General features: G+C 68.7%; 38 protein-coding genes (1 of these 38 running past the window's edge). 17 read left to right on the top strand and 21 right to left on the bottom strand.

What is annotated here, in order from left to right; translation table 11 throughout:
- Positions 1 to 258: 258 nt before the first annotated feature.
- Together LFM09_RS35180 and LFM09_RS35185 are read left to right on the top strand one after the other, a co-directional pair.
- The gene (locus tag LFM09_RS35180; protein WP_414101036.1) at positions 259 to 1,137 is read left to right on the top strand and encodes a helix-turn-helix domain-containing protein; all 879 of its coding nucleotides are present in this window, start codon (positions 259 to 261) and stop codon (positions 1,135 to 1,137) included.
- A gap of 10 nt (positions 1,138 to 1,147) precedes the next feature.
- Entirely contained in the window at positions 1,148 to 1,255 is a 108-nt protein-coding gene (locus LFM09_RS35185; RefSeq protein ID WP_414100910.1) for a DUF397 domain-containing protein, read from the top strand.
- Here LFM09_RS35185 and LFM09_RS35190 read toward each other — a convergent pair.
- Positions 1,249 to 2,181 carry a glycoside hydrolase family 6 protein gene (locus LFM09_RS35190; protein ID WP_414100911.1) on the bottom strand — a complete coding sequence of 311 codons (933 nt, stop codon included), beginning with the start codon at positions 2,179 to 2,181 and terminating at the stop codon, positions 1,249 to 1,251. The genes LFM09_RS35185 and LFM09_RS35190 overlap by 7 nt on opposite strands.
- Positions 2,182 to 2,635: 454 nt before the next feature.
- Between LFM09_RS35190 and LFM09_RS35195 the strand changes: the two genes are divergently transcribed.
- Positions 2,636 to 3,214: a hypothetical protein gene (locus LFM09_RS35195; RefSeq protein ID WP_414100912.1), complete on the top strand. Its 579-nt coding sequence runs from the start codon at positions 2,636 to 2,638 to the stop codon at positions 3,212 to 3,214.
- Positions 3,215 to 3,223: 9 nt separating this feature from the next.
- On the opposite strand, the gene LFM09_RS35200 is transcribed toward LFM09_RS35195, so the two are convergent.
- The 4 genes from LFM09_RS35200 to LFM09_RS35215 are packed head-to-tail and all read right to left on the bottom strand — an operon-like array spanning position 3,224 to position 7,442.
- The gene (locus tag LFM09_RS35200) at positions 3,224 to 3,517 is read right to left on the bottom strand and encodes a hypothetical protein (RefSeq protein ID WP_414100913.1); all 294 of its coding nucleotides are present in this window, start codon (positions 3,515 to 3,517) and stop codon (positions 3,224 to 3,226) included.
- Position 3,518: 1 nt separating this feature from the next.
- Positions 3,519 to 5,123 (bottom strand): glycerol-3-phosphate dehydrogenase, encoded by a 1,605-nt coding sequence (gene glpD / locus LFM09_RS35205; RefSeq protein WP_414100914.1) that lies wholly within the window; start codon positions 5,121 to 5,123, stop codon positions 3,519 to 3,521.
- 22 nt (positions 5,124 to 5,145) lie between these two features.
- Positions 5,146 to 6,663: a glycerol kinase GlpK gene (glpK, locus tag LFM09_RS35210; RefSeq protein WP_414100915.1), complete on the bottom strand. Its 1,518-nt coding sequence runs from the start codon at positions 6,661 to 6,663 to the stop codon at positions 5,146 to 5,148.
- A gap of 23 nt (positions 6,664 to 6,686) precedes the next feature.
- Positions 6,687 to 7,442 carry an MIP/aquaporin family protein gene (locus LFM09_RS35215; protein WP_414100916.1) on the bottom strand — a complete coding sequence of 252 codons (756 nt, stop codon included), beginning with the start codon at positions 7,440 to 7,442 and terminating at the stop codon, positions 6,687 to 6,689.
- 255 nt (positions 7,443 to 7,697) lie between these two features.
- On the opposite strand from LFM09_RS35215, the gene LFM09_RS35220 reads away from it, so the two are divergent.
- Both LFM09_RS35220 and glpK (LFM09_RS35225) read left to right on the top strand, forming a co-directional pair.
- Positions 7,698 to 8,462 (top strand): IclR family transcriptional regulator, encoded by a 765-nt coding sequence (locus tag LFM09_RS35220; RefSeq protein WP_414100917.1) that lies wholly within the window; start codon positions 7,698 to 7,700, stop codon positions 8,460 to 8,462.
- A 25-nt stretch (positions 8,463 to 8,487) separates the two neighbouring features.
- Positions 8,488 to 9,978 (top strand): glycerol kinase GlpK, encoded by a 1,491-nt coding sequence (glpK, locus tag LFM09_RS35225; protein ID WP_414100918.1) that lies wholly within the window; start codon positions 8,488 to 8,490, stop codon positions 9,976 to 9,978.
- A 54-nt stretch (positions 9,979 to 10,032) separates the two neighbouring features.
- On the opposite strand, the gene LFM09_RS35230 is transcribed toward glpK (LFM09_RS35225), so the two are convergent.
- A complete protein-coding gene (locus tag LFM09_RS35230) occupies positions 10,033 to 11,412 on the bottom strand; it encodes an aminopeptidase P family protein (protein WP_414100919.1) in 1,380 nt (459 codons plus the stop codon).
- 170 nt (positions 11,413 to 11,582) lie between these two features.
- Between LFM09_RS35230 and LFM09_RS35235 the strand changes: the two genes are divergently transcribed.
- From LFM09_RS35235 to LFM09_RS35245, 3 genes are read left to right on the top strand one after another with little or no spacing between them, the layout of a single operon-like run.
- On the top strand, positions 11,583 to 12,122 hold the full coding sequence (locus tag LFM09_RS35235; protein ID WP_414100920.1) for a hypothetical protein: 540 nt from the start codon (positions 11,583 to 11,585) through the stop codon (positions 12,120 to 12,122).
- 3 nt (positions 12,123 to 12,125) lie between these two features.
- A complete protein-coding gene (locus LFM09_RS35240; RefSeq protein ID WP_414100921.1) occupies positions 12,126 to 13,019 on the top strand; it encodes a hypothetical protein in 894 nt (297 codons plus the stop codon).
- Positions 13,020 to 13,039: 20 nt separating this feature from the next.
- A complete protein-coding gene (locus LFM09_RS35245) occupies positions 13,040 to 13,981 on the top strand; it encodes a LysR family transcriptional regulator (protein ID WP_414100922.1) in 942 nt (313 codons plus the stop codon).
- A gap of 22 nt (positions 13,982 to 14,003) precedes the next feature.
- Here LFM09_RS35245 and LFM09_RS35250 read toward each other — a convergent pair whose 3' ends face one another.
- Entirely contained in the window at positions 14,004 to 15,335 is a 1,332-nt protein-coding gene (locus LFM09_RS35250) for a collagenase (RefSeq protein WP_414100923.1), read from the bottom strand.
- Positions 15,336 to 15,433: 98 nt separating this feature from the next.
- On the opposite strand from LFM09_RS35250, the gene LFM09_RS35255 reads away from it, so the two are divergent.
- A complete protein-coding gene (locus tag LFM09_RS35255; protein WP_414100924.1) occupies positions 15,434 to 17,134 on the top strand; it encodes a discoidin domain-containing protein in 1,701 nt (566 codons plus the stop codon).
- On the opposite strand, the gene LFM09_RS35260 is transcribed toward LFM09_RS35255, so the two are convergent.
- The 3 genes from LFM09_RS35260 to LFM09_RS35270 form a co-directional block, all read right to left on the bottom strand.
- A complete protein-coding gene (locus LFM09_RS35260) occupies positions 17,131 to 18,708 on the bottom strand; it encodes an MFS transporter (protein ID WP_414100925.1) in 1,578 nt (525 codons plus the stop codon). The genes LFM09_RS35255 and LFM09_RS35260 overlap by 4 nt on opposite strands.
- A gap of 269 nt (positions 18,709 to 18,977) precedes the next feature.
- Positions 18,978 to 20,087 (bottom strand): sulfite oxidase, encoded by a 1,110-nt coding sequence (locus LFM09_RS35265; protein ID WP_414100926.1) that lies wholly within the window; start codon positions 20,085 to 20,087, stop codon positions 18,978 to 18,980.
- 177 nt (positions 20,088 to 20,264) lie between these two features.
- Positions 20,265 to 21,713: an FG-GAP-like repeat-containing protein gene (locus tag LFM09_RS35270; RefSeq protein ID WP_414100927.1), complete on the bottom strand. Its 1,449-nt coding sequence runs from the start codon at positions 21,711 to 21,713 to the stop codon at positions 20,265 to 20,267.
- Positions 21,714 to 21,810: 97 nt separating this feature from the next.
- Here LFM09_RS35270 and LFM09_RS35275 point away from each other — a divergent pair, with 97 nt between their 5' ends.
- The 6 genes from LFM09_RS35275 (at position 21,811) to LFM09_RS35300 (ending at position 28,914) form a co-directional block, all read left to right on the top strand.
- Positions 21,811 to 23,628, top strand: coding sequence for a hypothetical protein (locus LFM09_RS35275; protein WP_414100928.1), 1,818 nt, complete (start codon positions 21,811 to 21,813; stop codon positions 23,626 to 23,628).
- A gap of 398 nt (positions 23,629 to 24,026) precedes the next feature.
- The gene (locus LFM09_RS35280) at positions 24,027 to 24,407 is read left to right on the top strand and encodes a hypothetical protein (protein ID WP_414100929.1); all 381 of its coding nucleotides are present in this window, start codon (positions 24,027 to 24,029) and stop codon (positions 24,405 to 24,407) included.
- A 43-nt stretch (positions 24,408 to 24,450) separates the two neighbouring features.
- Positions 24,451 to 26,016, top strand: coding sequence for a WXG100 family type VII secretion target (locus tag LFM09_RS35285; RefSeq protein WP_414100930.1), 1,566 nt, complete (start codon positions 24,451 to 24,453; stop codon positions 26,014 to 26,016).
- Positions 26,013 to 26,771 carry an ESX secretion-associated protein EspG gene (locus tag LFM09_RS35290; protein ID WP_414100931.1) on the top strand — a complete coding sequence of 253 codons (759 nt, stop codon included), beginning with the start codon at positions 26,013 to 26,015 and terminating at the stop codon, positions 26,769 to 26,771. Before LFM09_RS35285 ends, LFM09_RS35290 begins: the two co-directional genes overlap by 4 nt.
- A 31-nt stretch (positions 26,772 to 26,802) precedes the next feature.
- On the top strand, positions 26,803 to 27,312 hold the full coding sequence (locus LFM09_RS35295) for a YbaB/EbfC family nucleoid-associated protein (RefSeq protein ID WP_414100932.1): 510 nt from the start codon (positions 26,803 to 26,805) through the stop codon (positions 27,310 to 27,312).
- 45 nt (positions 27,313 to 27,357) lie between these two features.
- Entirely contained in the window at positions 27,358 to 28,914 is a 1,557-nt protein-coding gene (locus LFM09_RS35300) for a hypothetical protein (protein ID WP_414100933.1), read from the top strand.
- Positions 28,915 to 28,938: 24 nt separating this feature from the next.
- Here LFM09_RS35300 and LFM09_RS35305 read toward each other — a convergent pair whose 3' ends face one another.
- From LFM09_RS35305 to LFM09_RS35315, 3 genes are all read right to left on the bottom strand, one after another.
- Positions 28,939 to 29,334: a hypothetical protein gene (locus LFM09_RS35305; protein WP_414100934.1), complete on the bottom strand. Its 396-nt coding sequence runs from the start codon at positions 29,332 to 29,334 to the stop codon at positions 28,939 to 28,941.
- An 87-nt stretch (positions 29,335 to 29,421) separates the two neighbouring features.
- A complete protein-coding gene (locus LFM09_RS35310) occupies positions 29,422 to 29,877 on the bottom strand; it encodes a hypothetical protein (protein ID WP_414100935.1) in 456 nt (151 codons plus the stop codon).
- Positions 29,878 to 30,840: 963 nt separating this feature from the next.
- Positions 30,841 to 32,277, bottom strand: a complete 1,437-nt coding sequence (locus tag LFM09_RS35315; RefSeq protein WP_414100936.1) for a hypothetical protein — start codon at positions 32,275 to 32,277, stop codon at positions 30,841 to 30,843.
- On the opposite strand from LFM09_RS35315, the gene LFM09_RS35320 reads away from it, so the two are divergent.
- Complete coding sequence (locus LFM09_RS35320; RefSeq protein WP_414100937.1) at positions 32,252 to 46,921, top strand: hypothetical protein; 14,670 nt, start codon at positions 32,252 to 32,254, stop codon at positions 46,919 to 46,921. The two genes, LFM09_RS35315 and LFM09_RS35320, sit on opposite strands and share 26 nt — an antisense overlap.
- Before the next feature lie 17 nt (positions 46,922 to 46,938).
- Entirely contained in the window at positions 46,939 to 47,784 is an 846-nt protein-coding gene (locus LFM09_RS35325; RefSeq protein WP_414100938.1) for an XRE family transcriptional regulator, read from the top strand.
- A 51-nt stretch (positions 47,785 to 47,835) separates the two neighbouring features.
- On the opposite strand, the gene LFM09_RS35330 is transcribed toward LFM09_RS35325, so the two are convergent.
- From LFM09_RS35330 to LFM09_RS35365, 8 genes are all read right to left on the bottom strand, one after another.
- Positions 47,836 to 48,492: a hypothetical protein gene (locus tag LFM09_RS35330; protein WP_414101037.1), complete on the bottom strand. Its 657-nt coding sequence runs from the start codon at positions 48,490 to 48,492 to the stop codon at positions 47,836 to 47,838.
- 1,011 nt (positions 48,493 to 49,503) lie between these two features.
- A complete protein-coding gene (locus LFM09_RS35335) occupies positions 49,504 to 50,160 on the bottom strand; it encodes a GntR family transcriptional regulator (RefSeq protein WP_414100939.1) in 657 nt (218 codons plus the stop codon).
- A gap of 16 nt (positions 50,161 to 50,176) precedes the next feature.
- Complete coding sequence (locus tag LFM09_RS35340) at positions 50,177 to 51,517, bottom strand: ABC transporter substrate-binding protein (protein WP_414100940.1); 1,341 nt, start codon at positions 51,515 to 51,517, stop codon at positions 50,177 to 50,179.
- Positions 51,514 to 52,419 (bottom strand): acetylxylan esterase, encoded by a 906-nt coding sequence (locus LFM09_RS35345; protein ID WP_414100941.1) that lies wholly within the window; start codon positions 52,417 to 52,419, stop codon positions 51,514 to 51,516. The genes LFM09_RS35340 and LFM09_RS35345 overlap by 4 nt, the downstream gene beginning before the upstream one ends.
- A complete protein-coding gene (locus tag LFM09_RS35350; protein WP_414100942.1) occupies positions 52,413 to 54,596 on the bottom strand; it encodes a glycosyl hydrolase family 95 catalytic domain-containing protein in 2,184 nt (727 codons plus the stop codon). Before LFM09_RS35350 ends, LFM09_RS35345 begins: the two co-directional genes overlap by 7 nt.
- A complete protein-coding gene (locus tag LFM09_RS35355; protein ID WP_414100943.1) occupies positions 54,593 to 55,474 on the bottom strand; it encodes a carbohydrate ABC transporter permease in 882 nt (293 codons plus the stop codon). The genes LFM09_RS35350 and LFM09_RS35355 overlap by 4 nt, the downstream gene beginning before the upstream one ends.
- 13 nt (positions 55,475 to 55,487) lie before the next feature.
- Positions 55,488 to 56,450 carry a carbohydrate ABC transporter permease gene (locus tag LFM09_RS35360; protein ID WP_414100944.1) on the bottom strand — a complete coding sequence of 321 codons (963 nt, stop codon included), beginning with the start codon at positions 56,448 to 56,450 and terminating at the stop codon, positions 55,488 to 55,490.
- Between the two features lie 26 nt (positions 56,451 to 56,476).
- Positions 56,477 to 57,671, bottom strand: partial view of an alpha-galactosidase D gene (locus LFM09_RS35365; RefSeq protein ID WP_414100945.1) — the 3' portion only. 782 nt of this gene lie beyond the right edge of the window; 1,195 of the gene's 1,977 nt are visible here — the last part of the coding sequence; its start codon lies beyond the right edge, outside the window; it ends in the stop codon at positions 56,477 to 56,479.

The raw sequence follows: 57,671 nt of genomic DNA on the forward strand, positions 1-57,671 counted from the left end.
TCAGAGCCCTATGGCGCCGTGCGTGCCGTGTCGCTCGATGCGCGCATGTGCCGCGACGCGCGTTGCGCACGCACCACACACACGACACCGGCCGGGTACCCCCAATTTCAAGCTTAGGCACCAGGTCTGACGAAGCCGTGCCGCACCAACGCAACAAAAACGGCACTACGCAACGGGAACAGCCCGCGCACCGGCACGTTTCACCCGAACGAGCGGGTTCATGGACGGAAAACAAGCCATAGCTTCGAAGACGTGACTGTGACTACTTCCACCGCGTACAGCAGGGACCTCGGCGACGAACTCCGCCGCATGAGGCAGCGTTTCACCGGCCTCAGGGGCCGCGCGCTGGCCATTCAACTTGGTTGGGATCCAAGCAAAGTCTCCAACATCGAGCACGGCAAGGTGCGGGCGAGCGAGATCGACATCGTCCAGTACCTCACCGTGTGCGGCCAGGACATCGACGTCATCGATGCGTTCCGCCGCCGCTATTACAACGCCTTCGACACCTACTTCGCCCAGGTGCCCGACAACCTCCGCACGCTCGTCATGACCGAGTCGTTGGCCACGAAGATCACCAGCTACGACGTCCTCAAGGCACCTGGGCTGCTGCAGACGCGGAACTACGCGCACAAGTTGATGACGGAGACGGCGTTCAACGCTCCGGAGGACATCGACAGGTTCGTCGATCTGCGCATGGAACGACAGACCATCCTGCGGCGGCCTTTCCGTCCCGAGTGCGTGTTCTTCGTCCACGAACTCGCGCTGCAACTGCGCATCGGCGACGCGAAGCTGATGGAGGACCAGTACCAGCGCATGATGTTCAAGACCCACGTCCTCCGAGTCATCCCCGCTCGCTTCAGGTCCATTGCCACGCACGACAAGTGCACGCTTTACGAGTTCGACAAGGCCGATCCGGTCGCCTACAGCGAGTCGGACACCGCGCAGGTGTTCGCCCAGAACGAGGCGGCCATCAAACGCGCCGAGCGGCTGTTCGAGCGGCTGGATGCCATTGCCTTGGATGCGGAACAATCGAGGAGCAAGCTGGCTGAGTACGTCAGTGCTCTTCGAAGGGACGTTCATGACTCTGGACCGCAGCTGGCGCAAGAGCACGCACAGCGGGGGGAACGGCGAAACTGACTGCGTTGAGGTGTCGCTGGCCCAGGACGCGCTCGTGCGGGACTCCAAGAACGTCGGCGACGAGCTGAAGTTCTCCGGAACCGCGTGGCGCGCCCTGGTCAGCTGGGTCGCTCAGTAGCCGTACACCAGGTCGTACGCGAGCTGCGGGTCGAACTTGCCCGCGTCCACGCCGGGCGCCTTGCCGCAGCGGCCGTCCGAGTCACCGGGCACCTTGACCCACAACAACATCTCCGCGCCGCCACCGGTCCGCGCGGGCGTGCCGAGCTTGCGGCCACCTGGGTTGCACCACTCGCCGTTGTGGCCGTTGCCGTTGCGGCTGGTGTCGATCACGTACGGCTTGGTGAAGCCGGAGAAGCTCGCGTTCACCGAGTTGCCGTACGAGGTCGAGGCCGCGGTCGTGTGGTAGTTGGAAACGTTGAGGGAGAAGCCGCGCACGTTGCGCACGCCGGCCTTGTCCAGCCGCGAGGCCATCTGGGCGGCCGGCACCCACTGGGCGTTGCCGGCGTCGAGGTAGGCCCACGTGTTGGGCGCCTTGGCCTTGAACTGCTCGGTCGCGTACTTGATCATCGCCGTGCGTTCGGCGATCTTGGCGTCGGTCATGCAGTTGAAGTCGGCCAGCGAGTCCGGCTCGATGATCACGACGGCGGGACGGGAGCCGACGGCCGAGGCGAACGCGGAGATCCAGGTGCGGTAGGCCTCCGGCGTGCCCGCGCCGCCGCCGGAGTGGCCACCGCACGCGTCGCGGCCGGGGATGTTGTACGCCACCAGCACGGGCAGCTTGGTGCCGGTCTTGCCGACGTAGCCCGACACCGCCGTCTTGATGTCGCCGCTCCAGTTGCCGAACCAGCGGGCGATCGGCTTGGACGAGATGTTCGCCTTGATCGCGGGCTGACGGCCGTCGCCGGCGTGGTCGCGCACCCACACGGCGGGGTTGGAGTCCGGGTCGACGTAGAAGCCGTCGGTCAGGCTGACAGGGCTGGCGGCGTGGGCGGCCGGGGCGGTCGCCACGACGGCCAGCAGGGCCAGCGCGAGTGCTCTCATCATGGTCACGACACTCGCGCGGACCGCTTAAGGGACGGTTAGTCGCGGTTGAACGCCCAGGCCGCGCGGTCTCAACTCCGTGACAGCCGGGCCAGGAAGGTCTGCTGCGCGCGCGAGGGAGTGCCAGCCCCGTGTGCTCACCCTCGGCCAGCAGGTACCCGCCCGGCCTGCGCGCGATCTGCTCGCCGTCGAGCGTCTGCCTGAGCCGGAAACGTAGCTGGACAACGTTCTCCGCGCCGACGTCCACCGCCAATGCCGCGGGCACACATCGCTGCCGCCCGCGTGCCGCCCGTCGATTTCTGCGGTCATCTCGCCCAGCAGGTTGACCACCGTCATGCGTTCCTCCCCCAGGAGCCCGTGACCCTGCTGAGCTGGGGATTGCACAACGGCCCAACATTCGCACATCCCCGCACGGCCACCCTGACGGAGCAATCCAACTGACCAAGGGGAGGCAGTTTTGACGGCAAGCAAAGCAATACGAGCATTCCTCGTCGCTTTCGCGGCGTTCCTGCTCGCGGCGGGGGCGGCGGCGCCCGCGATGGCCCAGGAACCACCTGTGCTCGTCACGCAGGGCGGGAACGAGATGGGGGCACAGGCGCGCCACTTCAACGAGGTCAGGTCCTGGCAGATCCTGTACCAGTGCCCCATGCTCGGTTGCAACGAGGGCGCGGTGTATCCCGGCCAGCACCTCGGCGAGATCTGCCACATGGATGTCAACGGATTCCGGTGGGCGCTCGTTTACAACCGTGCAAACGGTCACACGGGCTTCGTCAACAGGGACAACCTGATTCACAAGAGGTCACTGGGCCCCTGCGACAACGTCGGCACGGAGGGGTCCGTCAGCGGACGTGTGGACCTCTACCAGTGCCCCCAGTTCGAATGCAACAAGGGCAGCGCGGACCGCGGCCACCTTTTGCGCGTGGAGTGCTATGTCGATGTGAACAACGGTTACTACTGGGTCTGGTTGTACAACAGGGCCAACGGCCACGAGGGATTCCTCCCCGTCCTGGATCGCCCGCGTTTGGAGGTGTGCTGAGCTGAGGTTCTAGCCGACTACTCCGGACTGGAGCGGCAGCAGCGGCGCCACCACGCGTGAGAACGGGCCGCTGCGGATCGTCCCGCCGACCGGGCCGAGGAACGGTGTCGCGGTGTCGAGAGCGTTGGGCAGCCTTGCATAGGTTGCCCAACGCTCGTCCCACGCCTGGACCACGTCCAGGTGCCCGCCGGGCAGGAACCGGGTCAGGTGCACCCCTGCGACCTGCCCGGTGTTCCCCAGCAGCGGGAGCAGCCGAAAGCCGCCTTCCCGCCGCAGTCTCTCGATCAGCTCCGCGCTGTCCATCTCATCTCGCCGCCAACTCCGTGTTCGCCCGGTAAGCCTTCACGGCCTGGTCCCGCTCGGTGTCCGTCCACCCGAGCGGGTCGGCGATCAGATCGGCGACCCGTGAAGCCACCGACGCACCGAAGTCCAGGTGCTCCATGGCGATCCGGGTCCGCCGCGCCAGCACGTCTTCGAGGTCCAGAGCGCCCTCGTGCGTCACCGCGTAGACGATCTCCGCCGCCAGGTAGCCGGCGACGTCGGACGCAAGCGACGGATCCTGTGCCACCAAAGCCAGAACGTCGGATACAGCCGAGCCGTAGCGTTGCAGCAGACGTTCCACAGTGGACGTGGGCAGGCCGGACTCGGCGGCGACTCGAGCCCGGTCCGCCCACAGCTCTTGGTAGCCGACCGCGCCGCACAACGGCAGCCGAGCGGTCAGCGAAGGTGCAACAGCGCGACCAAGCCCGGCGACCGCGGAGTTCACGACGTCCGCGGCCATCACGCGGTAGGTCGTGTACTTCCCACCGGCGATCACGAAGAAGCCCGGTTCCGGTTGCGCCACAGCGTGTTCACGGGACAACTTGGCCGTGTCACCGGAAGCACCGTCGAGCAACGGCCGCAAACCCGCATAAGTACCAACGACGTCGTCAACGCTCAAAGGCGTCCGCAGCACCGCGTTGACGTGATCGAGGATGTAGGAGACGTCCTCGGAAGTAGCGGAAACGGCAGCGGGATCGCCGTCGTACGGCGTGTCCGTGGTGCCGACGATCCAGTAAGGGCCCCACGGGATCACGAACAGCACCGACTTCTCGGTCCGCGTGATCAACCCGCCGTCCAGCGAGATCTTCGATCGGTCGACCAGGATGTGCACGCCCTTGGACATCCGCACGTGGAACGGCGGCTTCCCCGGAGACATCGAGTTCAACGAGTCGGTCCACACGCCGGTAGCGCTGATCACCCGCCGCGCACGCACCTCGACGGACTGCCCGTCGACCTCGACCACAGCACCGGAAACACGACCGCCGGACCGCGTCAGCGACGAGACCCGAGCCCGCGACAACACCGTGGCGCCGTGCTGAGCAGCGGTGCGCACCAGCGTCAGGACCAGCCGCGCGTCGTCCATCTGCGCGTCGTAGTACCGGATGGCGCCGGCGAACTTCGACACGTCGAGCGACGGCCCGACCTGAGCCATCCTGCCGCGAGACAGATGCCGGTGCATCGGCACCGCACCCGCGCCACCCATGGTGTCGTACAGCAGCACGCCCGCGCCGACGTAAGCGCGTTCCCACTGCTTCTCCAACGGGAAGAGGAACGGCACCGGCCGCACCAGGTGCGGTGCGAGCCGGCGCAACAACAACCCGCGTTCCTTCAGAGCTTCCCGGACCAGCTTGAACTCCAGCTGTTCCAGGTACCGCAGCCCGCCGTGGACGAGCTTGCTGGACCGGCTCGACGTGCCCGCCGCCCAGTCGTGTGCTTCGACCAGCGCGACGGAGAGGCCGCGTGACGCCGCGTCGAGAGCAGCGCCCGCGCCGACCACACCACCTCCGACCACGAGCACGTCGAACTCCGTGGAGCCCAACGAACGCACCGAGTCAGCACGCCGAACCGGATCCAGCCTTGCGAACAACTTCAGCTCCTAAGAAAGAGACTCAACGGACGTCGGAGTCGACCCAGTCGAACGACTTGGTGACGGCCTTCTTCCAGTTGCGGTACTCGCGCTCGCGCTCGTCGGCCGCAAGCTCCGGCGTCCAGCGCTTGTCCTCGGCCCAGTTCGCCCGCAGCTCGTCCAGCGACGACCAGTAGCCAACGGCCAGACCGGCGGCGTACGCGGCACCCAGAGCGGTCGTCTCGGCGACGACCGGACGCACCACCGGCACGTCGAGAACGTCGGCCTGGAACTGCATGAGCAGCTCGTTCTGAACCATGCCGCCGTCGACCTTGAGCTCGGTCAGCGGCACACCGGAGTCGGCGTTCATCGCGTCCAGGACCTCGCGGGTCTGGAACGCCGTCGCCTCCAGCACGGCACGCGCCAGGTGGCCCTTGTTGACGAACCGCGTGAGGCCGACGACCGCACCACGCGCGTCCGCCCGCCAGTACGGCGCGAACAGACCCGAGAACGCCGGCACGAAGTACGCGCCACCGTTGTCCTCGACCGACCGCGCGAGCGTCTCGATCTCCGGGGCCGAGCTGATGATGCCGAGGTTGTCGCGCAGCCACTGCACCAGCGAGCCGGTGACCGCGATCGAGCCCTCCAGCGCGTACACCGGAGCCTCGTCGCCGATCTTGTAGCAGACCGTGGTCAGCAGGCCGTTCTTCGACGCGACCTTCTCCGTGCCCGTGTTCAGGAGCATGAAGTTGCCGGTGCCGTAGGTGTTCTTCGCGGTGCCCGGCTCGTAGCACGCCTGGCCGAACGTCGCGGCCTGCTGGTCACCGAGGATGCCCGCGATCGGCACGCCCTTCAGCACCCCGCCGGGACCGCCGGTGCCGTAGACCTCCGACGAGGAACGGATCTCCGGCAGCATGGACAGCGGAACGCCCATCTCCGAAGCGATGTCGGCGTCCCACTGCAGCGTGTCGAGGTCCATCAGCATGGTCCGCGACGCGTTGGTCACGTCCGTGGCGTGCACACCGCCGTTGGGGCCGCCGGTGAGGTTCCACAGCGTCCACGTGTCGGTGTTGCCGAACAGCAGGTCGCCGGCCTCGGCGCGCTCACGGGCACCCTCGACGTTGTCCAGGATCCAGCGGATCTTGGGACCGGAGAAGTAGGTGGCCAGCGGCAGGCCGACCTTCGCGCGGTACCGCTCGGCACCGCCGCCGAGAGCGCCGAGCTCCTCGACGATCGCCTGCGTGCGGGTGTCCTGCCACACGATGGCGTTGTAGACGGGCTCGCCGGTGTTCTTGTCCCACACCACCGCGGTCTCGCGCTGGTTGGTGATGCCGACGGCGGCGAGGTCACCGGTGTTCAGGTCGGCCGCGGCGAGCGCCTGGCCGATCACGAACCGGGTGTTCTCGGAGATCTCCACCGGGTTGTGCTCGACCCAGCCGGCCCGCGGGAAGATCTGCTCGTGCTCCTTCTGGCCCACGGCGACGATGGAGCCGCTGTGGTCGAAGATGATCGCCCGCGTGCTGGTCGTGCCCTGGTCGACGGCGAGAACGTACTGCGTCATCGAAGTTTGTCCTTTCGGGATGGTCAGAACACGAGCGAGGCGACGACACCGGCGATCGCGCCGCCGAGGAGCGGGCCGACGACCGGCACCCAGGAGTAACCCCAGTCGGAGTCCTTCTTGCCGATGGCCTCACCGTCGGTGCCCTTGTAAGAGAGCGGCAGCAGGGCGTGCGCGATGCGCGGGCCGAGGTCGCGAGCCGGGTTGATCGCGTAGCCGGTGGGGCCACCGAGCGAGGCACCGATGCCGACGACCAGCAGCGCCGCGGCCAGCGGGCCGATCTGGGTCGGGGTCTTGCCGAACGCGAGGATCACGAAGACCAGGACGAACGTGCCGATGACCTCGCACACCAGGTTCCAGGTGTAGCTGCGGATCGCCGGACCGGTGGAGAAGACGGCGAGCTTGAGACCCTCGTCGGGCGTCTCGTCGAAGTGCGGCTTGTACGCGAGCCACGCGAGCACGGCACCGAGGAACGCACCGAGCATCTCACCCGCGAAGTACACGACCGTCGAACCCGCGCCGACCGGAACACCGGGGGCGTACTCGGCCGCACCACTGGTCAGGATGCCGACGGTCACGGCCGGGTTGAGGTGCGCGCCCGACTTGTAGGCGACGTACACACCGGCGAAGACCGCGAGGCCCCAGCCGAAGTTGATCAACAGCCAACCGCCGTCGAAACCCTTCGACTTGACGAGCAGCACGTTGGCCACCACGCCCGCACCCAGCAACAGCAGGACGCCCGTACCGAGCACCTCGCTGAGGAACACTGACCCGAGACCCACGCTGGCCTCCCATTCGTCCTTGAACGGCTCATCACCCAGTGGTGATTGACGCGGAAGTTAATGACCCACGTCACGCCTGCTCAACGGGCACGTTTCGACAATGTCGACACCGACGGGGTGCAGCACTGTGACCACTCGGTCACTCTGTGCTCAAACAGCCCTCTTCCAGCGGTTTTCCGGAGGTTCTCCAGGTCACGGGGCTCGGGGAGCTGTTCGACATTGCCGACACGAGTCGTCTCAATTACGTTTGCCGCCGTGCCGGGACCAATCCAGTCGATCGAACGCGCCGCAGCCGTGCTGCGGCTGCTCGCGCGTGGCTCCGGCCATCACGGTCTCACGGAGATAGCCGACTCGCTCGGTCTCGCGCGCGGCACCGCGCACGGGATTCTCCGTACCCTGCAACGGGTCGAGTTCGTCGAACAAGATCAAACAACAGGCCGCTACCGGCTCGGCGCGGCCCTGCTGCACCTGGGCACCTCCTACCTCGACGCGAACGAGCTGCGCTCACGCTCGATCAACTGGGCCGACACGCTGGCTGCGCGGTCGGGCCAGGAGGTGCGCATCGGCATGCACCACGACGGCGCCGTGCTCGTCGTGCACCACGTGTTCCGACCCGATGACTCTGTGCAAACCCTCGGCATCGGCGCGATGCTGCCGTTGCACGCGACCGCCTTGGGCAAGGTGCTCCTCGCCTACGACCCGGACCTGTCGGCGGCCGCACGCCGGCGGGAGCTGACGTCGTTGACGCGCAGGACGATCGTCCGGGCGCAGGCGTTGGAGAGGGTGCTGACGGAGGTACGCGCGCAGGGGTGGGCAGGCGAGGCTGAGGAGTACATGCCCGGCGAGGCCAGCATCGCCGCGCCCATCCGGATACCGGGTGGTCTCGTGGTCGGTGCGATCGGCATCTCCGGGCCGGTGGACCGGCTGTGCGACTCCGCGGGCCGGCCGCGCGCGACGCTGGTGCGCCAGGTGTCCCAGGCCGCTGAATCCGTAACCACGTCCCTGGTCGACGAGAACTGAAAGGCGCGCCGTGCAACGGTTTGTGATGGCGATCGACCAGGGGACGACGTCGACGCGCTGCATCGTGTTCGACCAGAACGCCCGGCTGGTCGCGGTCGCCCAGCGCGAACACCGCCAGTACCACCCGCGACCGGGCTGGGTGGAGCAGGACGCTGTGGAGATCTGGCGCAACGTCGACCGGATCATGCCGCAGGCGTTGCGGCAGGCCGGGATCACCGCCGAGCAGGTGGTCGCCCTGGGCATCACGAACCAGCGCGAGACGTTCGTGCTGTGGGACCGGCACACGGGTGTTCCGATCGGGCGCGCGATCGTGTGGGAGGACATCCGCACCGAGGAACTCGTTGCTTCCCTTGAGAAACAGCCCGGCATCGAGGAGGTCCGCGAGCGTTGCGGCCTGCCGTTGGCCACGTACTTCTCGGCGCCGTCGTTGCGGTGGATGCTGGACAACGTGGCCGGGTTGCGAGCGAAGGCCGAGCGCGGTGACGTGCTGTTCGGCACGATGGACACCTGGCTGATCTGGAACCTCACGGGTGGGGTGAACGGCGGCCTGCACGTCACCGACGTGACGAACGCGTCGCGGACCATGTTGATGAACCTCGGTACGCGGCAATGGGATCCGATGCTGCTGGAGTTCTTCGGGGTGCCCGCGGCGATGCTGCCGGAGATCCGGCCGTCCTCCGAGATCTCCGGAACGACCACGCGGGTGGTGCCGGGCATCTCGATCACCGCGGCTTTGGGTGACCAGCACGCGGCGTTGTTCGGGCAGACGTGCTTCGAGAAGGGGTCGATCAAGGGCACCTACGGCACCGGTGGCTTCCTGCTGATGAACACCGGGAACGAGCTGGTGCGGTCGAAGCACGGGTTGCTGACGACGATCGGCTACCAGATCGGCGCGGAGCCCACCTACGCGCTGGAGGGCTCGATCGCGGTCGCCGGGTCGTTGGTGCAGTGGTTCCGCGACAACCTCGGGCTCATCCACTCGGCGCCGGAGATCGAGACTTTGGCGCGCACGGTGAAGGACAACGGCGGCTGCTACATCGTGCCGGCGTTCTCGGGGCTCTTCGCGCCGCACTGGCTCGCGCAGGCACGCGGGCTCGTCGTCGGGCTGACCTCGTACATCAACAAGGGGCACCTCGCGCGGGCCGTGCTGGAGGCGACCGGATGGCAGACGCGGGAGGTCGTCGACGCGATGAACGCGGACCTCGGGGCGCCGACGCCGGTGTTGAAGGTGGACGGCGGGATGACCGCCGACCACCTGTTGATGCAGTTCATCGCGGATGTGCTGGACATCCCGGTGATGCGGCCGCTGGTCGCAGAGACCGTGTCACTGGGTGCCGCCTACGCCGCAGGCCTCGCCGCCGGATATTGGCCGGACCTGGAGGGACTGCGCCGCAACTGGCATCTGGCCGCGCGGTGGAACCCGGTGATGGATGCCCGGCACCGCGAGGACGAGTACGCGAACTGGAAGCGGGCCGTCGAGCTGACGTTCGCGTGGGCCCGCTCCACCCCGTCCTGATCTCGATGAAGGGAATCTTCCTCCACGTGAGGTGGAGGAAGATTCCCTTCATCGTCAACGGGAACGTTGTTTGCGCACCCAGGCGGCCACGTCGTCGGCGGCGATCGGCAGCGCGTCCGAGAGGATGTCCGCGCCCGTCGACGTGACGACGAGGTCGTCCTCGATGCGCACGCCGATGCCGCGCAGCTCCGGCGGCAACGTCTCGTCGTTCGGGTGGAAGTACAGGCCGGGCTCGACGGTCAACGCCATGCCGCGCTCCAGGATGCCCATCTGGTAGGTCTCCTGACGGGCGTCCGCGCAGTCGTGCACGTCCAGGCCGAGGAAGTGCCCGGTGCCGCAGACGATGTAGCGGCGGTGGTGCTGTCCTGCCGGGTCGAGCGCCTTGTCGACGCTGACCGGCAGCAGGCCCCAGTCGTGCAGGCCCTCCGCGAGCACGCGCATCGCGGTGTGGTGGAAGGCGCTGTAGTCGTTGCCGGGCTTGACTTCCGCGAGCGCTGCCACGTGCGACCTGTAGACCAGGTCGTACACCTGGCGCTGCGGCTCGCTGAACTCGCCGCTCACCGGGAACGTGCGGGTGACGTCGGCGGTGTAGAGGGAGTTCATCTCGACGCCGGCGTCGAGCAGCAGCAGGTCGGCGTCGTGCACGCGGCCGTCGCAACGGGTCCAGTGCAGAACCGGGGCGTGCGGGCCGGCTGCGACGATCGAGGTGTAGCCGGGCCCGTTGCCCTCGGTGCGGGCGCGGCGGTCGAACGTGCCCTGCAGCCAGCGCTCTCCCCCGCCGCGCACGGCCTGACCGAGCTCCATGGCCACGTCGGCGAAGCCCTTGACACTCGCGTCGACCGCCTGGCGCAGCTGGTCGATCTCCCAGTCGTCCTTGATCCGACGCAGTTCGGAGAGCGTGGTGCGCAACTCGTCGCTGTGGCTGCCGGTCAGCGCGTCCAGCAACGGGTCGACGCCCTTGGCCGTCAGCGTCTCGGGGTGGCGGCCGCGCAGCGCGTTCGGCAGGTCTTCGAGTGGCCTGGCCGTGATGCCGAGCGCCTCGCCCCACTCCTTCGGCCCGGCCGCGGCGCCGATCCAGAACGGGCTGCGGTCCGCGTCACCGAAGAAGTCGACGCTGTGGGTCTCCGACGGGACGGGCACGAACAGCGTGGCGTCCTCTTCGGACAGCACCAGCACCGCACCCTCGACCTGACAACCGGTCAGCCACACGAAGTCGCTGTCGGCACGGAACTCGTGGAACGTGTCGTTGGATCGCACGTGCGCCCGTCCGGCGGCCAGTGCGATCCGCTTGCCGGGAAGTGCCGCGATGGTCTTGGCCCGGTGTGCCGCAGCGGCCTCACCGGTGCCCTCGGGAAGCTCGATGTGGCTGTCCCACTCGCCCCACCCGTCGCGGATGTACGTGCGGAAACCGTCCGCGTCCACCAATTTCGCCATGTCACGGCGTGTCCGGGCCACTCTTCGTCCTCTCGCTGGGGCTGTGCCCCAGCCTGCGGCGGTCCGGGTGATCGCACCAATCCCAGTTGGCCATAGCTTCGCGCTATGGAACGGCGGCGCTGTATCCACCGGTTGGCGGCAGGCCTCTACGTACCGGAGGAGGCATCACCATGAACCGCCGCGCTTATCTCTGTCTCCTGGCCGCGGGAACGCTGGCCGTTGGAACTCTGACCGCCTGTGGTCAGCCGCCCTCGCCTGGCACGCCGAGGGCGGAGCTTCAGGCCGAGGTCACCACAACGACGACGACGCCGACCACGGCACAAGTCGCCACACCAGCGCCACCACCACCGCCGACCACGACGACTCCGCCACCACCGAAACCACCGCCACCGCGAACCACCACCAAGCCGCCACCACCGCCACCGAAGCCCCCGGACCGCTGGGCGCTGCCGTCCGGCCTGCGCACGTCCATCGAGCAGCGCGACGAACAGCAGTTCCCCGACATCTGGGCGGGGATGACGGACGAGCTCGCCAACGCCTGCCCCGGCAAGAAGCTGTGCGTGGGTTACGCGCTGGTGGTCGACCCTTCCGTCGTGGACGAGAGAAACTGCTTCGTCCCCGACAAGGGCATCTCGGTGCCGGATCCGCTGCGCGAGGGCGGCAAGATCACGTTCAAGGTCAACAACAAGACCGACTGCGTGGTGGGCTGAGCCGTGCGCGCCGCACCCGCGCGACCTCGCGACGAGGCGCCGTCGAAAGCGTTGCGGGTCTTCGGCTCCCTGCTCGCGCCGACCACCGTGCTGACCGCGCTGCTGTTCTACTTCGGCACCCGGCACGCGACGTTCTTCTGCCAGTGGTTCGGCGTGCACTACTCCGTGCTCGGGCTGTCCGCGCCGGACTACCTGATCCGCAGCTCGGACGGCATGTTCGTGCCGCTGACGGTGTTGTCGGCGGCGGGGCTCGCGGCGTTGTGGGGCTACCGCTTCCTGCGCTCCGCCCTGGCGCCGCGGACGTGGCGCGCTCTGGCCAAGCGCGCCGTTCCGGTGCTGGTGGTGCTGGGTTTCGTGCTCCTGCTGGTGGGGCTCACCGGCCTCGCGGTGCCGGCCCTGCTCTACGCCGTGCCCGGTCTGCCGGGACTGTGTGTGGCGCTGGGCGTCGTGCTGTTCCCCGTCGCTGAACGTTTGCACGCCGGCCTGTCCGGCAAGCAGGCCGCCGGCGTCGTGCCGGTGATCCAGTGGACGTTCACGTTCGTGCTCGCGAGCATCGGGCTGTTCTGGGCGGTCACCGACTACTCGGCGGCGGTCGGCGAGGCCAGGGGCTACGAGTACGAGACGAAGCTCGCCTCGATGCCGGAGGCGGTCGTGTTCAGCACGAAGGACATCGGGGTTCGCGGGCCTGGGATCACCATGACCGGGTGCACGGCACCGGACTCGGCCTATCGGTTCCGCTACGACGGCCTGGTGCTGGTGCTGCAGTCGAGTGGGCAGAGCCTGCTGCTGCCTGCGCAGTGGAACCGCCGCGACGGCGTGGCGCTGGTGCTGCCCCGCTCCAACGACGTGCGTCTGGAGTTCGCGCGGGCCGAGGCCGAGCTCGTGCGCACCTGTTGACCCGCGTATAGCCTCGCGCTATGGAACTGGAGATCCGGCACCTGCGGGCGATCTGCGCCATCGGTGACGCGGGCAGCCTCTCGCGGGCGGCGACGCAGCTCGGCATCTCCCAGCCGTCGCTCACCACGCTGCTGCAGCGGGTCGAGCGGATGGTCGGCGGCAAGCTCTTCGACCGCGGCCGGTCCGGCGCCGTTCCCACGCCGCTGGGAGCGCAGATGCTGCAACGGGCCCGGCTGCTGCTGGTGGAGCTGGAGGCGTTCGGCGCGACGGTGCCGGTGGGCGGGCCGGTGCGGTTCGGGTCGGTGCACATGGAGTGCGTGGCCGCGCTGTTCGCACGGCTGGAGGACGTGCTGTCCGACGTGACGCTGCACGTCGACCCGTCGTCCACGGGCCTGGCGCTGGCGTTGGGCAAGGGGCACCTCGACGCGGCGGTGATCGCGGTCGACGAGGACCAGGACCTGGGCTTGGCGCGCGGGGTGGCGCAGCGGATCGTCGTGCCCTGGGTGCCGATCTACATCGCACTCCCCGCAGGTCATCGGCTGGCTGCACGGCCGGAGGTCGATCTTGCCGAGCTGGCGACCGAGGCGTGGGTGGGGCCGCCGGGTGCCGAGGACGGGTCGCTGACGGCGTTGCGCGCGGCCTGCCGGGCGGCGGGGTTCGTGCCGCGGATCCGGTTCGAGATGCCGAGCGGGGCCGGGCGGCAGCTGGTCTCGACTGGCAAGGCGGTGCAGCTCGTCGAGCCGACGTCACAGGGCGGGCCGGGCGTGGTGGTGCGGCCGCTGGCGGGGTCGCCGATGCGGATGCGGCTGGTGTTCTGCTGGCGGCGGGAGCGGCTGACCTGGAGCCAGGCCAGCCGCGTGTTCGCCGAGGTGCTGGGTGCCTATGCGGACGCGGCGCTCGCCAGTGCGGCGTTCCGGCCGTGGTGGGAGGAACGCGGCGAGGTGCTCACGTCGGCGAGGTGAGCCGGGCCGCGGCCAGTCGCAGTCAGCTCAGCGTGCCGAGCCAGCCGTACCAGTCCGCGTCATAGCGGTTGCCGACCACGCGCGTCACGTGGTCCCTGGCACCTGCCCAGTCCCCCATCCGGTACTCCGCCAGCACCGCCGCCACGTCCTCCGGGTGCTTCTCCACCAGGTAGCGGACGGCGAGATAGCCCCAGTTGTAGACGCGCTTCACGTCGTGGTCGTACGTCGTGTCGAAGAGCGCGCTCAACGCGTACGTCTGCTTCTTCGCCTCAGCCAACGCATCGGCGTAGACCTCGCCCCGGTAGCTGTAGGAGAGGTACTCGGCGAACCCCTCGATCCACCACACCGTCGGTGTCTTCATGTTCTCCTCGAAGGGGCCGTACATGTCGAACCGGCCGTCGAGGTAGTGGGTGTACTCGTGGTTGAGGTTCCAGATCGCGAACGTCGGCAGCCAATCGGCCTCGTGCGCGATGAACCGCGCCTGGTTCAGGGCCGGATCGCCCTCCAGGTACATGCCGCCGTTGTTGGTGGAGATGTCGAACAGCACGCCGGCGTACGTCCGGTAGTCGTTGCTGGTGTTGAAGACGACGACTTCCAGCGAGGTGTTGTTGTCTCCGGCCACGGGACCCGGATCGCGCACCACGCCGTGGAACACCGAGTCCTGGCCGGCGAGACTGCTGCACGTCTGGCGGAGCTGCGTCCGCGTCAGCTGCTGGGCGCGGATCTTCAACGTCGGGCTGCAGGTGTGCCGGACCGTGAGCACGCGGCGGTCGATCTTCGTGCGGAAGTCGCAGGTGCCGTAGCGGCGGCAGTTCGCTTTGTCGTACCAGTCGACCATCTCCGCGATGCCCACCCACATCGGTGCGAGCCGACCGACGACGTCACCGCGTGACGCCAGGTCCACCAGCAAGGGGCGGACCAACGAGACGAGCGAGCGGTGTTGCAGGAACCGGCCCAGCTCACGGGTCGCGTTGTGCACCAGGTACTGGCGGTCGGTGCCGAAGAAGTCGAGGTGCCGCACCACGAACCGGCGCAGCGCCCGCAGGATCTCCGGCTCGGCCTGGACCGCGGCCAGGAACTCCGGATAGCTGTGTCCGTAGTAGAGCATGATCATGCCGGCGTGCACGGTGGCGTCGTCGGCGCTGGTGTAGTTGTCCAGCACGTGGGTCAACGCGCGCAGTTCGGCCGGGTAGTCGGCGACCGCCGCGTAGATCGTGGAGTCGGGCGCCGGGTGGTGGATGTTCCTGGCGATCTCGGGTGGCAGCAGCGGGCTGTCGGGCGAGCCCGAGGGAGCGGCCTGCGCGGCCCCGGGGGTGAGCAGCGCGGCCAGAAGCGCCAGAACGGCTAATCGCATCATGTCCTCCGCAGGGGATGTGAGGTGCTCAGGAGCGTCACATCACCCATGGGCCCGCGATCATTTCGGCCGCTCATAGCCCGCAGCTATGGACAACCTTGTCATCTTGGCGCAACGCGGTCGACGGCGACCCCGGCACGCGCTGGGCGTCGGAGTACCGGGACAACGAGTGGATCGCGGTCGACCTCGGCGCCGCTTCCCGGTTCGACAAGGTCGTGATCTCCTGGGAGCGCGCCTACGCGTTGCTCTACAAGGTGCAGATCTCCGACGACGGGCAGACCTGGCGTGACGTCAAGCAGGTCAGCAACGCGCCGAGGCCGTTGAAGATCCGCGTGAACGGCGTGCCGATCTTCTGCCGCGGCGGCAACTGGGGCTTCGACGAGCTGCTGCGCCGCATGCCGGCCGAGCGCATGGACAACGTCATCGCGCTGCACCGCGACATGAACTTCACGATGATCCGCAACTGGATCGGCGCCAGCAACCGCGACGAGTTCTACGCGGCCTGCGACAGGTACGGAATCCTGGTGTGGAACGACTTCTGGGTTGTCGGCTACTTCCCCGACAACATCCCGGGGTACCTGGACACAGCGCTCGACACCGTGACGCGCTTCCGCCACCACCCGAGCATCGCGGTGTGGTGCGGCGCGAACGAGGCCTCCCCACCGCCGAACACCGACGCGGGCCTGCGCAAGATCGTGACCGAGCAGCACACCGACGTCCACTACCAGAGCCACTCGGCCGACGGCTGCGTCTCCGGCCACGGCCCGTACCACTGGGTCGAGCCCGCGAAGTACTTCGACGCCAACACCTACGACACGTTCAACTTCGGCTTCCACACCGAGATCGGCATGCCGACCGTGCCGGTCGCCGAGACCATGCGCAACCTCGTGGGCAACGAGGTCGCGTGGCCGATCGGCGACGTCTGGTACGCCCACGACTGGTGCACGAACGGCAACCAGCGCCCGCAGCTCTACCAGGCGGCGATCGACGCGCGGCTCGGCGCGTCCACCGGGCTGGACGAGTTCTGCCGCAAGGCGCAGTTCGTGAACTACGAGAACATGCGCGGGATGTTCGAGGCGTGGAATGCTCATCTGTGGGACGACGCTTCGGCTCTGCTGCTGTGGATGTCGCACCCCGCCTGGCATTCCACGGTGTGGCAGACCTACGACTACGACCTGGACGTCAACGGCACGTACTTCGGCGCGAAGAAGGCGTGCGAACCACACCACGTTCAGGCTTCTTTGGACACTTGGAAGGTCACGGTTCTCAACCACACCACGGGTGTGTTGCGCGGCCGCGTCGAGGCAACGGCTCACGCTTTGTCCGGTGCCGTGTTGAGCACGCAGAAGGCCGACGTCGAGGTCGGTGTGTCCGGCCGCGCTCAGCTGTTCGAGGTGACCCGGCACGCTTCTGCTCTGCACCTGGTGCGGCTGCGGTTGTTCGACGGCGACCGGTTGCTGTCCGAGAACACCTACTGGCGCTACCGGACGCCGGCGGACATGCAGGGCCTGAACTCGTTGGGGCGCACCAAGATCTCTCTCGACGTCGGCAGCACCCGGCGCGACGGCGACCGGCGCAGGTTGACCGTGAAGGTGCGCAACACCGGCAAGGTCGTCGCCGCCACGACCCGGCTCGGGCTGCGCGACCGACGTTCCGGCGACCGCGTGCTGCCGACGATCTACAGCTACAACTACCTGTGGCTGCTGCCCGGTGAGACCCGCGAGATCACGTTGTCGTGGCACAAGCGGGACCTCACCTCGGAACAGCCGCGGGTGACGATCGAGGCCTACAACGCCTAGTCGGGCTTCTTCGGCTCGGTGTAGAGCAGGTGCCGCACGTGCGGGTTGTCCTTGGCCAACGCACGTGCGGCTTCCTGGTTCTGCTGGTCGACGACGGTGCCGCGTTCGAGGTGCTGACGCAGGTGCTCCTGCCAGGTCGCCACGGTGAACGTCTCCAGGAACGTCTCGGCCTTCTCGGTGTCCCGGAACAGCCCCCACATCGTGGCGCCGGTCCGCCTGCGCGCCCTGCCGACCCGTTGCATGGCCTCGACGAACGCGTCCTCGTTCTCCTTCGCCACCGGCCACTCGACAGTCACCAGCACCGGACCCGCGTCCGTGTCGTCGATCTCCGGCGGCGCGTCCCAGTACGTCGCCGGACTGACGTCGAGCGGCCGGTCGATCAACGGCAACCACTTCGTCGCCGCCAGCGCCAGCACCGCCATCGCCACCGCAGGCACGATCATGGCCGTCCGGAGGCTGTACGCGTCCGCGATGACACCCCACACCACCGCGCCGAGCGCCTGCCCACCCATCAGGATCAGCTGGTAGTACGCCAGCGCCCGCGCCCTCGTCCACGACGGCAGGAGGATCTGGGCGGAGGCGTTGAACGTCGACAGCGTGGCGATCCAGCACGCACCCGTCAGCAACATCGCCACGATCACCAGCGCGAAGCTTTCGGTGAGCACAGCCGTGCTGGTGGCCGCCGCGTAGAGCCAGGTCGCGAAGAGCACCATCCGGTTCTTGCTCATGCGCTGCAACAACTTCGGCACGACGAACGCGCCACCGATCGCGCCCGCTCCCACACTGCCGAGCAACACGCCGTAACCGCTCGCGTCGAGCTGCAACGGCCCGCGCGCGATGGCCGGCAGCAACGCCCACAGCCCGCTGCCGAACACGATGAACAGCGCCAGCCTGACGAGAACCCGCCTGAAGAGTGGCGAACTGGCGACGTACCGTGCGCCGGTCCTCATCGCCGAGGCGATGTGTTCCGTCCCGAGTGGACGGTGATCCGACGGCCTCTTCCACCTCGTCAGCACGATCAGCACGCCGAGGAACGAGATCGTGTTGAACGCGAACGTCGCCTCCGACCCGGCGAGCGCGATCAGCAGACCACCGAGCGCGGGCCCGATCGCGCGTCCGACGTTCATGTTGACGCCGTTGAGCAGCGCGGCCTGCGGGATCTCCTCGCGCGACACCAGCTCCGGCTGAATCGCCTGGAACGACGGCATCGACAACGCCTGCCCGATCGCCATCAACGCGAGCAACCCGAGCAGGCTCGCCGGCGTCGCCTTGTCCGTGCCGGCCAGGAGCATGAGACCGGCCGCACCCGCCAGCATCAACGCCTGCCCGGAGATCAGCACGTGCCGCCGGTCGAGGATGTCGCCCAGCGCCCCGGACGGCACGACCAGCAGGAACACCGGCAACGTCGTGGCGGTCTGGACGAGCGCGACCTGCAACGCGGAGCCGCCGAGGTCGCCCATGAGCCACTGGGCGCCGACGGTCTGCGCCCACGTGCCGATGTTGGAGGCGAACTGGGCGAGCCACAGGGCCCGAAAGGCACTGCGGCGCAGGGGCGCCCACGCGGAGACGGTCACGCCCCCGATCTTCACATCTGAGGGCGCGGTCCGCCGAGCACCCGGCCCTGTCGGTCTGCTGGCTGGTGCCGTCACCGGCAGCCTTGCACTGCGTTCGACGTTCAGACCGGGCACTTCGCGGTGCCGGCCGCACGCCCTCGTTCTGATTGGCGGTGGGCGTGGAGCCGGTGCTGCACTCGTGGTCTGTCGCGCCCCGGCCCTGTCGGTCCTGCTGGTCAGGATCGAAATCGGGGGTACCTGGCCGGAGTCGTGTGTGGAGCGCGTCGCTCTCAGACCACCGTGACCGGGTGCTTCACCACCGCGCCGAACAGGTAGCCCTGCGTGTTGTACGGCGACTCGTCCGGCTGATCATCGGCCCGAACCCGCAGCACGTGCGCCCCCGGCGTCGCCTGCCAAGGCACCTGCCACCGCGTCCAAGCCCCGCGCGACACCGGAGTGGCCCGCCGCCAGGTCCGCCCATCCGTCGACACCGAAACGCGCCGCACCCCACCAGGCGCCCAAGACCGCCCGGTCAGCACCTGCCGCCCAGCAGGCACGGTCGCCCCGAACCCCAACTCGAACGCGCTCTTGGCCACCTGAGTCGTCACCAGCGACCCGTCAGCCGGATAGGTGGGCCCGAGCAGCCGGTAGTACTGCGTGTCCCACGGCGAGTGCATAGCCGACGTCGACACCTCCAGCGACCCCAGCCACTTGATGCTCGCGATCCCGACCCACCCCGGCACCACCAGCCGCGCCGGAAACCCGTGATCAGGAGGCAACTCAGAGCCGTTCATCTCGTAAGCCACCAGCACGTCGTCCAGCGCCTTCGACACCGGCAACGGCCGCCGAACCCGCCCCAGGTTCACCCCACCGGTCACGAACTCGTCATCCAGCCCGACCGGCAGCACGTCGACTGCGGACCGCCGCACCCCAGCCAGCCGCAGCAACACCCCCAAAGGAACCCCTCGCCACCGCGCATTGCCCACGGCACCCAGCTTCCAGGGCGTGCCGGAAACGGTCTGCCCCTGTTGCGACGAGAAGAAGCTCCGCCCGTTGCCCGCGCATTCGATCACAGCCTCGACCGAACAGGACGGCAGCGCGCGAAGGTCCGAAAGCGACAGCGTCAGCGGCCGGGCGACGCCGGAGCCGAAAATCCGAAGCCGCCAAGAAGCAGCAGAAAGAGCAGGCGTCGAGGTGTGGTTGCGGACGAAGAACTTCGACACGGGCACCAGTGAGCCGACGTCGCGCAGCGCCTCCCAGCGCGTCTCGGCGTTGGTGCCGTGCACGATGAAGTCCGTGGCGGGCAACGGTTTCACGATCGAAGGAGCCGCCACCGCCACGGCACGAGAAGGTAGCACCGAGAGTCCTGCCGCGAGCAGCACGCCGCGCCGAGAGATCATGCCTTCGACGCTAACGACCGCCACAAGGGGCCATCCCACAGAACGAGAAAAGGTCGTGCGCGGCTCCCGGTACACGTGGAGCCGCGCACGACCGTTCCCCCCTCACGAATGGGCTGGGGGACCCACTCGCTTCCTGCACCGGTGCCGCCCGCTCCCCCGGACGGCACCGGTCGTTTCTCACGGGCAGACAGCAGGCTTCTTCCCGATCGACAGGTCCACGACCGCGCCCACCGAGACCGACGTCCCGGCAGCGGGGTGGCTGGTCAGCACCCGGTCCACAGAGGTGCAGGTCTCGACGCCGGAGACCGCGCCCACCTTGAGCCCCGCCGAGACCAGCCGCGTCCGTGCCTCGTCGTAGGTCAGACCGCGCAACGAAGGGACCACCGCGCCACCGAAACCGCCGGCCCCGTCGGAAAGACCGACGAACACGCCCTTGTTGCCGAAGCCGACGACGTCCGCCGCGCCCTCACCCGTGACGTCCGCCAGCAGCCGCGGATGCTGAGCCACGGTCCAGCCGGTTCCGGACCCGAAGTCCGCGTTGACGTGCCGGGCCGGAGCGAACGTGCCGTCGCCGCGGGCCACCGCGGACACCACGCCGGTCGAGCTGAAGCCCACGAGATCCGCACGGCCGTCGTTCGTCACGTCGGCCAAGGCCGGCGACGGCGAGGACGAGGTGCCGTAACCCGTCCCGTTGTCGTAGCCGAAGTGGCCCACGCCCACACCGAACGTTCCGAAGGTGCCGCCACCCACCGCGCGGCCGGTGTAGGTGTTGGCGTCGTAACCGAAGCGGATCGCGTCGGCGTAGCCGTCACCGGTGATGTCGGCGAAGCGGAAGACCGGGGACTCCGGGCTGGTGGCCGAGACCTGCGACGCGCCGTAGGTGCCGTCGGCGCGGGCAAGAGACGACATCGGTGCGACGCTGGGGTTGAAGCGGACAGACAGGATGTCGGACCGCTTGTCGCCACCGACCTGAGCGAGCTTGAACTGGTTGAAGTCGAAGCGGTCCGTCGTGAACTCCGTCGAGGCCAGGTACGGCGTGGCGAAACCGCCGCCGCCCGAAGCGAGCGCGATGTCGACACGACCGTTGGCGAACGCGTAGATGTCGGTCCGGCCGTCGGCGTTCGCGTCACCGGGCAGCACGACCAGCGGGCCCGGCCGGCCGTTCGAGCCGAAGATCCCCGACACGAACCGCATCGGAGCGAAGGAGCCGTCACCAAGACCCACCGAGGTCCAGACGCCTTCGGACCTGATCCCCACCAGGTCCGCGTAGCCGTCGTTGGTGATGTCCGTGACCCAGCGCTGGTGTTCGCCGTTGCGCCAACCGGAGTTGTAGCCGTAGCCCGAAAGGGCGTACTTGGGCGGGGCGAAGTTGCCGCCTCCCAACGAGATCGACGTCCACACACCGTCGTCGCCGAACGCGACGACGTCCGCCTTGCCGTCGCGCGTGACGTCGGCGAGCGTGCGGAGGTGCTTGTCGGTTCGCCACCCCTGGTCGTAACCGAACGCCGCCAGCGCGTACTTCGCTGTCGGCACGGGTGCCGCCGCAGCCGCGGGCACCGAGGGCAGCAGGCCCACCAGTGCCAGCGCGGCCGCACCCAGCACACGTCTCCACGCATTGCGCCCCAAAGCATTTCCCCCTAATACAACCCAGTTCGACGGTCTATCCACTTAGGCGTTCCACCCCGTTCCACGCCCGTTCCACCGGTCTGCTTGGGTGTGCGGCGTGACGCCCGAGTCGTTGTTGGAAGCAGGCACGCGCGCGTTGGCGGAGAACGGGGACCTCCGGACCAGCAGGCAGCACTTCGCCCAGGCCTATGAAGCCGCTCAGAACGCCGGTGACGTGCACACCCTCGTCGCGGCCGCGCTGGGCGCCGGCGGGGTGTGGGTGCACGAGCACCGCACCGCCGCGGAGGCGGAACTGGTGCGGTCGCGGATCAGGCACGCGCTCACGCTGGTGGAACCGAAGTCCGACATCGCGTTGCGCCTCCGGCTCAGGCTCACCGCGGAAAGCGATTACCAGGCCAACACGAGCGAGAACGTGCTGCGGCTGCTGGCAGAAGCCCGACAGGTCGTCGACCCCGTCGTGCGGGTCGAGGCGCTCAGCCTCGCGCACCACTGTGTACTCGGGCCCGATCACGTGGAACTGCGCAAGGAACTCGCCGCGGAGATGATCAGCGAGAGTCTCCGCAGCGGACGCCAGGGCGACCTGATGATGGCGTTGCTGTGGCAGGTGGTCGACCACTTCCTCGCCGCCGACGCGCACGCCGTGCGGCGCCTCACCGATCTGCAGGAACGGCTCAAGCACGAGGACCACCTCGCGGTGCGGTTCGTGGTGAGCGCGGTCGAGGTGATGCTCGCGATCCGGGATGGACGGTTCGACGAGGCCGAGCAGATGGCCGGCGCGAGCGCGCAGCTCGGCGGCGAGGTCGGCGACGTGGACGCGACCGCCTGGTACGGCGCGCAGCTCTGCGCGATCCGCTGGTACCAGGGCCGCACGGCCGAGCTGTTCCCGTTGCTCGACCACCTGGTGCACTCGCCGACGCTGAGCACGGTCGACAACTCGTTCTTCGGCGCGCTCGCGGTCGCGGCGGCACTGTCCGGGGACAGACGCAAGGCCCAGGGCGCGCTCGCGATGCTGTGCCAGCGCGGCCTCGACGCACTCCCCCGCTCCAGCACGTGGATGGTCACGATGAGCGGCGTCGCGGACGCCGCGCACCTGCTGGACGACGCCGAGGTCGCGCGCGAGGTCTACGCGATCCTGCTGCCGTTCGCGCACCTGCCGTTGATGGCAAGCCTCGCGGTCACGTGCTTCGGTTCCACGCACCACCCGCTCGGGCTGGCCGCGCTGACGTTCGGCGACGTCGACAAGGCGGTGACGCACCTGCGGGCCGCGGTGCGGGACAACCTCGCGCTCGGGCACTGGCCCGCGGTGCTGTCGTCGCGCCGCAAGTACGCCGAGGCGCTCCAACGGGCCGGGAACGTCGAGGAAGCCCGCCGCCAGCTCGCCACGTGTGCGCAGGAGGCCGCGACGCTCGGGCTCGACGCTCCCGACAACGCCGACCTGTCCGTGCGGCGCGAGGGCAAGAAGTGGCTCGTCCGGCTCGGCAACCGCAGCGTGCTGGTCGACGGCGGGATCGGGATGGCCCACCTCGCGGTGCTCGCCGCCAACCCCGGCCAGGAGATCGACGCGGCCGAGCTCGTCGCGGGCACCAATGCCCTCACCGGAGACGCCACCGCGCAGGACCAGCTCGACGTGGAAGCGTTGCGGCAGTACCGGAGCAGGCTCGCCGAACTGCGCGAGCGCGATCTGACCGATGCCGAGCAGGCCGAGCACGACTGGCTGGTCGGCGAGATCGCGGCGGCGGCCGGGCTGGGCGGCCGGGCCAGGACGTTCTCGGACTCCGGGGAACGGGCCCGCATCGCCGTCGGCAAGGCGATCCGGCGGGCGGTGACCGCGCTGTCCGCTGCCGACCCGGTGATCGGCGATCACGTGCGCGACCACGTCCGGACCGGGCGCCGCTGCAGCTACTCGCCCACGTGAGTGCGAATACATAGATCAACTACGAAAACGGGTGCATGCTTTCCTTGTGCGGGCCCGTTTTTGGTCACCCCGAAGACCACACGATCGAGCGATAGGCCGAACAGCGGGTAACCACCTCAAGGTGACCCTAAGATCCGATTACGGACCCACGTGATTTGGGCCACATTCATCCCAGGTCAAGACCCGTTTCAGTGATGTGAACGGGGATTGGATGCCCGAACGGGCAGCACATCGAGAGCGCTCCCACAACCTGGGGAAACGATCTTTCCGGCCACCTTTCGTTCACCCGGTGGTGGCCCGTTTGGCTGTCTCACAACGGATTGTGAACGCGGGTCTCAATTGGTGACGCGCAACTCTCAGAGCAAGCAGTGCACGAAAAGCTACTTGATACTGCACGCATGTACATCGTCGGTGACAACGATGCTGTCGCGCTCCGCGACACCGTGAGCTCGGGTCAGGTCCAGCTCGACCCGGCCGCGGGCGAGGAACTGCGCAAGCAACTGCAGGCCCAGATCGACCAGGTCGACTCGTGGCTCGAACGCGCGAACAACAGCATCGCCCGTCCCGCACCGCTGGGCGCCAACCCGGTCGGCGACAAGATGCGCGACAAGTTCACCCACCGCGCCGAGGGTGAGCAGTACTCGTTCGTCAGCGTCATGACCGCGTACCGCACGGTGCTGGAACAGACGAAGACCTCGATCGTCGAGGCGATCGAGAACTTCACCCGCCTCGACGAGGACCAGCAGGCCGAACTGAAGAAGCACATGGGTAACAGCTGATCTCCGGACAGCTGCTTCCACCGACGCGAGAGGCGAGCCGGTCATGCCCCCCGAGACCGACCCGAGCGAGATCGAGAACATCCCGGTCCTCACGGACCCGCAGAACTGGGCGTCACGCTCGCACGAAGAGCTCTACGCCGCGGTGCACAACAACAACGACCCCGGTCAGGCAGGCCAGATCAGCTCCGACTGGGAGAAGTACGGCACCGAGCTGACCGAGGCCGCCCGCACCATGAACGCGGTGATCACCGCGTCGGAGTCCAAGTGGACCGGCACCGCCGCCGAGGCCGCCCGTGACGCGATGAAGAAGCTCGGGGACTGGGTCGACCAGACCGCCCGCACGGCCGTCGAGGTCGGCAACAAGGTCGCCGAGCAGGGTCACGTGATGGAGAGCGCCCGCGCGCAGATGCCGGCGCCCGTCGCGTTCGACTGGAACAAGGCCGCGGCCGCGCTCTCGCAGCCGGGCACGCCCGCGTTCGTGCTGGCCTCCGCCGACATCGCGGCGGCGAACGCCGCGTCGCGAGCCGCGCACGACCAGGCCGTCTCCGTGATGACCAACATGGAGAACAGCTCCCGGCAGATCGACACGTCGACGCCGACGTTCAAGCCGCCGTTCAACCCCAACACCGGCAAGGTCGAGGAGCCGGTCATCGCGATGCCGCGCTCGGCCGGAGGCGCGCCCACGCTCGGTGGCGCCGACGCGCTGATGTCCACGCACGCGCAGAGTGGTGGTGCCACGGCTGCTCCGCCCGCTCCCACCGGCGCACCGCAGGGTGGAAACGCTCCTGCCGCACCTGCTGCCTACACGCCGTCGGCACCTGGCTACGCCGGGCCCGGCGGCGGAGGTGGCGGCGGCGGGAGCTACACGCCGCAGATGCCGGGCTACAACCCCGGCAACACGAATGTTGCCGCTGCGGCGTACACGCCGACGGCGCCCGGTTACACGGGGCCCGCCAACACCGGCAGCACGTACACGAGCAGCAGCGGTGGCGGTAACAACTACACGCCGCAGATGCCGGCGGGCTACAACCCGAGCACGGGGCCGAGCGGTTCGGGACCGCGGCCGAACCAGAACGTCCCGAGGGTGCCGGTGGTCGGCAAGGACGTGCCGAACCCGAACTACGTGCCGCAGAACCCCAACTCCCCCAAGGGAATGACGCCGGGCCTCACCAGTCCTGGAGGTGGCGGCGCTGGTGGTGGAGGTGGCGGCGCTGGTGGTGGCGGTGGTGCCGGCATGAAGCCGGGCGCGATGCCGAACTTCGCGGCCGCCGGTGGTGGCGCGGGTGGTGCGTTCGGTGGTGGCGCGGGTGGAGCCGGTGGTGCGATGCAGCCCGGCGGTTCCGCTGGCGTCCAGGGCCAGGCCGCCCGTCCGGGCTTGATGGGCATGACCCCGCCCGGTGCGGCGAGCGCGGCCGGTGCGGGCATGGGCGGCGCGCCGATGGGTGGCGCTCCCGGTGCCGCCGGTGGCAAGGGCGAGGACGACAAGGAACACCGTTCCGCCAGCTACATCATGGGCGGCGACCTGTTCGAGGTTCCCGGTGAGAACCTGCCGCCGTCGGTGATCGGCGGCGCGAAGCCCAAGAAGTCGAAGGGGGCCGAGCAGTCGTGATCACGCCCGAGTTCCTGCTCACGCCGCGCGAGTTCGGCGTGCTGTGGCAGGACCTGCGCCTGGGCCGGGTGCCGTACCCGCTGGACGTGCCCGCCGAGGGCGACACCGAGCAGGAACGCCGTGTGCTGCAGGAGAAAACGCTCGGCGACCTGCGTGAGCGCGGTCTGGCCGACAACGATCGGCTGGAGGGGTTCCTGCGGCTGCTCGACGACCACGACGTGGCCGTGGACGCCGTCGCGGGGCTCGACCGGACCGTGCGGGCGCTGGCCGTGTCGAACGGTTCGGAAGCCGTGCTGGCGATCATCGACGGCGACCGGGTCGGTCTGTTGGCGATCCGGGAGACCGGGCTCGCCCGCGAGATCGTGCGGGTGCTGCCCGACGGTGAGGCCGGCCCCGGTTCCGCCGTGAACGTGCGGGTGGAGTCGTTGCAGCAGGCCGTGGCGCTGCAGGAGGCCGAGGAGGACGACTCCGAGGATCCGTGGGGCGCGGCCGACGACGAGATGGACGACCGGGCGGCGTTGCAGCGCGCCGGACTGTCCGCTCAGGACGCCAAGCAGTTCGGTGAGCTCGCGGCGAACCGCGTCGCGGGCGGCCAGTTCGGTGTCACGCACGGCCGGCAGCGGTCGGACGTGGTCATCAACTGGTTCGACACCCACCAAGGTCGTTATCTGATGGTCAACTCCGACGGCTGGCTCAGCCTCTCGCCGACCGACAACGACCGCATCGCCACCCGAATCGCCGCTGTGCTCGCGTGAGCCCGCAGTTGAACCGCCGCCGGAGGACCGTGTGAACCCCGCGAACCCCACCCAGTGGGTCGAAGAGTACGAGGCCAAGCTGGCCGACCTGAAGAAGAAGTCCGAGGACCTGCAGGAGAACTTCGCCGCGTCCACGGCGACCGTGACGTCGAAGGACGGCGCGGTGACGGTGACGGTGGGCCCCAACGGCGGCCTGCAGAACCTCCAGCTCGGGCACCGCGCGGTGGAGCTGGGCGCGCCCCGGTTGACCGCGCTGATCCTGGAGACCGCGCGGCACGCCCAGAAGCAGGCCGCGGAGAAGGTCCTCGAGGTCTTCAAGCCGCTGGGTGAGGGCACCGAGGCCTACCAGATGGTCTCCGACTCGATCCCGTCCGACGAGGAGATCGACGAGACGGACTCCTACGACATCGACGACGAGCCCGAGCCCGAGCCTGCGCCCGCGCCTCCGGTGAGCCGACCCGCGGCGGCCCCGCAGCCGCCGCCGGTCCGCGGGCGCCGCCCCGTCGCGGACGACGATGACGACGACAACCAGCCTTGGTGAGGAACGATGACTGCGCCTGAAACCCCGCTCCCGTCTCCTCCCGGGATGAAGATCACGGAGGAGAACAAGCTCAAGGGCTCGTTGTTCATCGAGGCCTACGGCAGCCTGATCGACGGCATCGGCAAGGACGCGGAGTCCGAGACCGAGAAGGCCCTGGACATCACGTTCAACGCGATCGGTGCCGCTTCGGCCACCGTCATGCTGGCCATCGACCCGCTGGGCAGCATCATCGGTGCCGGTGTCGGCTGGTTGATCGAGCACGTGTCGTTCCTGCGCGACGCCCTGAACCAGCTGATGGGCAACCCGGAGGAGATCCAGGCCAACGTCGAGGCGACGAAGGCCCGCGCGGCCGAGCTGCGCGTGCTGGCCGAGGACCACAAGAACGGGCTGGCGACGTTCGACGGCTGGACCGGCGCGTCGTCCGAGGCGTTCAAGAAGAGCATGGACGGCATGTCGCAGGAGCTCGACGAGCTCGCGCAGGCCGTCGAGACCAAGGCCAAGATCGTCGCGATCATGGGCATGCTGGTCACCGTGCTGCGCGACATCGTCCGCGACCTCATCGCGCAGCTGATCGGTTCGCTGATCGGTGGCGCTTTGCTCGCCGCCGCCGCGATGATCCCGACGTTCGGTGCGTCGATCCCGGCGTTCATCGGCTTCGCGGTCGGCAAGGCCGTCGCGCTGGGCGTGAACATCGCGTCGCGCGTGGCCCGCGTCGTCGCTGCTCTGGGGCGGCAGATGAAGCGGATCGGCGACCTCGACGACATCATGGCCAAGATCAGCAAGGGCTGGGAGCGGTTCGAGAACTCCGCCGACGTCGCCGAGATCACCTACGAGGGGTACAAGGCGCAGAAGGACGTCGACAAGAAGATCGACGAGGCGGTGGCCAAGAACCAGCCCGGTGGTGCTGGCGGTGGTGGCACTGGTGGGGCTCCCACGGCGTTGGCCAACGCTCGGGTGGGCACGGTGCAGCAGGACGGGGTCGAGCCTCTGCAGCCGATGCAGGCTTTGAGGCGTGTGGACGCCGCCGAACCGTTGCAGCCCATGCACGCCGTGTCCCGCGTGGACGCTGTCGAGCCTTCGCAGCCCATGCAGGCTTTGAGGCGTGTCGACGCCGCCGAGCCCTTGCAGCCCATGCACGCCGTGTCCCGCATGGACGCTGTCGAGCCTTCGCAGCCCATGCAGGCTTTGAAGCGTGTCGACGCCGCCGAGCCCTTGCAGCCCATGCACGCCGTGTCCCGTGTGGACGCTGTCGAGCCTTCGCAGCCGATGCAGGCTTTGAAGCGCATGGACGCTGTCGAACCGTTGCAGCCCATGCAGGCAACAGCCCGGATGGACGCGGTTGAGCCGTTGCAGCCGACCCGGATGAACGTGGCAGCTTCGGACTCGACCGTGGCGTCGGGTCTGGCGATGACCTCGGGGACGCCGACCCACGAGGCTCTCCAGCCTATGCAGGCCTACACGCCGTTCGAAACCGCTACGCCGGCCGAAGAGGGCTACAACCCGCTGATGGCCCCGGACGGCTTCTCGCAAGCCGGCGGCGCCCCGGTCCAGCCGCTGCGCCCGACAGTCGCCTACGAGCGACCGACCAGGCCCGCGGAGTAGTCACCCCGCAGCCGGGACCCACGCTCACCCTGCTTTGTTCTGACGCAGTACTGGAGAAACGCCGCTCATGGCCAAGGGGAACGTCAATCCCACACCGTCGCCGTCGCCGAACCCGGCGCCGAACCCGACGCCGTCCCCCTCTGCCCCACCAGGAACCGGCAGCGGCGGACCCACGGGCAACACGGGCTTCTCCATGAACGACTCCTCGATGCAGGGGTTGCAGAGCAAAGCGGGTGATCTGGGGTCCCGGCTGTCGAGCATCTCCAGCGGTCTGCGCGGCCTGAACTTCAGCGGCAACGCTCTGGGCCCGATCGGCCTGTTCGCCGTGCCCGCCCTGAACGCCTCCAACGACAACGCCGTCTCGCAAGCGGACAAGGGCGCCAAAGCCTTCACGGACGTCCAGTCGAACCTCAAGGCCACGCACCAAACCGCCACCTCAACCGACACCTACAACCAGTCGAACATCAAGTCGATCGACCCCTCGACCAACGTCAAGCCCCCACCCGGTCAGGGCGGCCCCAACACCAGCGCCACCAACACCAGCGGCCCCAAGGTCTCCGGCCCGGGCACGATCGCCGGCGGCACCGGCCCGAACGCCACCGGTCCCAAGGGCCCAGGCGGTCCCGCGGTTTCGACCGCCCCGAACATCAAGGGCGGGACCGGCCCCAACACTTCCGGCGGCCCCAAGGGCCCCGCAGGTCCCGCAGTCACCGCCGCCCCGAACGTCAAGGGCGGCACCGGTCCTTCAACGTCCGGCGGCCCCAAGGGACCCGGCGGTTCCGCGGTGAGCGCCGCCCCGAACGTCAAGGGCGGCAGCGGCCCCGCGTCGTTCACCCCCACCGCACCCGGCGGTCCCTCGGTCTCCAACGCACCCAACGTCAAGGGCGGCGGCCCCGCACCCTTCACGCCCACCGCACCTGGCGCACCTGGCGGCAAGGGCGGTGCCACTCCGTTCGTGCCCACCGCACCTGGTGCGCCTGGTGCGAAACCCGGCACTCCACCCGCAGGCAAGGGCAGCCCAGCCGCCTTCACCCCCACCGCACCCGGCGCCCCAGGTGCCAAGCCCGGCACTCCACCCGCAGGCAAGGGCGGCCCAGCCGCCTTCACGCCCACGGCACCTGGCGCACCCGGCGCCCCAGGTGCGAAACCCGGCACTCCACCCACCGGCAAGGGCAGCCCAGCCCCCTTCACCCCCACCGCACCCGGCGCCCCAGGTGCCAAGCCCGGCACTCCACCCGCAGGCAAGGGCGGCCCAGCCGCCTTCACGCCCACGGCACCTGGCGCACCCGGCGCCCCAGGTGCGAAACCCGGCACTCCACCCACCGGCAAGGGCAGCCCAGCCCCCTTCACCCCCACCGCACCCGGCGCCCCAGGTGCCAAGCCCGGCACTCCACCCGCAGGCAAGGGCGGCCCAGCCGCCTTCACGCCCACGGCACCTGGCGCACCCGGCGCCCCAGGTGCGAAACCCGGCACTCCACCCACCGGCAAGGGCAGCCCAGCCCCCTTCACCCCCACCGCACCCGGCGCCCCAGGTGCCAAGCCCGGCACTCCACCCGCAGGCAAGGGCGGCCCAGCACCGTTCACCCCCAGCGCTCCGGGCAGCCCTGCGGCCAGCGGTCCCAAGGCAGGCGTGACGCCGCCCGGCCCGCAAAGCGCAGTGACATCCCCTTCCGCCGGCGGCCCGCGCGGCGCCACCCCACCGCCCACGGCCCCCGGTATGGCACCCCCGATGGCCCCAGGCGCGCCCGGAGCACCCGGAGCGACCGGAGGACAGTCCGAACGCGGCGGCAGCAAGTTCGGCACCACCGGCGGCAAGGGCGTGTTCGACGCCCCGAAGCCCTCCACACCCGACAACACCATCACCAAGGCCCCCGGAACCTCCCCGTCGACCCCACCACCGGCGCCCAAGCCGACGCCAGCCACCCCTCAGGCCGCAACGCCAGGCACGCCGCCCAGCTCCCCCGCCGCAACCCCAGGCACGCCGCCCAGCTCTCCCGGCGCAACGCCAGGCACCCCCAAGCCCGGCGGCGTCCCCAGCACGCCCCCCGCCCCGCCAAGCACCCCCGGCCCGCAGGCCTCCGTGGCCGCGCCACCCCAGACCGCCCCACGAGGCAGCGGCATCGCCCCGACGCCGCCCCCGGCCGCCACCACCCCAGGCGCGGCACCACCCCCGATGGCCCCCGGCGCAACGCCGGCCGCCACCCCCGCAGACCGCAGCGGCAGCAAGTACGGCACCGGCCCCGGCAAGGGCGTGTTCGACGCCCCCAAACCGCCCACGCCCGACAACACCATCACCAGGGCCCCGGGAACCTCCCCGTCAACGCCACCACCGGCCCCAAAGCCGACGCCACTCACCCCACCGCCTGCTGCCACGACACCCTCGCCGAACACGCTGCCGCCCGCAGCCACCACACCCGCGCCGAGCGCCCCACCGCCCGCAGCCACCACACCCGCGCCGAACACCCCAGCGCCGGCCCCGAACACGCCGCCGCCCGGATCCCCGAAGCCCGCCGCGAACGTGCCACCGGTCAACGCACCATCCCCGGCACCCACCGCGCAGTCACCCAACCCCGCCCCGGCGCCCACGCGATCCCCCGACACGAACCCCGCACCCAACACCCAGCCCCCCAGGGCCGACACTCCGCCCGCGCAGCCACGGCCCGCGCCACCCGCACCGGCGGTCAACGCACCGTCCCCGGCACCCAACGTGCCGCCAACGAACACCCCGTCGCCCGCACCGAACACGCCACCGGCCAACACGCCGAACACTCCGTCGCCGAAGCCGGACACCACGCCGTCCACCCAGCCACCAAAGGCCGACACAGCACCACCGGTCCAGTCGCCACCCGCACCGGCGGTCAACGCACCGTCCCCGGCACCAAACGTGCCGCCGACGAACACCCCAGCGCCGACCCCGAACACCGCACCACCGGCCAACACGCCGTCGCCGAGGCCAGACACCACCCCGTCCGCCCAGCCGCCGAAAGCCGACACGGCACCGCCGGTCCAGTCGCGCCCCGCACCGGCCGCGCCGCCGGTCAACCCTCCGGCCCCGGCACCCAACCCGAACCCAGCACCCAACGTGCCGCCGACGAACACTCCGGCGCCCGCACCGAACACGCCACCCGCCAACACGCCGCCTGCGAACACGCCGTCGCCCAACCCCGCAGCGAGCACGCCACCGGTCAACACGCCGGCGCCCACCCCCGCACCGAACGTGCCGCCCGCCAACGCGCCCAACCCCGGCGACTCCGCCGTCAAGTCGCGCCCCGCGCCCGCCCCGAACGTTCCCTCGACGTCGGCCGGCACCAACACCCCGGCGAACACCGCGCCCGACGTGGCCGTGGTACCACCGGTCGCCACGCCGGCACAGAACCAGCCCGCCGCGAACAACCAGCCGCCGCGCAGCGACAGTGACGCCGACTCCGTGTACGAGGACGCCCCGGAGTTCCAGACCGTCGAGCAGCGGGTGGACAGCTACCGGGCCGAGGATCCAGGCAAGCAGGACTCGCGCTACCAGCCGGACCCGGACAAGAACGGCGAGCTCACGTACCAGCCGAACAAACCGTCCGAGTTCGTCGGCATCAAGGTCGAGGACGGCAAGACGGTCGGCCTGACGCCGTACATGGCCAGGCAGTGGTTGGCGGACAACGGGATCGACGTGCCTGCGCGGAGTGGCGTCGACGCGACGATCATGCCGCTGCTCTACGACCCCGAGCTGGGCGGCGGCAACCGCAAGCCCGAGGCGTACGACGTCGACAACGCCGCAGACTTCCACGCCGAGATGATGGGTGTGGCTCGCGACCAGCACATCCAGGGGCAGCAGAACCTGGTCAACGCGGTCAACGACGTCGCCGACCACATCACGAGCAAGTACCCGCCGAGCGACTTCGCCTACGTCGGGCTGGGGCGCAGTCCGGCCGCCGTGGTCGCCGCGCTGCAGAACCAGGGGCACCCCGCGGTGTCCATTCCGCTGTCGAACTTCCGGCCACCGCCCGCGGACCCGAGCTCGATCCTCGCGCCGTCGTTCGAGGCGCACGGCGGCAAGGTCGGGCCGTTGAACGCCGACCAGCAGAACATGCTCAACCAGCACTTCGACGAGTTCCTGGGCGATCTGCCCGACGGCAAGAACGTGGTGCTGATCGACTACACGCAGGGCGGGCTGTCGCTGGTGTCGGCGCAGCACCACCTGCAGCAGTACCTGAGCGACCACAAGGGGTCGGGTGCCAACGTGCACGCGTTCGCGATGCACCAGGACATCGACGCAGCCAACCTCGGCAAGACGGTCAACGCCGCCACCAACCCGGGGTCGTGGACCCAGGCCGCCTGGGAAATGGTCGTGGACACCGACCGCAAGGCGAGCCGGCAGGAGTGGGAGAGCCGCTTCGAGTCGTACCCGATCACCAAGGACAACCCGCTCGGCGACGCGTTCCGCAAGGAGGTCTTCGACGACCTCGCCGAGTACGGGTCGTACAAGATCCTCGACCAGGACGCGGCGACGTTCGACCAGGACCGCCCGCACCGGGAGCACAACACCGACCCCGGCACCACCACGGGCTACGAGGTGCTGGGCGACGCCGTCCGGGAGGGCACCCCCGACACGAAGCCAGGCCCGGACGACAGCGACAGCACCCGTTCCGCGCCACCATCGGCCGACACCAACACCGAAGCCCGCAGCGGTGGCGCGCCGCCCCCGATGACCCCGCCGACCCCGGAATCCCACCAGGGCAAGGACGTCATCACCGACGAGTCGTGGCGCCACGACCCGGCCAAGACCGCGGACTGGTCCCAGCCGAACAACCCGGCCGACCGCAGCACCTGGGCCGACCGCCGCAACGACACGGACGTCCGCACCGTCGACCAGGTCGTCCACGACGTCCGCACGGACAGCACGCCGAGCAACATCAAGTCCTACCAGGGACTCATCAACTACGACCTGCGCCGGATCGAGACCACGCCGGGCAACTTCGTGCAGGAGTACACCGTCAAGGTGCACGTCGACCCTGCCGCGGACGTCGACCCCAAGGTCGTCGAGCAGGTCAAGCAGAACGCCACCAACGGCGTGAACTCCTTGCTGAACCAGGGACACCGGCTCCCGAGCGGCGACCAGTTCCACCTCAACCTGGAGTTCACGAACAACCCGGCGGACGCCCACACCACGATCAAGGTCGACCCGGCCAACCCGAACGTCGACCAGACGAACTGGAACCCGGACACCAGCCCCGAGGTCCTGGCGCACGAAACCCTGCACTACCTGGGAATCCCGGACGAGTACAAGGACACGAGCCGCGTCTTCCAGCAGCACGACACGAACTCCGGCGTCCACCAGAACGACGGCGGCCTCATGGGCTCCGACGTCCACCTGCCCGACCCCGGCATCCGGCCGCGCCACCTCTGGCTGATCGAACGCACCGCCAACAGCCAGGTCATGGTCCCGGACACCACGATCAACCCGCCCGGCCCCGCCACCGTGCCGCCTCCGGCAGGCTGGACCCCGCCCGCCGACACGAACACCAGGTCCGACGCCGCACCGAACCCGGCAACGGACACCAGGTCCGACGCCGACACGCGCCCCATGCCCAAGCACAAGCACGGCTGGGACAGCGACAGCGACAGCGAAGCCGAGACGGGCCCCGAGCAGAACAAGAAGCTCAAGCACCACGGCGCCCCGTTCGACCCGGACAACGTCGCCGGCCCCAGCAACGCCGGTCCGTCCACTGTGGACGAGCAATCGCCGATGGACGTCGACACCCAGCCTGAAACCCAGGCCGACGCCGACATGAACGACAGCCAGGTCGACGAGCTCACCAACGCGCTCAACGACATGTCGCTCGACAACATCCAGTTCAACCAGGCGTTCAAGGACCTGGCGAACGACGGCTTCGACCTGCCCACCAAGGACAACTACCTCGCCAAGCTCAAGGAGAGCGTCGAGGCGGACAAGCGCCCGTCCTTCGTGGTCAACATGATCGTCAGCCACGCCGAGGTCGGCAGGATCAACGACGTCATCAACTCGATCACCGCCGACGCCGGGCCCACCGGCAAGGACATGGTGTTCGTCGTAGGTGTCAACGGCCCCAACGGTTCCAGCGCCAACATCGCCAGCAGCATCACCCAGGCGAACAACAGCGTCGCCGGCAGGCCCGAGCCGATCGCGCTGGTGCCGTTGCCGACGTTCGACCCGGCGAAGGGCTTCCCCTTCGGCACCATGCGCAACGAGACGATGCACAGCCCCGCCACCACGTTCGCCATCGGCGCGATGAACGGCAAGGGCACGCACCCGTACATCTCGTTCCAGGACTTCGACACCGGCTCGCGCAGGGTCACCGGCGACCAGAAGGACATCTTCAACCACTTCAAGGACTCGCTGAACCCGCCGGGCGCCGGCCCGATCCGCCCGCTGCTCTACTCCGGTGGCTACCGCGTCGGTGACCCGGCCGCGCTCGTCAACGACACCCAGACCCGGATCGACAACGAGCGGGCCAAGGTCAACAGCGACACCAAGCTCAAGCCCGACGAGAAGGCGGCCGCCCTCAAGGAGCTGCGGATCGCGGAACAGCAGATCAACAAGCCGGACTTCGCGGAGAAGTTCCAGCAGGCGATGAGCGACGACATGGACGCGCGCACCCGACAGAAGGACTCCGCGCCGCTGTTGCCGTACTCGCCGGAGCCCAACCTCTTCATGGACGCGAACGTCGCGGTCGTCGACCCCGGCGTGAAGTTCAGCAAGGACGGCAACGAGTTCGGCGGCCTGAGCCAGTCGATCAACCAGTTCGCCGGCAACGAGATCGCCGAGATCCACCAGAACCAGCTCCCGAAGCCGCCGTTCGTCGAGGACGTCAAGCAGGCCAAGGCGCAGCTCGAAGCCGACATCCAGGAGCAGGGCGGCAAGCCCAGCCCTGCCCAGGCCAAGGTCCTCGCCTCGCTCGACGCCGAGATCAAGGCCAAGGAAACACGCGCCGCCGCCGATCCCGGCTTCCAGGGCAAGGCACAGCAGCTCACCATCGACTCCGCCATCGACGTCGACCTGAAGACCAACCGCAACCCCTACCGCGGCGAGAACTTCACCAGCGACTTCAAGGAGGGCGCGGTCGGCACCGACCTGTCCCGCCTCGCGCTCGGTTTCGCCAAGAGCGAGGGCAAGTCCTGGCCGCAGTCGCACGTCGCGCTCACCTCGGTGACGAACCGCATGTACGGCGCGGCGCCGGACCCGGTCACCGGCAAGGTGGACAACAAGGCCGACAGGAAGGCCAAGGCCGACGTGTCGGGTGCGGACATCCGCAACGACTTCCAGGACAAGAAGCCGAAGGCGGACGGCACACCGAACCCGAAGACCAAGTCGCACGAGCAGCGCGAGGCCCAGCAGCTCAAGACGCACGAGTACAGCTACAACCCCGAGACCGGCAAGCACACGCACGTCGGTTCGCAGGGTGGCTGGGACCCCGGCGCCGATGCGAAGAAGCTCGGCTCGGAGGACAAGAACACCCTCAACTACGCGGTGTCCGCCCCCGTCGAGGGGCACTCGAACATCGGCATCGACCCGACGGCCAAGAACGAGAAGATGGCCGCGATGCTCAACCTGGCGTTGTCGGCCAACCCGAGCAACGTCATCCGCACGTTCAGCACGCTGGAGCACGGCGTCCTGCCGATCGCGGCGGACCCGCGCCCGGACGGCCTGTTCAACGCCGTGCACGACGCCGTGGTCAAGGACGCCGCGGCCAACCCAGCCCCCGCACCTTCCAAGAAGGGCAAGGGCAAGGCCGTTCCGGCGCCGGAGATCAAGTCCGCGGCGGACCTGCGCACCGGTGCGGTCCAGAAGGGCTCGACCGCGTCGCCCGCGATCACCAAGCAGATCGCGAACTTCCGTCAGGAACACGGTCTGGAGAACGGCCACCTGGTCAACGCGCTCGTCGAACCGAGCGCGGCACCGCAGGCCGCCACCGACACGCAGGACATCGACGCCGACAAGATCGCCGACAACGCCAAGGCGGCCAAGGCGGAGGAGCTCGCCGCCAAGCTGCTCGCGACGGAGATCGGCCGCCCGCTGACGATCCACGGCCCGGACGGCGCGAAGACGATCGAGCCGTTCTACGAGCCCGCGCCCGAGATCACCTCGAAGTCCAAGCCGGCGGAGATCAAGAAGGCGCAGAACTGGGCGCCGCCGACGTTCCCGCCGCCGCTGGAACTCGACGCGCACCCGCAGCCCAACGGCAAGACGCACTACACCGCGCACGTGCCGACGAACGACCTCGGCGAAGGCCCGTCCGGCACGTCCGGCACCAGGGGCGCACCACCGGCACCGGACACGCAGACGCGCCCGGCACCGCCGCGGCCGACGCCGAACCCGGTCATCCCGATGACCACGCTGGCCCCGCAGCCGGTGGGCCAGGTGCCGGGCACGAACCTGCCGAGCTTCTTCCAGGACAACAAGGCACTGGGTTCGATCACGCCGACGGACGTGCGCGGCGCGGCCGCCGTCGTCAACGAGATCCAGGGCCTCAAGCCGAACGACCAGGCACGCATCAAGAACGCGCTGGAGAACGACTTCGAGACGTTCCTCGGCGGTGGCCGCAACTTCCAGGTGAAGATCGGCAACTCCTGGTTCGAGGCGAACATCCGCGCCGAGATGCAGGCGGACGCCACCACGGCCGTCAGGGACGCGGCCGCCACCAAGGTGGACAGGAACTTCCAGGCTGCTGCGGCCTCCACCACCACGAACACCATCGCCACGTCCAACGACGTCGGCGCATCGGCCACGGCCGGCGTCGCGATGGGCCCGTACGGCTCGCTGGGTGGCAAGGCCGCGCTCGCGACGCCCGCGGTGTCCCAGACGACCACGAACAGCACCACCGAGCAGCGCGCGATCAAGTCGTCGGACGACGGCTCGAAGCAGGTCACCGTGCCGGTGGAGTACTCGATCATCGTCACCGACGCGAGCGGGAACCCCAGCCAGTTCGCGACGCTGAGCACCGGCCCCGACGTCACGCTGCAGGTCCCGGCCGACCTGAGCACTATCGTCAACTCGGGCAGGACCTCCGACGTGGTCACGCCGACCGACGCGGCATGGGGCACAAAGGTCGAGCACGCGGTGCCGGAAGCCGTGGTGGTCAAGGACTCCGCGCAGGCGTTCAGCGACGTCGCCGAGAAGCTGCACCCGTCGATCACGAAGATCGGCTCGCCCGGCCGCGAGGTGCTGCAGAACTTCCTCAGCCCCACCTCGATCCGCGACAACCTGCCCGCGATGCTCGGCGGCTTCGTCACCTCGCCCGACCTGACGAGTCCGCACGCGAGCAAGGGCGGCGCGGTGCAGATGACGGCGACGCTCAAGGACGCGAAGCTGGTCGGCACGCACGACAGCGCGGTGCTGGACCTGAAGGACACCTCCGCCTGGGGCAGCAGTGTGTCCTCGTCCACCAAGACCGGGTTCGACGTCACCGCCGGGTTCGGCGGCAACCTCGGTGTGCCCGGCAAGCTCGGCGGCGCGGTCGGTGCCACCGCCACCTACTCCGCGCGCACCGCGGAGGGCGTGAACGCGGGGTCGAGCAGCAGCCACAAGACCGGGATCGGGGTCAAGAACGAGACCGGCCTGTACGAGGTCACCGCCGAGGTCGAGGTGCGCACGCCCGCGGGCGACAGCGTCAAGATCCCGGTCACCACGCACATGCGGATGGGCCTGCACGAGGCGGGCGCGGTCGGTCTGCCCACCCCGGACGGCACCAGGAACACGATCACCGATCCGGCCACCGCGGACACGAAGTACCTGCCGCCCTACCTCGCGGACACGCTCGCCGCCGGCAACGCCAAGGTCGGCGAGTTCACACCCGCCACCCAGGTGCAGAGCCAGGTCGAGAGCGCGCTCAAGGACCTGCCCGGCATGGGCAAGTTCCTGCCGAAGTGGAACAACCCGGACGCGAACCCGCGCAGCGGCAAGGGCCAGAGCTTCTCCGACGTCGCCGAGCAGCTCGCGAACCAGCGCAAGCTGACCGCGAGCCTCTCCCCCGCCGCGCTGAAGGCGAACATGGACAGCCTGCTCGGCCCTGGCGTCCAGGTGCAGCTGAAGAACACCGGCAAGACCACCAACACCTACGTCAACGTGACGGTCAAGGCCAAGCTCTCCAACCCGAAGCACCTCGGCCAGGCCGACGCGCGGCCGGTCAGCGACTCGACCACGACCGGCCCGAAGCTCGACGCCAACACCAGCACCACGAAGGGGTGGACCAGCGGCGTCCAGGGCCGGATGAACATCCCGGTCAAGACGGGCGTCGCCGCGCTCACCCCGACCCCGCAGGCCGGTGTGTCCTACAGCCACTCGTGGACGGACAAGACCTCGGCAGGGCCCGCCGTCTCCGCCACGTCGTCGAACCCCGGCAGCGCGGACGCCCAGGTGTTCCAGCAGGACGTGGAGTTCGAGGTGGAGATCACCTCCTTCACCCGGCCGCGGAGCTGGGTGCGCAACATCGTGCCCGGCGCTCCCGGTTTCCACTCGCCAGAGGTGAAGACCGTCGCCAGGACCGGCGCCGGTCTCGACAAGATCGACGGCAAGGTCAACCTGTGGGTGTCGGACGGCTCGACGCTCGACAACGACCCCGGCGACGGCTTCAAACCCGGTGACCCGCAGCCCACGAAGCTCGACACCTCGCCGACGGTCAAGGACCTGCTCAATCCCAAGGACCCGCGGCCGAAGTCGCCGGAGTTCCTGAACGTCGAGGCCGTCGCGAACACGACGGCGTTGCGGGACCAGGCGATCGACGCCTTGAACCGCGCCGCGAACGGCGACTCGGCCCTGACCACTCCGGGTACCGCGTCGCGCGCTCAGATCGACAAGATGTTCACCCCGGAGAACATCAAGGCGAACCTGCAGAGGTTGATCGAGACCGGCGTGCAGGAGCAGGGCCTCAAGTACGACCGCCGTGTCACCGACCGCTCCGGCGCCATCGGCATGTCGGTGAAGCTGGGCGAGGCGAAGCTGGTGTCCATTTCGGACACCACCGGCGCGGACAACTCGGTCAGCGGTGGCTACAAGGCCGGTGAGTCGTCCTCGACCAGCCGGTCGGTCGACGTCACCGGCGGCGTCAACGTGCCGGTGCGCCCGAACGTCACGCCACCGCCCGCGGGCACGCCGTCGCAGACCAGCGGTTCCGGCGGCGCCGCGGTGACCGCCAAGTGGACGCCGTGGTCAGACACGAAGACGGAGTCGAACGAGATCGGCGGCAACGTCGACCGAGGCAGGACCACCCCTGGTGACGCGCGGACCGTGCTGGTCCAGATCGACGCCGAGTTCACCATCGTCGGCGAGAGCCGCGCGGGGAACTTCCTGCACGGTGGCACACCGAACGCCGAGGGCGTCACGGTGAACATGCCGAAGTCGGTGTTCGTGCGCGTGTCCGAGGACGTCGCGCGAGAGCTCGGCGCGCTGCCGACGGTGGCGCCGAACGTGCCCAAGCCGGACTTCCCGAAGATGGCGCCGCCGTCGACGGTGGCGGTCGGCGAGCCCGGTGCGCTGGGTCTGTCCACTGTGGAGTCGCTGCCGAACCTCGGCGGGGTCGTCAACGACCTCACGAACCAGCTCGCCACGAACACCAAGAAGTTCGGCAGCGACGCGCTGATCCCGGACTCGGTGCTCAAGGACTCGATGAGCAACCTGCAGCGCATCGTCGACCTCAACTCACCGACCAGCGTCAAGGCGATGATCGACAGCGCGCTGGACGGCGGTGTGCCGCTGCTGGTGCACCAGCCGGGAACGTTCGGCAAGGACTCCTACCAGGTCACGTTGCGGGCGAAAACGGGCGAGCCGAAGTTCGACCAGGTCGTCAACGACGGCGTCGACATGAGCCACAACACCGGCGGCTCCCACAAGAAGAGCTCGGGGCTGGGCCGCGGCTCCGGGTGGGGCGCCGGCGTTCGTGCACCCGGCCTGGCCGCACCGGGCAGTGCGAACCCGAACGTCTCCGGCACCGCGGGTGCCAGCGCCGGCGTGAACGTCGGCGGCAACAACAGCAGCTCGGTGACGACCTCCACGCAGGAGGCGTTCAGCCACACCCGCACGGCCAGCGGACCGGCGGCGCAGTACACCGTGCCGGTCGAGTTCGAGCTCGTCGTCGAAAAGGGCTCGAAGGAGATCGCCAAGGCCGGCAGCGGCAAGCAGGAGATGGTCGTCCGCACGCACGCGGACAACCAGAAGGTCTCCCAGCCGACCTCCGGTCGCGGAAACCCGGAGCCCTACATGTCCGCTGCGTCGCGGCGCGGTGGCGAGTTCGGCACCCCGGAGGCGACGTTCGCCTTCCAGCAGGACAGCCGTGCCTCGCAGCTGCCGCCCACCGCGTCGGTGGAGAACCTGCGCGGTGCCGGCGACCTGCGCGACGCCGCGCTGAAGGCGCTGACGGAGGCAGGCGCGGGCAAGGGCCTGACCGGCAAGGGAACCGGCGCGTTGAACAGCCTGTTCTCCACCCTGAGCCCGGAGAACCTGCAGCCGCACCTGCCGTCGATGCTGGCGGGCCCGCTGGACGTGCCCGGCCTGAAGGAAGCGGCTCTGACGTTCGGGCAGGACGCCGACGTCAAGGTCTACGCGAAGCTGGTGAACCCGCGGCTGGGGTCGTTGAGCGACAGCGTGACGATCGAGAACCCGCTGACCACGAAGACGGTGGAGACCTCCAGCGAGGCCAAGGTCTCCGAGACCGCCGACGTCTCCGTCGGTCTCGCGCAGGGCAGCGCGGCGGTCAAGCAGGGCGGTGACGCGAAGGACACCGTCAACTTCAGCACAGGCGGTGTGGAGGCGCGGCACGGCGGCGAGAACTCCGCCGCGGTGTCCGGCGGGCCTGCCACGGCCCAGGGCGGCAACATCAAGCCCGCCGAGCCGTCCCGCAGCGGGCTCGTGCAGTTCGACGTCGAGTACCGCGTGGTGGCGACGATCGGCGGCAAGACCGGCGTGGTCGACCTGACCGTGCCCGGTTCGGCCGGTGTGCGCATGCCGGCGGACGCCGCGGAGACCGTGCTGAACCAGACGTTCGACGACTCGTTGAAGGACGCGCAGACCGAGGTCAAGAAGGCGGCCGACGACTGGCGAACCGCCGAGAAGGACGTCGAGACGGCCCGCCACGAGGCCCAGGACGCCATCAACTCCGCCGCCGCGGTGCTGGCCAGGACCGACCGGCCGCTGGGCGACGCGGCGACGGCGTTGAACACCGCGATCGACGCCCACCTGGACGCCGAGTCGAAACTCCCGGCGCTGGAGACCGCGGCGGCCACGACCCAGGCCGACGTGGCGCGCACCCGTGCCACGATCCAGGAGCTGAACCCGCAGATCACGTCACTGAGCCAGGACGCGTTGTCCGCAAAGGACGCGCTTGACGACGCGCAGGTCAACGGTGCGCCCCAGCCAGAGCTGGATCGGCTCGGGCAGGAGGCCGATACCGCGCACAACGCGCTGGCCTCCGCCCAGCAACAGCTGACCGACGCGCACGCGGAACTCGACACCCAGCGCAAGGCCGCCGCCGACGCTCGTGCCGCGCTCCAGGCGCAGCAGCAGGTCGTCGCTCAGACCGACGCCGCCCGCGCCGACGCCGAACAGGCGCACCAGGCGCTGGTGGACGAGCGGGCCGCCTCGGAGAAGGCGATCAAGGACGCGGAGATCAAGCTCGACGACGCACGGCGGGCCGCGGACGCCAAGCAGCAGGAGTGGTGGGACGCCAAGGCCGAGGTGGATCGCGAGGTCGACGCGTTCAACACGGCCCCGCAGACGTCGCCGCCTCCGCCGCCCAAGGACACCGCTACGACGAGCGGCACGTCGGCGGACACCGACACGGCAACGCAGAACCCGCCACAGCCGCCGTCTGCCGGCACCTCCACGAACACCAGCGCGGACCTCGACCAGAAACCGCTGCCCCCACTGCCGCCCGAGTCCCAGTCGTCGGTGGCCGAGAGCAGCAGGGCGGGGGCCGAGGCTAGCTCGTCCCGCACCACACCGCCGCCCGCTCCCCCGGCACCGCCCGCACCCAGCAGCGACGCCAGGACCGACGCGCCCAGGGTGCGCAGCGGTGGCGCGCCGCCCGCGATGACCCCGCCGACCCCGGAATCCCACCAGGGCAAGGACGTCATCACCGACGAGTCGTGGCGGCACGACCCGGCCAGGACCGCCGACTGGTTCGCCCCCAGCAATCCGGCGGACCCGAGCACGTGGGCCGACCGCAGGGCCGTCGCGGACGTCCGGACCGTCGACGTGGTCGTGCACGACATCCGGACGGACAGCACGCCGTCGAACCTGAAGTCCTACCAGGGCCTGATCAACTACGACCTGCGCCGGATCGAGACCAGCCCCGGCAACTTCGTGCAGGAGTACACCGTCAAGGTCCACCTCGACCCCGCCGCGAACGTCGACCCCGCCGTCGTCGAACAGGTGAAGCAGAACGCCGCCAACGGCGTGAACTCCTTGCTGAACCAGGGACACCGGCTGCCCAGCGGCGACCAGTTCCACCTCAACCTGGAGTTCACCGACAACAAGGCCGACGCCCACACCAGCATCAAGGTCGACCCCGCCAACGAGAACGTCGACCAGACCCACTGGAACCCCGCCGCGAGCCCAGAGGTCCTCGCCCACGAAACGCTGCACTACCTGGGAGTCCCGGACGAGTACAGCGACTCCTCACGGGTGTTCCAGCAGCACGACACGAACTCCGGCGTGCACAAGGACGACGGCGGGATGATGGGCACCGACGTCCACGGCGACGAACCCGGCCTGCGGCCGCGGCACCTGTGGCTCGTCGAACGCACCGCCACCAGCCAGGTGATGGTGCCCGACACCAGGCTGGACTCCACCGGTCCGATCAGCACACCGCCACCCGCGCGGACCACGACCGAACTGGACCCGGACGTCCAGACCCGGCCCATGCCGAAACGCACCGACCGGGACGACGACGGCAGCGTCGAACAGCACAAGCGCCGCCGCGACGACGACCACGTGTTCGACGACGGCAACCACGGCAACGACGCCGATCTCGACAACCTGGCCGACAGCTTCACCAGCCTGTCGCTGGGCGACGTCGACTTCCGGTACAACCGGGCGTTCGCGAACCTGGCCAACGGTCCCGTCGAGGTCCAGACGCCGGACAACTACCTCGCCAAGCTCAAGGAGAGCGTCGAGGGCGACAAGCCGCCGTCGTTCGTGATCAACATGATCGTCGGCCACAACCAGCTCGGCGAGATCAACTCCGTCATCGACGCCGTCACCAGGGACGCCGGAGACCTCAAGGAGAACATGGTCTTCGTCGTCGGCGTGAACGGCCGGGCCGGCTCGAACGACGCGATGCCGGCGAACATCGCACAGGCCACCGACGACGTCGCGCATCGCAAGGAACCCATCGCGATCGTTCCACTGTCGACGGTGAAGGCGAACGAGGACTTCCCGTACGGCCGGATGCGCAACGAGACGATGACCAGCTCCGCCACGAAGTTCGCGGTCGGCGCGATGAACGGCAGGGGCACCCACCCGTATCTGTCCATTCAGGACTTCGACTCAGGTTCGCGCCAGGTCCCGTCGGGCAAGGACGTCTTCAACCACTTCAACGAGACACTGAACTCACCGGAGGCCGGCCCGATCCGCCCGTTGCTGCACGCGGGCGGCTACCGCGTGGGCGACGTGGACGCGTTGATCGACGACGTCACCAAGCGGATCGCCAAGGAACAGCAGGCGCTCGACGCGGACACGTCTCTCGACGCGAAGAAGCGGGCGGAGAAGCAGCGGCAGCTGGACCTCGCACGGGATCACGTCAAGCCCGAGAACAAGCAGGCGTTCGTCGAGAAGTTCCAGCAGGCGATGAACGACGACATGGACGCGCGGGTCCGGCAGGCGGACTCGGCTCCGTTGTTGCCGTACTCGCCGGAGCCCAACCTGTTCATCGACGCGAACGTCCCGCTGGTCGACCCGACGGTGAGGTTCAGCGACGGCATGGCCGAGTTCAACGGCCTCGGCCAGTCGATGAACTCGTTCGCCGGCAAGGAGATCGTCGAGATCCACACCAACGGGCTGCCGAAGCCCGAGCTCAACGCCGACCTGAGGGCGGCAAGGGATCAGCTGCGCGCCGACATCAGGGAGCAGGGCGGCACCCCCAGCCCGAGCCAGGCCAAGACGCTGGCCTCGATCAACGCCGAGATCCGGGTGAACGAGAAGTTCATCAGGGGCAACGCGGAGTTCGAGGCCGCGGTCGCCGCGGTCGCCGTCCAGTCCGGCATCGACGTCGACCTGCAGACCAACAGCAACCGGTATCGCGGCGTGAGCTTCTCGACCGACTTCGTGAACGGTGCGGTCGGCACCGACCTGTCCCGCATCGCGCTCGACTTCGCCAAGAACGACGGCAAGTCGTGGTCGCAGTCGCACGTCGCCCTCGGCACTGTGCCGGGCAGGACCTTCGGCGGTGACCCAGGGCAGGCGGCGAAGGCGGCCAAGGCCGAGATCTCGGTCGCCGACATCCGCGACCAGTTCCAGGACAGCAAGACCGGCAAACCCACCAAGAACAACCCCGACAAGCCGCACGACAAGCGCGAACCCCAGCAGCTGATCCGGCACGAGTACGCCTACGACGAGGCGACCGGCACGCACGTCGACGCGGGCACGCAGGGCGGCTGGAACCCGTCGAGGGTCGACGCGCTCAAGCTCGGCTGGGAGGACAAGAACACCCTCAACCAGGCGATCTCCGCGGAGGTCCCCGGCCACGGGCACATGGGCGTCGATCCGCAGATCGACCCCACCACCGTCTATCCCCCGCCCAGGCCGAAGCCCAAGGACGGCAAGAAGCTCCCTCCGCGGACCGAGGCCGAGCTCGGCCACATCGTCCCGACGGAGAAGCAGCACAAGATGGCGACGGTGCTGAACGTGGCGCTGTCGGACAACAGCAGCAACGTCACCCGCACGTTCGACCTGCTCAAGAACGGCATCGCGCCGCACGTCGGCGACCCGCGGCCGGGTGGCGTGTTCGACGCGGTGCACAACGCGCTGGCCGCCGAGTCCGATGGCGCGCCCGCGGCGACGGACCTGCGGGCGAGCACGATCCGGCAGGGAGCGGTCGCGTCGGCCGGTGTCACCTCGCAGATCGCGAACTTCCGCCGCGAGCACGGCCTGGAGAACGGCCACCTGGTCAACGCGTTCATCGAGCCGCTCCCGGCGCCGCCCACCGCCTACTCCCCCGAGGTCGACCCGGAGATCGACGACGTGTTCGATCCTCAGGAGAAGGCCGCCGAGAAGGTCAAGGCGGGCAGGGCGGAAGAGCTCGCGCTCAAGCTGCTCGCGACCGAGCTCAACCGGCCGATCATCGTTCACGGACCGAGCGGGACGACAACTCACCAGCCGTTGTACGACCCCAAACCGGTGGTCCTCGACCACTCCACCCAGCCGGACAAGAACAAGGCCGCGAAGTGGAAGGACCCCGAGCCGGGGTTCCTCCCGGCGCTGCACATCGCCGCTCAAGCGAATCCGGATGGCAGGACGACCTACACCGGGTCGGTTCCACCGCCCGCGCCCGTGCAGGTTGCGGCATCTGGCCAGGTCAACGACACGTTGCGGCAGCTGACGTACCTGTCGCAGGACGTTCTGCAGCGTCCTTCGCCGCCGCCGACCACGCCGAACGGCCTGTACGCAACGGTCGCGCAGTTGACCGGCAACAACCCGGCGGTGCTGCGGCAGCAGGTCGTGAACCGGGCGGCGAATGACCCGAGCGTGTCGCAGGCGGTCTCGGACTTCACGGTCAGCCGTCCGATGCACCCCGGGCACCTCTCCGGCGCGCTGGTGGAGAACCTGAACTGGAGCATGCGTCCGGAGCCGAACGAGAACCGCGGCGCCGGCAACGCACGCGACCTGGTCGGGCACCTCATCGCCACCCAGCTGGGCGTGAACCTGCGCATCCACCAGCCCGGCGGCAACCCGGTCGTGCTGGCGCCGATGGGCGGTCCGGCCCAGTTCACCGTCGAGCTGGAGATGGCAGTGGTCAACGGTCAGGTGACCTACCGCCCCCGGCAGTGATGCTTTAGCTTGAGGACGTGAACGAGTTCGCGGAAGCGCTCCGGACGGCGATCACAAATCGCGGTCTCGGTCTGGAGCGCCTCCGCGAACACCTGTCTCAACACGGCGTGACGGTCTCGCTGGCCACGCTGAGCTACTGGCAGACGGGCCGCAGCCGGCCGGAGCGCAAGAAGTCGCTGCAGGCCGTCGTCCACTTGGAACACATCCTGTGTCTGCAGCCCGGCCAGCTCTCGGAGCTGCTCGGACCGCCGCGCTCACGCGGGCGCTGGCTGCGCAAGGCCCCGGCGCCGATGTCGTCGTTCTGGCCGTCGCCCTCACACGTCGAGCGCGCGCTGCACGACCTCGACACGCAGTGGGACGACCAGCTGATCCGGGTCAGCCAGCAGGACTTCGTGACCATCGGGGCGGACCACACCGAGCGGTCCTTCCGATCGCGGCAGGTGCTGTCGGCGTCGATGAACGGCCCCGACCGCTGGGTCGTGATCATGCACATCGACGAGCACGACCGGCCGTTGCCCCAGCTCAACGCCCTGAAGAACTGCCGGCTCGGGCAGCAGGTGCGGGACGAGGCGCAGGGGTTCCTGGTCGCAGAGCTGGTGTTCGAACGGCCGCTGCGCAAGGGCGAGAGCGTCGTGATCGAGCACGAGCTGGTGAACCAGGCGCCGTGTCCACTTGCGACGAACTACGAGCGCAAGTTCCGGTTGCCCACGCGGGAGTACGTGTGCGAGGTGACCTTCGAGGGGTCTCCGCCTGCCTCGGTCGTGCAGCTCGCTGATGGTTCGGCGGTGGAGCCTGGGCGCACGCTGTTGGATGTCGCTCTGGACGTGCAGCCCGGGATTCGCGGCTTTCGCTGGACGTGGTGAACGGGTGCTCCCCTCTTTCGTTGGGGAGCACCCGTCCATTGTGGACCTTGATCAGCCGATCTTTTCGATCTTCGCCCGGCGGATCAGGAACTTGCCGGGTTCACGCACCTGCTCGAACGCCGCGTTGTTCAACAGCGCGCAGCTGCCGGACACCGAAGCGACCTTGACCGTGGTGGACTTGTTGTTGTCCAGGTTGGTCACCTTGAGCGTGGTGCCGATCGGGAACGTGCCACTCGACGCGGCGGGCGCGCCACCCTCGCCGGACAGCGTCACGGTCGAGCCGTTGCACACCTGCTGGCCGGACGCGCCGCCACCGTTGTCGGCCTCTTCAGGCTCTTCCTCCGGTGCGGGCTGGGCCGTTGCCTGGCCCTGGTTGCCAGCATTGTTGCCCTGGTTGTTGTTGCCCTGGTTCGCATTGCCCTGGTCGGCACCGTCACCCTCGCAGCCCGCCGCCTTGCGCCGCTGCTGGATGAGGTCGACCACCGCTTCGCGGTTGGCGATGCGTGCCTCGGACTGCGCGTCCGGGTTGGCCTTCTGGCCGGCGATGAAGTTCAGGTTGTTCTGCAGTGCCTTGTCCAGCCCACCGCAGTCCTCACCGGAGGTCGCGGCCTCACCCTTCGCAGGGGCTTGCGCCTGGACGTTGTTGCCACAGCCGGCCGCCTGGCGCCGCTGGTTGATCAGGTTGACGACCGCCTGCCGGTTGGCGATGCGCGCCTCCGACTGAGCGTCGGGGTTCGCCTGCTGGCCGGCGATGAAGTTCAGGTTGTTCTGCAGGGCCGTGTCCAGTCCGCCGCAGTCCTCAGCCGCGTTCGAGTTGGTGCCGCTGAAGGCGAAGATGCCACCGGCGACAGCAGCGACCGCGAGCATGGCGCCCGCGCCGATCATGGCGGGCTTGCGGTGTCGAGCGCCCATTCGATTCTCCTCGGGGGGTCGATCGGTGTTGTACCGGTGACTACGGGGAGGTCACGGACGGGGTTCAAATCGGACTAGACCATGTTGGTTTTAAATGCTTTTAAGGTTTTGGGGTGGTGGTGATCTTGCTGGTCAGGCGCGGTTTTCGGGGGGTTGATGTCGTTGGTGGCGGTTGGGGCGCGAATAGACCAAGCGAGTGGATACCGGTGGGCGTGGTGGTCTGGTTGTGGGGATCGGCGGGGTCTGCGGGCGTCGGGTGGTTCGACTGGATTCGACGCTGAGCAGGGGCGTGATTCGACGCCGGGTGGGGGGTGATTCGACTGGGGCGTGCGGGCGGCCGGTGGTCCCGTTGCGGGCGAGTTGTTGCGTTCGAGCGGAGGCATCGCTTGCCGTGCGGGCGGTAGTCCCGTTGCGGGCGGGCCGTTGCGTTCCAGCGCAGGGGTCGCCGTGCATGCGGGCGGTCACCTTGCGAGAGTGGTCGCTCAGGTCCTTGGACGAGCGCTGGTCACGTCATCGCCGCTTCGCGACGATTGCGATTGGGGCATGACTTCGGGGCCCTTACAAGGCGCTGGTCGGCCTTGAAAAGCCGGGCACATAAAGCGCCCGGCCGATCCGAAACGGACCGGTAGCACCTCGAACCCAAAGTCAAGCCCCAATTGCCAGCGTGCGTGGTTGCGTTGGCACGACACGTCACCATTACCGGTACCCATGCGGGCATTAGGCCTTTACGGGCTCGCTTCGCTTCGCGGCGGGCGGAAGGGTGATGGCTCGGCTTCGCCTTCGCGCGTCGTCCACCCGCCATGGCGCCTACATGCGGGTCAGTAAACGGTCCCTGGCGACTTCCAGGTGCGCGGTCATGGCCGCGCTCGCTGCCACGTCGTCCTTGGCGATCAGCGCGTCCACGATCGCGCGATGTTCCGTGATGGTCTGCACCCCGAAAGGCTGCTGGAAGTTCAGCCGGAACAGGTGCAGGTGGCAGTGCGTTTTGGCGAACGCCTGCAGGACGGCGTCATTCCCGGCGATTCGCAGGATGAGTTCGTGCAGCCGTTGGTCGTGCGCCGTGAGGTTTTTGTAGTCGTCATACGCGTCGTCCGCGGGCGCAGCCGGGCACGTCGCCAGCTCCTCCTGGATCAGGAGGACGTTCTCCGGGGTCATCCGGCCTGCCGCCAGGGCTGCGGACGGGGGTTCCAGGAGGAGGCGGAGGGCGTAGAGGTCGTCCACCTGTTTGCGGTTCAGCAGCTCCGTTACGCGGTAGCCGCGCAACGGGAGCCTGCTGACCAGTTCTTCGGATTCCAGGCGAGCCAGGGCTTCGCGGACCGGAGTTGGGGACACGTCCAGCTGGCGGGCCACCTCGTCGATGTTGACCTTGGCGCCCGCTGCTATGCCGTCGTTCATGATCAGGGCACGGATCTGCTCGTAGACGTCGTCCGCGAGCACGCGCCTGGTCGGTATCCGCAACACCACTCCTGTGACTCCCTGTCTAGTTCTTGGCCAGTATCTCCTGCGAGACGCGTTCCATCTCGGCGAACACGTCATCTGAGCGCTGGCCGGAGAAATAGGCCTCGATGAGGGGCTGTTCGGCGGATTGGACCGCCGAGCCGTTGGCGTAGGCGGTGGACGGGTAGAGGACGTCGTCCTTCACGTACTGGTTGAAGACGGAGAGGTCGACGCCCTGGGACTTCATCGAGGTGACGGTGTTGTCCATGGCGGCGGGAATCGACGGGAAGAACGTGCCGGTGGCGCCTGCCTTGGTCTGGCACTCCTCGCTGCCCATGTAGCTGACCCACTTCCAGGTCAGGTCGGGGTTCTTGGTGCCGGCCCAGATGTTGTTGCCGTTGGAGTTCGAGAGGACGGAGCGCTTGCCCTCGGGGCCGAGCGGGGTGGGGGCGATGCCGACGGGGACGCCTGGGATCTTGCCGAACGAAGGAGCGGACCAGGAGCCGCCGATGGTCATCGCGGTCTTGTTGGAGCCGACCAGGTCGATGTCGGAGATGGTGGACTGGTTGCCGGTGGTGAAGGTGCCCAGCTTCGGGGAGAAGCCCTTTTCCGTCAGGGAGGTCACCCACTTCATCGTCTTCACGAAGCGGGGGTCGGTGTAGTTGAACTTGGTGGGCCACTGGTCCTTGTCGCCGAACTTCCAGCCCAAAGTCGAAACCAGAGGAGCCCAGGTGGTCTCACCGATGAAGCTGCGGCCCGCGATGGCGCCCACGCCGTAGGTGGCGATGGCGTTCTTGTCGAAGCCGGGCTCGTCGCCGCGCTTGCCGTTCTTGTCGACGGTCAGGCGGGCCACGATCTTTTCGAAGGTGCCACCGTCGTCGGGGTTCCAGGTCATCTTGGCCACGTCGGCCTCGGCGATGCCGGCCTGGGTCAGTGAGTCCTTGCGGTAGTAGATGCCGGCGGCGGCCCAGTCCAGGGGCAGGGCGTACTGCTTGCCGTCGGTGAACTTCCAGGTGTCGACGCCGACGGAGTACTTCTTCATGTCCACAGAGGACTTCGCGATCAGGTCGTCGAGAGGCATCAGCTGGTTCTGCCCAGCGTAGGCCTGGAGGAACTGGACGGAGTTCTGGAACGCGTCGGGGGCGGTGCCGGCCACGAAACCGGCGGTGAGCTTGGTGAAGTAGTCGTCGACGTTGTAGCGGGTGATCTTGACGTCCACTCCCGCGTTCGCGGCCTCGAACGCCTTCTCGCACTCGCCGTAGGCGACTGCTTGCTTGTCGTCCCAGGTCCACCAGTTCACGGTGTTGCCGGAGGCCGAGTCGGAACCCGACGAACAGCCCGCGACCGCGAGCGCTGTCACAGCTGCCAAGGCGGCGAATTTCATGGCATCTCCAAGAGGCGTGATCGGAAGGCGTCGAGTGCGATGTCGAGGTCGTCGGAGCCGCCCGCCTCGTGGGCGCTGTGCTCCCAGACCTGGATCTGCCGGGGTCCGGCGTAGGCGTGGTAGGCGCCGAACACGGTGGACGGCGGCACGATGTCGTCCATCAGGCCGATCGAGAACCAGGCAGGGGCGACGGCTCGAGCGGCGAACCCCACACCGTCGAAATAGGACAGTGTCGGGAAGATGTCGGAACGGCGGTTCTCGGCGATGTAGGTGGTGAGCTCGGTGTAGGGCAGGCGGCCGCAGACGTTCAGCGCCCTGCGGAAGTCGCAGAGAAAAGGAGCCTGCGTGTGCACGGCTGCCAGATCGGGCACCAGCCCCGCTACGGCCAACGCGACTCCGCCGCCCTGGCTGTTGCCGATCACGGCGACCTGCGGGGAACCCAGTTCCCGCACGGCGTCCACAGCGCGCACGCAGTCGGTGAACACGCGCCGGTAGAAGTAGGTGTCGCGGTCGGCGATGCCGCGGGTCATGAACCCGGCACCGCCGCGCTGGTCCCGCACCTCGACCTGCAGGTGTGCGAAACCGGAGCTGGCCCAGGTCAGGTTCTCGACAGCAGTGCCGCGGTTGCTGCCGTAGCCGTGGTACTGCACGACAGCGGGCAGACCGGAAGCGCCGCGCGGAGTCCTCAGCCACGCTCGGATGCGATCGCCGCCGAAGCCCGAGAACGTCACGTCGTAGACGTCCAAGGTCTGCAACGGGGTGTCGACCGGAACCGCTTCGACCTTGAGCTCCAGCGACCGGGCCTCGGCCAGCGTCGCGTCCCAGAACGAGTCGAAGTCATCGGGCCGGATGTACGAGCTGCGGTACTCCCACAGCGAGTCCAGGTCCAGGTCGGTCAGCACGAAATCCTCCCCCGCAGCTCCACGACGTCACTCACCACGACCTCGGTGACCTCTCCGTTGATGCTCACCGGCACGAGCTCCGAGGCGTCACCGGACAGCCGCCGCACCCGCACGGAGACATCGCCGTCGTCCCACGAGACGTCCACCGAGAGCCCGCCGCGGCAGCGCAGACCGCGCGCCGAGCCGCGTGACCAGCCGGAAGGCAGCGCGGGCAGGATGTCGATCACGCTCGTGTGGCTCTGCACCACGACTTCCGCGAGAGCGGCGGTGAAGCCGTAGTTGCCGTCGATCTGGAACGGCGGGTGCGTGCTGAACAGGTTCGGCAGCAGGCCGCCCCACTCCGAGCCGTCGAACGGCGCGTCGCGGTGTCGATCGCCGGTGAACGCCTGGGAGGCCTCGGACAGCAGTGATCGAAGCGTTTCGCCATCGCCCAAACGCGCTCGCAATGCCATCTTCCAGGCCCACGACCAGCCCATCGCGCCGTTGCCGCGCCGGTCCAGCGTCTGAACCGCGGCGTCGCCCAAAGGTGTGCCGGCGACGATCTGGCCGAGCGGGTAGACGGACACCATGTGCGACATGTGCCGGTGCGTCGGGTCTTCCTCCGGCAGGTCAGAGACCCACTCCCCCAGCCGCCCGTCGAACACCGGAACCGGGCGGAGGCGGGGCAGGGCGGCCGAGATCTCCGCCAGCAACGGGTCGGAGCGGGCGGATGCCAGTGCCAGCGCCAACGTGCGTTCGAACACGGCGCGGATCAGCACCACGTCCATCGTCGCGGACCACGTCAGCGCCTGTGGTCCGCCGTCGACGAGGAACCAGTTCTCCGGCGAGGTCGACGGGCACGTGTCGAGGTAGCCGTCCGGGCCCTCGACCAGCCAGTCGAGGCAGAACTCCGCACAGCCGCGCAGCAACGGCCACGCTCGCTCCAAAGTGGACCAGGTGCGGGCGAAGTCGTAGTGGTCCCAGGCATGTTGGACCAGCCACGCGCCGCCCATCTGCCAGATCGCCCACGACACCGCGCCGTGACCCATGCCGACCGGCAGCGCCCAGCCCCACGCGTCGGTGTTGTGGTGCGCCACCCAGCCCCGCGCGCCGTACAGGTCCCGGGCCACCTCGGCGCCGGTCACCGCGAGCTTCTCCAGCAGCTCCAGCAGCGGTTCGTGGCACTCGGCGAGCCCGGTGACCTCGGCCGCCCAGTAGTTCATCTGGGTGTTGATGTTGATCGTGTAGTTCGACGACCAGGCCGGCCGCAGCTCGCCGTTCCAGATGCCCTGCAGGTTCGCGGGAGGCGCGCCCGGACGTGACGACGAGGCCAGCAGGTAGCGGCCGAACGCGAACAGCACGGATGCCGTGAGCTGCTCGTGCTCCTTGGAATTTCCTTCTGGGCCAAGCAACAGGTCCGGCACGTTCACCTCGTCCGGCACGTGGCCGAACCTGACGTCACAGGCGTTGAGCAACGTCGGCAGGTCACTCCGGCGCTGCCCCCGCCAGTGCGACTCGGTGGTCGTGGAGCTGATGAGCGTCAGGAACCACCGGTCGCCGTCGGCGTTGATCCGCACGGACACCATGCCGCGCTCAGCAGCGCCAGAACCGTAGACCGGCGCGTCGACCTGCGGTTCGTGCCGGGGCGCCGAGTCCACCGGGATCTCGATCACGAGGTCCAGGACGTTGCGCGACACCTCGCGCAACGGCGTCGTCACCTCGACGTCGAGCGGCACCGCGCCGACGATCTCCACGCACAGCGCGGTTTCCGACGTCCACACGCGCCGCACGACCTCGACGCCGCCGATGGTCAGCCGCTCGGTGACCACACCGGTGCTCAGATCGAGCGTCCGGCCGTGCGACTCGCCCTCGGGCAGCGTGATCCACAGGTCCACGTACGGCAGGTACGTCTGGCTGTACCGGCCCTCGAACGACATCAGCAGCTCGGTCGCCCGCTCCAGCTCACCGGCGAAGATCGCCGCGCGGACCTCGGCAAGTCGCGCAGGACCGGCGCCGGCGGCCAACACGTCCGCCAGGGCACGGGAAGGCCCGTCAGCGGTACCGGACCAGACGGTCGCGTCGTTGACCTGCACGCGGGACCGCCCGGCCCCACCGAACACCATCGCGCCAAGGCGTCCGTTGCCGACCGGCAACGCCTCGGTCCACTCCGCCGCCTGTGACGGCCAATGCAGTCTCACTTGATCCCCGTGAAGCCGATGGAGTTGACCAGCCGCCGTCCGAACACCAGGAACAGCAACAACATCGGGAGCGCCGCGACCAGCGTCGCCGCCATCAGCCCTGCCCAGTCCAGTGAGGCCTGCGGCGAGGACTGCTTGAACACCGCGAGCGCGAGGGTGAGCGGGCGCACGGACTCGTCGTTGGTGACGAGCAACGGCCAGAAGTAGTCGTTCCAGGTGGTGATGAACTGCAGCAGCGTCAGGGTCGCCATCGGCGCGATGCTCATCGGCAGCACGATCCGGAAGCACACCCGCAACGGCCCGGCGCCGTCGATGATCGCGGCCTCCTCGACCTCGTTGGAGAGCCCCAGCATGAACTGCCGCAGGAAGAAGATGTTGAACGCCGAGAAGAACGCGGCAGGAAGGATCATGCCGCCGAACGTGTTGAGCAGCCCCAAATCCTTCATCAGCACGAAGTTCGGCAGCAGCGTGAACACCGACGGCACCATCAGCGCGGTCAGCAGCACGCCGAACACCACGTCCCGGCCCTTCCACTGCAACCGGGCGAACGCGTAGGCCGCCAGCGCCGAGAAAACCACCGTGCAGAGCGTCAGAAGTCCCGCGTACACAATGGAGTTCCACAAAGCAAGAGCCAGGTCGATCTTGGCGCCGGAGCCACCTTCCTCTGCGGCCTCGGCGGGCGTCGCGAGGCCGAGAGCTCGCTTGAACGGGCCCCAGGTGAAGTGGACCGGCAGCAACGACGACGGGTTCGTCGACATCGCGAAGTTGTTGGACAGCGCGGTCCGCACGATCCAGTAGAACGGGAAGATCGTGATCAGCAGGACGACGATCAGGTAGCCCCAGGCCACGCCCCTGCCGAGCTTCATCGAGAGGTTCACTCCGCGGCCCTCCTCAGTTGGTGTCGGACTCGCTGGCGCGCGCCATCCGCATCTGCGTGAAGGTGACGGCGACGAGCAGCAGGAACAGAGCGAGCGACATGGTGGCGGCGTAACCGAAGTCGAACTGGCCGAACGCCTTGTCGTAGATGTACATCTGCAGCACCAGCGACGCGTCCGCCGGACCGCCCTTGGTGCTGACCTGGACGATGTCGAAGATCTGGGTCGCGCTGATCACGTTGAGGATCACGACCATGACCAGGATCGGCCGAAGCAACGGCAAGGTGAGCGAGCGGAACATCTGGAACTCCGAGGCGCCGTCGATCCGCCCGGCCTCGTAGATCGACGCGGGGATCGTCTGCAAGCCCGCGAAGATGAGCACCGCGTTGTAGCCCATGGACTTCCACACGTTCAATGCGGCCAGCGTCGGCACCGCCCAGTCGTCGTTGCCGAAGAACATGATCGGTTCGCCGAAGATCCACGTGATCAGCTGGTTCACGATGCCGAGCTGCGGGTCGAGCATCCACGTCCACACCAGCGCCGTGACGACGCCGGAGATGAGGAACGGCAGGATCATCAGCCCGCGCACGGTCGTGTTGACCCCCAGGCGGTGCAACACGACCGCGGTGAGCAGCGAGACGCCGACTCCGAGGACCGTGGTCAGCACCACGAAGTACGCGGTGACGCCGAGCGAGTGCCAGAACCTGTTGTCGTTCAACAGTTCCTGGATGTTCGCCAGGCCGGTCCACACCGGCGGGGTGAGGATGTGGAACTCGGTGAAGCTGAGGTAGACACCGCGCAGCATCGGGTAGGCGAAGAAGACGCCGAACCCGAGGATGGCGGGCGTGACGAGCAGCCACGCCACCCACGTGTCGTTGCGGCGCGAGGCGGGGCCTTTCCGCCTGCGGGGTGCAGGCGGAGGCGTCGTGGTGGCAGGTCCACGCACGACATGGGCGCTGGAGTCTTGCACGGTTGTCACCACGACGCCTCCTGGTCTCAGCGGGGTCAGATGCGGATGCTGTCGACGTCGAACACGGAGTCGTCCGGGTTGCCGATGCGGATCGTGTTGTTGCCCTTCATCAGGTAGATCGGGACGGTCATCTTCTGGGGCGTGTTCCAGTTGTCGTCGTTGGAACCGGCGACGGGCAGCTTGAAGCTGGTGCCGTTCACCGTGATCACGCCGGTCCGGCTGGCGTCACCGGAGATGTAGGACAACTCGACGAGGTAGTTGCCCTCGCGCGGCGCGGTGACCGTCGGGAGCGTGAGGAGACCGCTGCCGCCGATGTAACCGACCTTGCTGCCGTTGGAGCAGGCGCAGCCGTAGATCGTCGCGCCGCCGGCGAGGCTGCCCTTCTCCGCCTCGTACGTCACGGACTCCTGCGGCGTCACGTAGGTGACCGCCTTGGAGCGGTTTCCGTTCTGCACCACGGTGAAGTCGTAGGACGTCGCCGGGGTGAGGCCGGTGATCGTCGCCTTGGTGTCGGTGGTCGTGGCGACCTTCTTGTTGCCCGCGTAGACGTCGTACCGGACGCCGGTCTTGCCCTGCCACTTCAGCGAGACGCTGTTGGGCGTGGCCGCGGTGCCCTGCACGACACCGGGAGCCGACGACGTGCGCGGCGTGATCTTGAACAGCTTGGAGCCGTGCACCGGCAGTTCTTCGGTGATGGAGCCGGACTTCTGCTCCAGGTCGCGCTTGGCCCACACGTCGCGGACCTTCGCCTTGCCCTGGATGCCGAGCTGCTCGAAGTCGGCGGTCACCTCGGCGGGCTTGGAACCCAGGTTGAACAGCGCGACGGTGTAGCTGCCGTCGGCGTTGCGGGCGTACCAGACCTGCTGGTCGGAGAACTGGTCGACGGGCCGGGCCGGGACGCCGGCCTGGTTGATCGCGATGACCTCGTCGTTGGTCAGCAGCCTGTAGCCGTAGTCGTCGATCTTGGTGAGGTCGTCGCCGATGTAGAGCGGCGAGGACGAGATCGACCACAGCGTCATGTAGCTCTGCCGCTCGGCCTCGGTGATGCCGTCCATCTCACCGTTGCCGACCGCGAGGCTGTCGAGGTTGTTCCAGTGGCCGGGGCCGGCGTCGTCGATCCACTGCACGACGTCGTTCCAGCGCTGCTTCACCGACGCGTTCCAGGTGACGAGCGTCGGGCAGTAGCACTCGACGTCGGTGTCGACGCGCCAGCCGTTGGTGTTGGCCTTC

The sequence above is a fragment of the Lentzea alba genome (assembly GCF_047445655.1).
Lineage (GTDB): Bacteria > Actinomycetota > Actinomycetes > Mycobacteriales > Pseudonocardiaceae > Lentzea > Lentzea alba_A.

Excerpts from the sequence above, each read along its gene's own strand:
- LFM09_RS35190 (WP_414100911.1), bottom strand. The coding sequence starts at position 2,181 with ATGATGAGAGCACTCGCGCTGGCCCTGCTGGCCGTCGTGGCGACCGCC.
- LFM09_RS35200 (WP_414100913.1), bottom strand. The coding sequence starts at position 3,517 with ATGGACAGCGCGGAGCTGATCGAGAGACTGCGGCGGGAAGGCGGCTTT.
- glpK (WP_414100915.1), bottom strand. The coding sequence starts at position 6,663 with ATGACGCAGTACGTTCTCGCCGTCGACCAGGGCACGACCAGCACGCGG.
- glpK (WP_414100918.1), top strand. The coding sequence starts at position 8,488 with ATGGCGATCGACCAGGGGACGACGTCGACGCGCTGCATCGTGTTCGAC.
- LFM09_RS35230 (WP_414100919.1), bottom strand. The coding sequence starts at position 11,412 with ATGGCGAAATTGGTGGACGCGGACGGTTTCCGCACGTACATCCGCGAC.
- LFM09_RS35235 (WP_414100920.1), top strand. The coding sequence starts at position 11,583 with ATGAACCGCCGCGCTTATCTCTGTCTCCTGGCCGCGGGAACGCTGGCC.
- LFM09_RS35245 (WP_414100922.1), top strand. The coding sequence starts at position 13,040 with ATGGAACTGGAGATCCGGCACCTGCGGGCGATCTGCGCCATCGGTGAC.
- LFM09_RS35250 (WP_414100923.1), bottom strand. The coding sequence starts at position 15,335 with ATGCGATTAGCCGTTCTGGCGCTTCTGGCCGCGCTGCTCACCCCCGGG.
- LFM09_RS35265 (WP_414100926.1), bottom strand. The coding sequence starts at position 20,087 with ATGATCTCTCGGCGCGGCGTGCTGCTCGCGGCAGGACTCTCGGTGCTA.
- LFM09_RS35280 (WP_414100929.1), top strand. The coding sequence starts at position 24,027 with ATGTACATCGTCGGTGACAACGATGCTGTCGCGCTCCGCGACACCGTG.
- LFM09_RS35285 (WP_414100930.1), top strand. The coding sequence starts at position 24,451 with ATGCCCCCCGAGACCGACCCGAGCGAGATCGAGAACATCCCGGTCCTC.
- LFM09_RS35300 (WP_414100933.1), top strand. The coding sequence starts at position 27,358 with ATGAAGATCACGGAGGAGAACAAGCTCAAGGGCTCGTTGTTCATCGAG.
- LFM09_RS35340 (WP_414100940.1), bottom strand. The coding sequence starts at position 51,517 with ATGAAATTCGCCGCCTTGGCAGCTGTGACAGCGCTCGCGGTCGCGGGC.